The organism is Streptomyces sp. STAM6 (genome assembly GCF_054963715.1).
Window position 1 is genome coordinate 1 of the sequence record NZ_JBUEFZ010000008.1, and the last position, 56029, is coordinate 56029.

Genomic DNA, 56029 nt, shown 5'->3' on the forward strand with positions numbered 1-56029 from the left:
GGCACGGTCGAAAGAAACGCCCAGACCGGCCGGACCGCTCCCTGGGCGGCCGGCAGGCCCGGTCAGGCCTCCGGGCGGCCGGTGGCGACGGCGTAGAACGCCACGGCGGCGGCCGCGCCGACGTTGAGCGAGTCGACCCCGGCCGCCATCGGGATGCGGACCCATTCGTCGGCCGCCATCAGCGCCTTCGTGGACAGTCCGTCGCCCTCCGCTCCCAGCATGAGCGCCACCCGCTCCAGACGGTGCGGGGCGGCCTCGTCGATGCTGGAGGCCTTCTCGTCGGGGGTCAGGGCGAGCAGCCTGAAGCCCGCCTCCCTGACCTCCTCCAGGCCCTTGGGCCACGTCTCGAGCCGGGCGTACGGAACCGAGAAGACCGCGCCCATGGAAACCTTCACCGACCGGCGGTAGAGCGGGTCGGCGCAGTCCGGGGAGAGCAGGACCGCGTCCATGCCGAGCGCGGCGGCGCTGCGGAAGATGGCGCCGATGTTGGTGTGGTCGTTGACCGACTCCATGATCACGACGCGGCGGGCGTCCCGGAGCAGTTCACCGGCCGTCGGCAGCGGCTTGCGCTGCATGGAGGCGAGCGCGCCCCGGTGCACGTGGTATCCGGTGACGCGTTCGGCGAGGTCCGGGTTGACCGCGTACACCGGCGCCGGGACCTCGTCGATGACGTCGCGCATGACATCGACCCACTTGGCCGACAGCAGCATCGACCGCATCTCGTACCCGGCCTGCTTGGCGCGGCGGATGACCTTCTCGCCCTCCGCGATGAACAGGCCCTCGGCCGGCTCGCGCCTGCGCCGCAGTTCGACGTCGGTCAGGCCCGTGTAGTCGCGCAGGCGCGGGTCCTCGGGGTCGTCGACGGTGATGAGATCTGCCACAGGGTGATACTGCCTTGTCGTGGGGGTGGTGCCAACGGGTCTGGTTACCGCAGGTTATGAGGACGCTCGCGGGGCGTTCTTGTGCGGGCCCTCGGCGACCACGTCACCGATGACGATGACCGCGGGCGGGCGCACGTCCTGCGCCTCGACCGTCTCGGCCACGGTCGCGAGCGTCGCGTCCACGCGCCGCTGGGCGGCCGTCGTGCCCTCCTGGACCAGGGCCAGCGGGGTGTCCGGGGACCTGCCGTGCGTGACGAGTGCCTCGGCGATCGCCCCGATCTTGTCGACGCCCATCAGGATCACCAGGGTGCCGCGCAGCTTGGCGAGGGACTCCCAGTCGACGAGCGAGCGCGGGTCGTCGGGCGCCACGTGCCCGCTGACCACCGTGAACTCGTGCGCCACCCCGCGGTGCGTGACCGGGATGCCCGCCGCGCCGGGCACGGAGATCGAGCTGGAGATGCCCGGGACGACGGTGCACGCGATGCCCGCCTCGGCGAGTGCCTGCGCCTCCTCCATGCCCCGGCCGAACACGAACGGGTCACCGCCCTTGAGGCGCACGACCGACTTGCCGGCCTTCGCGTGCTCGATGAGCGCGTTGTTGATGGCCTCCTGCGCCATGAAGCGGCCGTACGGGATCTTCGCCGCGTCGATCACCTCGACGTGCGGCGGCAGCTCGTCGAGCAGGTCGCGCGGGCCGAGCCGGTCGGCGATGACGACGTCCGCCTCGGCGAGGAGCCGGCGGCCGCGGACCGTGATGAGGTCCGGGTCGCCGGGGCCGCCGCCGACCAGGGCGACGAAGGGGTCGCGGGAGCGGTGGTGGGGTGCCGCGATCGAGCCGTCGCGCAGGCCCTCGACGATCGCGTCGCGCACGGCGGCGGAGCGGCGCGGGTCGTGCCCGGTGAGCACCGCGACGGTCACGCCCTCGCTGCGGCCGGTCGCGGGCGTCCATGCGGTGGCCGCCTCGGCGTCGTCGGAGCGGACGCACCAGGTGCGGGTGCGCTCGGCCTCGGCGGAGGCACGGGCGTTGGCCTCCGGGTCCGTCGAGGCGATCAGGGCGTACCAGGCGTCGGCCAGGTCCCCGTCCTCGTACCGGCGCTTGATCCAGGTGATCTCGCCGGCCTCCGCCATGGCTTCGACGGAGGGCGTCGCGGACGGCGAGACCAGGGTGATGTCGGCGCCGGCCGCGATGAGGGCGGGAAGGCGGCGCTGGGCGACCTGGCCGCCGCCGATGACGACGACACGGCGCCCGGAGAGGCGTAGTCCGACGGGGTAGGCGGGCTGCTCGGCGTACTCGGCCATGGCGGTGCGGCTCCTCGGGCGGGGTACTGCGGTGTGCGGGGCCGCTGCGACGGTGAAGCGGCTGGTGGAGCGGGGGGGTGGGCGCTTTCGACCACGATACGGTGCGGCCCCCGCGGGCGGCCGCCGGGCGGTCGGTACATCGCCCCCGGACCCCCGAGGAGGGGGGTGCGGCCCGGCGGGGCGGCCGGGGGTGCGGGGGTTTCGGCCCCCGCACCCTCACGTCCTCACTTCTCGGTGACGCCCGCGGAGTCGAACGTCGCCACCTCGTGCATCGCACGGGCCGCGCTCTGGACCACGGGGAGGGCCAGGAGGGCGCCCGTGCCCTCGCCGAGACGGAGGTCGAGGTCGACCAGCGGGCGCAACCCCAGCTTGTTGAGGGCCGCGACATGGCCCGGCTCGGCGCTGCGGTGGCCCGCGATGCAGGCCGCGAGCGCCTCGGGGGCGATCGCCCGGGCGACGAGCGCCGCCGCGCCGGCCGAGACGCCGTCGAGGACGACGGGCGTACGCAGGGAGGCTCCGCCCAGGATGAAGCCGACCAGCGCCGCGTGCTCCAGGCCACCGACCGCGGCGAGGACGCCGATCGGGTCGGCCGGGTCGGGCTGGTGGAGGTCCAGGGCGCGCCGGACGACATCGACCTTGCGGGCGTGCATCTCGTCGTTGATGCCGGTGCCGCGGCCGGTGACCTCCGACGCGTCGACGCCGGTGTAGACGGCGATCAGCGCGGCGGACGCGGTGGTGTTCGCGATGCCCATCTCACCGGTGAGCAGCGCCTTGTTGCCCGCCGCCACCAGGTCGCGGGCCGTCTCGACACCGACCTCGACCGCGGCGAGCACCTCTTCGCGGGAGAGGGCCGGACCGGTGGTGAAGTCGGCCGTGCCCGGGCGCACCTTGCGCGGCAGGAGGCCCGGGGTGGCGGGCAGGTCGGAGGCGACGCCGACGTCGATGACGCAGACCTCGGCGCCGACCTGGTTGGCGAAGGCGTTGCAGACCGCGCCGCCGCCCAGGAAGTTGGCGACCATCTGGGCCGTCACCTCCTGGGGCCAGGCGGTGACGCCCTGGGCGTGCACACCGTGGTCACCGGCGAAGATCGCGACGGCGGCGGGCTCCGGAATGGGCGGCGGGCACATCCGGGAGAGGCCGCTGAGCTGGGCGGAGATGATCTCCAGCATGCCGAGCGCGCCGGCCGGCTTGGTCATCCGCTTCTGGCGCTCCCATGCCTCGCCGAGCGCTTTGGCGTCCAGCGGACGGATGTTGGAGACGGTCTCCTGGAGGAGGTCGTGCGGCTCCTCGCCCGGCAGGGCGCGGCGACCGTACGTCTCCTCGTGGACGACCCAGGAGAGCGGGCGGCGCTTGGACCAGCCCGCCTGCATCAGCTCGGGCTCCTCGGGGAATTCGTCGACGTATCCCACGCACAGGTAGGCGACGACCTCGAGGTGCTCGGGCAGGCCGAGCGCGCGGACCATCTCGCGCTCGTCGAAGAAGCTGACCCAGCCGACGCCGAGGCCCTCGGCCCGGGCGGCGAGCCAGAGGTTCTCGACGGCCAGCGCGGAGGAGTACGGCGCCATCTGCGGCTGCGTGTGGCGGCCCAGGGTGTGGCGGCCGCCGCGGGTCGGGTCGGCGGTGACGACGATGTTCACCGGAGTGTCGAGGATGGCCTCGATCTTCAGTTCCTTGAACTGCTTGGCCCGGCCCTTGGGCAGCGAGTTCGCGTACGCCTCGCGCTGGCGCTGGGCGAGTTCGTGCATCGTGCGGCGGGTCTCCGCCGAGCGGATGACGACGAAGTCCCACGGCTGGGAGTGGCCCACGGACGGCGCGGTGTGCGCGGCCTCCAGGACCCGCAGGAGGACCTCGTGCGGGATGGGGTCGCTTCGGAAGCCGTTGCGGATGTCGCGGCGTTCGCGCATCACGCGCAGCACCGCCTCGCGCTCGGCGTCGTCGTACGCGGGAGCGGGAGCACCCTGGCCGGCGGCCGGCTCCTGGGCGGCCGGGGCCTGCTCGGCGGGCCCGGCCTCCCCCGCCCGGACCTGCCCGGCCTGCGGGATCTGCTCCGTCTCCCCGGCCTGGTCGGGGCCGGGCACCTCGGTGGGCGCGTCCGCCGTCCCGGCGTCGGCCGCCGGCACGGCGACCGCCTCGGCCGGCCCGGTGGCGCCGGTGGACTCGGAAGAGCCGTCCGGCCGGGGAGCGTCCGTCGCTCCGGCCGTCACGGCGGCTTCGGGCTGCTCGGCCACGAACGGGGCCTCCTCGGCCGCCGCCACGCTCTCGGCGCCCTCGGCCGGGACAGCGCCCTCCTCCGGGGTCTCGATCACCTCGGGAGCCTCCACGGTCTCGGGGGCCCCGGCGGCGGGCGCGGGGGTTTCCTGGGCATGCACGGACTGGTGTGCCTCGGCCGCTTCCGGGGCCGTCGGCATCTCGGGAGTCCCGGCCTCCGCCGGCGCCCCGGGGGTCTCCTGCGGCTCGGCGGCCTGGGGCTCGATGCCCTGCGGCTGCTCGGCGGCCTGGGGTACCGCGACCGGCTGCGGCACCGCGGCCTGGGGCCGCTCGGCGGCCTGGGGCTCGATGGCCTCCGGCTGCTCGGCGGCCTGCGGCTCCGCGACCGGCTGCGGCTCGGCGGCCTGGGGCTGCTCGGCGGCCGGGGGCGCCGTCTGCTCGGGCGCGGGGTCGGCCGGAACGGGCTCCTCGGGCGTGTCACCGTCGCGCGGGGACGGGACGCTCACGGCGGCCTCGGGAACCCCCGGGTTTCCGGGCACGGGCGTCACCGGCGTGGGCGCCAGATGCGGCGTCGTCGGCACCGAACCCTGGACGGGCACGAACTCGGGGCCGGGCTGCGGAACGGGCTGCGGAACGACCGTTTCTGCTGAGGCGGGGGCAGGGTTCTGAGGCTGCTGTGACTGCTGCATCTGCTGAGGCAGTGGGTGGGGCGACCAGGGCTCCCCGCCCTGCGGCGGGATCTCCCCGAGCTGCGGCCCCGGCAGGACGGGCACCGGCTCCTCGCGCGGCACGTCCAGGTATTCGAGACCGGACATCGTGGGCGGACCGGAGTGCCGGGCGGGCATCTGACCGGCCACGGCACCGGCCGCCGGGCCGCGGTCGGCGAGCGAGCGCACGACGCCGCCCGAGGCGTCGGGCACCGGCGGACCCATGTGGAGCGGGCGGCGCGCGGGAGGCACGGTCGGGGTGGCGGGAGCGGCCGGCGGGATGCGTACGCCGCCGAGGTCGACCGACCCGGAATCACGGCCACCGGCCTCGTGGGCCCCGGCCTCGTGGACCGGCATCTCGTGCACCGGCGTCCCGTGGCCCGGGGTGCCGTGCGCGGGCGTCCCGTGCGGAGGGGTGCCATGACCGGGGGTCGCGTGGGCGGGCGTGCCGTGGGCGGGCGTGCCGTGCGCCGGCATCTCGTGCACCGGCAGCGCCTGGGCCAGGCCCTCGTGGGCACCGGACTCGTGGACCGAGGGCTCGTACACCGGGGCGGCCGACGGGTCGGTGAGGCCGGCGGCGGCCTGGGCGGCCATGGCCTGCGCGGCGGCGGCCTGCTCCGCCATCACCTGCTCGGCGCGCACCTGCTCGGCCATGGCCTGGTCCGCCACGACGTGACCCGGCAGGGCCTGCTCCTGGACGCCCTGCTCCTGTATGACCGGCTCGAAGGCGGGCTGCGGCTGCTCGGCGGGGGCGGCCGACGGCACCTGCGCGGGGGCGACGGGCTCGGCCGCCTGGGCGGGCTGGGCCACCGCCGGAGCATCCGGGGCGGCGGCGGGGGCCATCCCCATCGGCATCGGAGCCGCGGGGGCCGCACCGGCCTGCGGCTCGCTCCACGCCCCCTGGGCGCCCGGCATCAGCAGCAGGTCGTCGTCCTCGGCAGCGGTCTCGGAGGCGTCACCCATGGCGAAGCCCAGGGGAGGGTCGGGGTAGGTGTAGGCGCCCGGAGCGGGGATGCCCGGCTGTTCCACCATGCCCGCGCTCTCCGGCTGTCCCTCGCCCGGGACCTGGCCGGTGTCAGTCATGCGTACCCCTCGCCCATCGGTTGTGCTCCTTCAGACCGTCGCCCGCACCAACAAGAACGAGCGTGCGCGCCGCGCGGCACGAGCGGCGCGCGGACATCAAGCATTCTCGCGGCCTTCGGCCCTCGTGACAGCGAGATCCGCCACGGTCGGCTGTGGACTGCGCCACGTCGCGCGTCCCCCCCCGGTTACGCCGTACCACACGGACGGACCCAAAGGGAGTCACTTTTCCGGACATTGACGCACGATGCGCCGAGCGCCGGGCGGCGGTACAACGATCGGCCAGCCTACCTGCCGCCGCGTAGCGGCAGGGTCACGGGGCGGCCACCGGTCGGCGTCCGGCCAGCAGGAACACCACGGTCCGGTCGCGTTCCGTCCAGGCCGCCGTGTCCAGTTCGACGGCCTGCAGAAGCGCGCACTCGACCTCGTACCCGCCGTCGGCGAGGGCCGCGCCGATCGCCTCGGCCTCGTCCCGTGTGGTCGCGTGCGCCACGATCCGCTCGGGACGGCGATCGGCGCAGGCGGCGACGACGGGCACTCCCCCGCCGCCGACGCGTACGACGTCGGGTTCGGGGAGCCGTTCCAGCACGTGCGGGGCGCGGCCGGGCACGGTCTGGAGCAGCACGCCGGCGCGGCGGGCGGCCACCTCGGTGCGGGCGCAGGCGGCGGAGTCGTCGTCCACCGCGATCACCGCGGCGCCGAAGCGGGCCGCCTCCACGGCCAGCGCGCCGCTGCCGCAGCCGATGTCCCAGACGAGGTCGCCGGGCCGGGGGCCGAGGCGGGCCAGCTGGGCGGCGCGCAGCTCGGCGCTCTCGCCGGTGCCGAGCTCGCCCCCGTACGCGTCGGCGGGGAGGGCCCAGCCGCGTACGGGTCCGGGCTCGCGGCCCATCAGCCATCCGGTGCCCTGGGCGGCGGCGGCGCCGCCGATCACGATGACGACGTTGGGGTCGCGCCAGGCGTGGTCGGCGGCCTTGTCGGAGGTGAGGACGGTGACCTGCTCGCGGTCGGTGCCCAGTTCCTCGCAGATGACGAAGGTGCGGTGGACGCCGTCGAGGAGAAGGGCGAGTTCGGCGGGGCCGGCGCCCGGGGAGGTGAGGACCGCGACCTTGGGGTGGGCCCGGCAGACGTTGACGGCGCGGCGCAGCGTACGGCCGTGGGCGACGACGATCTGGGCGTCGTCCCAGGGCATGCCGGCCCGCGCGAACGCGGCGGCGACGGAGGAGACCGCGGGCACCACTTCGACTTCCAGGCCGTGCTGGGGCGCGCGCAGGGTGCGGACCACTCCGAAGAAGCCGGGGTCGCCGTCGGCCAGGACGACCGCGGTGCCGCGGTGACCCGCGATGCGGCGGGCGGCGAGGCCGACGCTGCCGAGGCGGATGCGCTCGGCTCCGGCGGGTACTTCCGGGAGTGCCAGGTGGTGGGCGGCGCCGGCCACCAGCGTGGCGGCCGAGAGGGCGGACCTGGCGGCCGTGGTGAGGGGCGAGCCGTCCCAGCCGATCACCGTGACCCGGTCGGCCATCTTCGTCTGTCTCCTGACGTGTCGGTGCAGGTCGGGGGCAGAGTGAGCGTACCTCGCCCGGACGGTGTCAGTTCCAGTCGGTGAAGGTGGAGTAGCCGGCGTCGGCGAGCTGGTCGCCCGCTCCGTCGAGGTCCTCGGGCAGCAGGCTCCAGACGATGAGGTCCGTGCGCACGTCGGCCCAGCCGCCGTCCTCCGTCTGGGTCCGGGCTATCCACGCGTTGCGCAGGACGCCTTCACTGATGCAGCCGATCTTCTGGGCGACCTGCTGGGACGCGGTGTTGTCGGCCGCGGTGCGCAGTTCCAGGCGCTCGAAGCCCTGGTTGCGGAAGAGCCACTGGGCGACGGCGACGACGGATTCGGTGGCGTACCCCTCGCCCCGGGCCCAGGGGGCGGTGACATAGGCGATCTCGGTGGAGCGGGTGCGCCAGTTGGTGTTCTGGAGGTGGACGATGCCCACGAGTCGCTGGGTGAGGAATTCGGTGACGGCGAGGACGACGCCGCGGCCCCGGGTGCGTTCCGCAGGAGCGATCCTGCGCACCCAATCCTCGGAGTGGGCGGTCGTGTACGGGTGGGGCACGGAGGTCCAGGCGACGACCATCTCGTCGTTCATCATCTCGGTGTGGGCGGGGATGTCCGCCTCCTCGTAGGGGCGCAGCACCAACCGTTCCGTGCTGATGGAGATGTCCGGAAAGGTGGTAGTCATGCGCAGCTCCATGCCGGGGACCGTCCGTAAAGGCCGTGAACGCACAGCATGCAGCATGGAGCCGAGCGTGTGCATGGCCGGGTCTGACGGTGTGTGGGAAATGCCGGAGGCCCCGCGCACCCGGGGGGTGCGCGGGGCCTTGCGCGGGGGTCCGGCGACGACCGCCGGGGCGGCTACTTGACCGCGCCGAAGGCGGGGACGATCGAGCCGTCCTTGTAGGTGTCCGCGATGTACTTCTTCACCTCGGGGGAGTTGAGGAGCTCGGCCAGCTTCCGCACCCGGGCGTCGTCCTGGTTGCCGTCCCTGACCGCCAGGAAGTTGGCGTAGGGGTTGCCCTCGGCCTTCTCCAGCGCCAGGGCGTCGGTGGCGGGGCTGAGCTTGGCCTCGATGGCGTAGTTGCCGTTGATGACGGCGGCGTCGACGTCGTTCAGGGCGCGGGGCACGGTGGCGGCCTCCAGCTCCTTGAACTCCAGGCCCTTCTTGTCCTTGATGTCGGACAGCTTGCCGTTGGCGCCGACGCCGTCCTTGAGGGTGATGACGCCGTTGTCGGCGAGCAGCTTGAGGGCGCGACCGCCGTTGGTGGTGTCGTTGGGGACGGCGACGGTCTGGCCGGCCTTCAGGTCCTTCAGGCTCTTGAGCTTCTTGGAGTACAGGCCGAGGGGCTCCAGGTGGACGTTGACCACCGGGACGATGGTGGTGCCCTGCTTCTTGTTGAAGTCGTCCAGGTACGGCTTGTGCTGGAAGTAGTTGGCGTCGACCTGGCCCTGCTGGGTGGCGGTGTTCGGCAGGACGTAGTCCGTGAACTCCTTGACCTCCAGCTTGAGGCCGGCCTTCGCGGCCAGGTTGTCCTTGACGTAGTTGAGGATGTCGGCGTGCGGCGTCGGGGACGCGGCGACGACGAGCGGCTTGGACGCGTCGGCCTTGCCGGACTCGCCCTTGGCGGCCGGGTCGGATGCCGTACCGCAGGCGGTGAGGCCGAGGGCGAGGGCGGTGATGGTGGCGAAGGCGCCGGCGAGCTTGGTGTTCTTACGCACGAAAAGTGCCTCTTTCTGGTGGTGCGGACAACGCCCGGACAAGGAGTGCGGGCTGCGGGGGGGTTCAGGAAGCGGTGCGACCGCGGCGGGCGAGGAGCCGGACGACACCGTCGCCGATCAGCTGCACGGCGGTGACCAGGACGATCAGGATGGCGACCGTGATCAGCATGAACTGGTTGTCGAAGCGCTGGTATCCGTAGGTGATGGCGGTGGAGCCGAGTCCTCCGCCACCGACCGCACCCGCCAGTGCCGAGTAGCTGATGAGCACGATGACGGTGGTGGTGACGGCGGAGACCAGCGACAGCAGGGCCTGCGGGAGCAGCACCTTCCAGACGATCGTCGGTATGCCGCCGCCCATCGCCTGGACGGCCTCGACCAGCCCGTGGTCGACCTCACGGATGGCCGTCTCGACCAGCCGGGCGAAGAACGGGACGGCGCCGATGGACAGCGGCACGATCATCGCGGACGGCCCGATGAACGTCCCCACGACCCAGGTGGTGAAGGGGATCAGCGCGATCAGCAGGATGATGAAGGGCAGCGAGCGGCCGATGTTCACGATCACGCCGACGGCCTTGTTCACCGCCACGTTCTGCAGCAGGCCGCCCTTGTCGGTGAGGACGAGCAGCACACCCAGCGGAAGCCCGGCGCCGACGGTGACGACGGTGGACCACAGGACCATGTACAGGGTGTCGATGGTGCCCTGGGTCAGCAGGGGCTGCATCTCCGACCAGCTCACTTGGCGATCTCCTTGACCAGCTTCGGGGCCTGCTGGGCCGGGACGACGGCCGTGTCCCGCTCGTCCCCCGCGTCGTGCGTGTCCTCGTCGATGACGTCGACCTGGAGGCCCTGCTCGCGCAGGAAGCCGACCGGGACGACGTTCTCCTCGTACCGTCCGGGCAGTTCGATCCGCATCCGGCCGATCTGCTTCCCGCCGACGGTGTCCATGGCGGCGCCGAGGATCGAGATGTCGATGTTGTACGTACGGGAGAGCTGGGAGATCACCGGCTGGGTGGCGGCCTCGCCGTGGAAGGTGACGTCGACGACCGTGCGGTCCGGGCCGGTGGCGGCGCCGCTGACCGGGAACAGCTCGTGGGCCAGCTCGGAGCCGGGAGTGGCGAGCAATTCGGCGACGGTGCCGGACTCGACGATCCTGCCCTTCTTCATCAGGGCGGCGGAGTCGCAGATCGTCTTGACGACGTCCATCTCGTGCGTGATGAGCAGGACGGTCAGGCCGAGCTGCCGGTTCAGGTCGCGCAGCAGCTGGAGGATGGAGCGGGTGGTCTCGGGGTCGAGGGCGCTGGTCGCCTCGTCGGAGAGCAGGACCTTGGGGTTGCCGGCGAGCGCGCGGGCGATGCCGACGCGCTGCTTCTGGCCTCCGGACAGCTGGCCGGGGTAGGCCTTGGCCTTGTCGGCGAGGCCGACGAGGTCGAGCAGTTCGAGGGCCCGGCGGGAGCGTTCGGCTCCGGAGACGCCGAGGATCTCCAGCGGCAGCTCGATGTTGTCCTTGACGGTGCGCGAGGACAGCAGGTTGAAGTGCTGGAAGACCATGCCGATGCTGCTGCGGGCGCGGCGCAGGTCCCGGGGGGCGCGCCGGCCGCGGCCGGCGAGGGCGGTGAGGTCGACGCCGTCGACGGTCACGGTGCCGGCGGTGGGGCGTTCGAGGAGGTTGACGCAGCGGATGAGCGAGGACTTGCCGGCGCCGCTCTGGCCGATGACGCCGAAGACCTCTCCTTCGCGGACATGCAGGTCGACGTCGTCCAGAGCGGTGACCTTGCGGCCTCGCGACTCATAGACCTTGGTCAGGCCCGAAGTGGTGATCACAGGGATTTCCGTCACTGTCGAGTGCACGGCGCGGTGTCCGCCGTGCATGGGGCATTCGTCTTTCCGACGCGCGTCACGGCTGGTTCGGCCGGTGGCCGGGGCGGCTCGTGCGCGGGGCGGGCGCGCTCCGTACTCGTGTACGGACGCGGCGGCTGTCGGTCTCGCTTCGGGGCGCGAGGCTCAGGCAGGGGCCCTCAGAAGGCGCACATTCGACGCATACAACGAGCACCGGGCGTCGTCATCGCCTCGGTCGCAAGGGTGCGGTTGCTCGTCGTGGTCATGCCCGCCAGTAAAGCAGACGGCCTTTCGAGCCCCGGACCACTGTCCGAATAGCGGACTGCGCATGTACGGCATACGGACAACCGGGCCGGGGGCCGGATCGTCGTGGCGACCTCCGCCTCCCCGCCGTGGCCTGCGCGAACACGTCGCGGGGGGATGGCGCGGAGGCCGGCGCCACGAGGGGTGGAGGTCGTGGTTTGTGGCCAAGGCCACGGTCATCCAGGCCTACCGCGCGGGCCGCCCGCCGGGCCGCGGGCGGCGCCTCGAAGACCACGCTCCTCACCGGCCGGCGGAGGGCCGGGGGCCGGGGCGCGCAGGCGTGGGGCCGCGGCGCACAGGCGTGGCTCCGGTGCGGATCTCCACGGTCGTCGGCCCCCGGCCGGGCGGCGGGGGCGCCCGCACCCGGTGGCCGGGGCCCGTAATAGTCTCGGGCACATGCTTGTCGCCCTGACGGTCGCAGTCTCCGTGGCCGCGCTCGCCCTCGCCGCCTGGTGCGGCTTCGCCGCGTACCGGGACCAGTCGACCAAGGACTGGCACTTCATCGGCATGGCCGTGGTGTCGGCACTGGCCCTGGTCCAGCTGGTGGTCGGGATCGTCCAGCTGGCGCGCGGCGAGAAGGCCGACGAGGGCACGGCGATCTTCCTCGCCTACCTGATCGGCGCGCTGTGCGCGGTGCCCGCGGCGGGCTTCATGTCGCTGGCGGAACGCAGCCGCTGGGGTTCGGCGACCGTCTCGGCGGGCGCGATCGTGCTGGCGGTGCTGGAAGTGCGCCTCCATGACATCTGGGGAGGCTGAGGTGACCGCGACGGCCGAGGACGAGAGGCCGGGGCGGAAGCTGGTCCAGGGCCCCGGACTGCTGCTGGTGTGGCTGTACGGGGTGATGTCGGTCGGCGCGGTGTCGCGCTCGGCGTACCAGATCGCCACCGAGTTCGACCGCGCGCCGCTGGCGTACGCGCTCTCCGCCGTCGCGGCCGTGGTCTACGTCTTCATCACGTACACCCTGGTGCGGGGCGGGGAGACGGCCCGCAGGGCGGCGCTGGTGTGCTGCGCCGCCGAGCTGGTGGGCGTGCTGACCGTGGGCACATGGACGCTGGTGGACAGGGCCGCCTTCCCCGATTCCACGGTCTGGTCGGACTTCGGCTACGGCTATGTGTTCATTCCGGTACTGCTGCCGGTCACAGGAATCCTCTGGCTGCGCGGGCGCGGCTCGCGAGCCCGACAGGATCCGGAGGAAAAGCCCTAGACGGTCGGCTCAGGCGGCCTTCTCCAGCGTCACGACGGTGAGGCGCGGGCCGACTTCCCGGGTGGCGACCGCTTCGTACCCCTTCTTGCGGTAGAGGCGCAGGTTGCCGTCGCTGCGGTGGCCGGTGAAGAGCTGGAAGCGCTTGGCGGCGGGGTCGGCGGCGAAGTGCTGTTCGATGGCGTCGAGGAGGCGGCCGCCGAGACCGTGCCGGCGCATCCGCGGGTGGACGATGAGTTTGGCGATCCGGGCCGTGCCGTCGCCGTCGATCTCACCGCGGACGGAGGCGATGACCTCGTCACCGAGCCGGGCGACGAGTGCGTGCCCGCGGTCGAGTTCGGCCTTCAGGTCGTCAAGCGACTGGGTGAGGGGCTCGATGCTGTAGTCGCCGTACAGTTCGGCCTCGCTCTGGTAGCACAGGTACTGCAGTTTCAGGATGTGTTCGGCGTCCTGCGCGCTTGCCGCTGAGATGGTCACGCTCATGCCCATGTGTGCATGCCTCCGGCTCACCTGATCCGCCCTGTCGGTCTACCGCTCCTTTCCCCGATGTTCAGGAACGGCAACCTCTGCCGTCAGCATTCTGCGCAGGCATCCCAGGCAACGGGAACGCATCGGCCCCAAACTCCCCTGTGAGATACCCAACTCTCCTGCGATTTCTCGGTAGGTCGGGTCGTTCGGCGACAGCATCGCAGTCAGCAGCCGTCGGCAGTGGGCGGGGGTTCGGCGGACGGCGGCGCGCAGGGCGCGGCGCCGTTCGGCGACGAGGGCGGCGGGCTCGGGGCCGGCCTCGGACGCGGGCTCCTCGAGGTACGGCTGTTCGTGTACGGCGGTGCGCCGGGCCCGGCGGGCCTCGGCACGGACGGCGCGGCGCAGCCAGTCGGCCGGCTGGTCCGGCACGCCGGGTCCGCCGTCCAGCCGCTCCAGGAGCCTGAGCCACACGGCCTGCTCGAGGTCGCCCGCCTCCACCCCGGCGGCCGCGGCCTCGGCCTGCGACTCGGCGGCGAGCAGCGGCCTGAGGGTGCCTACGAGTTCGGGCACTGCGGGTTTTCCGGTGGGAGTCGTCATGTCGCCCACGACTGGCGCGGGCCCCCGGGCGGTTTCCGCACCCCGCGCAAACCCCCCGGACGGGGGACAGCCCGCCGCTGTGCTGACGTGCCGGGCACCGGCCGGGGCCCGGTGAAACCCGGGCGTGGGGACCGGGCGTCCCCCGCGGACGGCGACGGCCGGGCGCGTCGACCCGCGACCCAACGGCGGGACGGGGCCCACGGAACCGCGGACCACAGGCCGCGCGCCGCCGCACCGGACACCGGACCGGACCGACCCCTCCGGAGTACGGGACGACCCGCGCGGTCGCGGGCAGCGCCGCCGACGACGGGCGATCAGCCGGCCCGCGACCAGCCGACGCGGGGGCGCGTCGCGCGCCGAGTCCCGCGCCCGGTGCGGACGGAACCCCACGGGGACCGGGAGACGCCCGCAGACGACGAGCGGTCCGAACGATCAGCCGGCCCGCGGCCGCCGCCGTGCGGGGCGTCGCGCCCACCGTCCCAGGCGGCCGAACAGTCCTCACGCAATCGGCGGACCACAGGCTGCGGGCCGCCGCACCGGACCGGACCGGACCGGCCCCGGGGGGCATGGGCGTGCCCCCGCGCACCCGGGCGATCAGCCGTTTCGCGACGGCAGCCGACGGTGGGCCGCACGCTGGGGGCCGCACGCTGGGGGCACCGCCGCCGGGAAGACGCCCGCGAGCGGGCCGCCTTGCCGTGCGGCGGGCCGGCCGGGAGGCGGAGGGAGGGGCAGAAGCCCCTCCCCCGCCTCGTCAGCGGTCGCGGAACTCGGCGGCCGCCAGCAGGCCGGTGTCCGGCTGGTCGGTGAAGATGCCGTCGATACCGGTGGCGAGGTAGGCCCGGTACGCGCCGAAGACGTCGCCGTAGGCGGCCGGGTCCGTGCCGCGCCGGAAGTCGGCGGGCAGGAAGGTGTTCTCGTTGCGCAGGGTGTAGGGGTGCAGGATCAGCCCCTGGGCATGCGCGTCCTTCACCAGGGTCGTCGGCCTGCCGAGCTTGCCGTCGGCGTCCTTGGGGATGACCAGGTCCAGGAGGGGGCCGATCCCCTGCGCGAAGGAGGCGATCCACTTCAGGCCCTGGGGCGTGACGAGGTCCGCGACCGTACGGGGGTCGCCCGTCTGCCGGAAGTCCCAGGGGCGGTCGTCCGGGGTCCACAGGAGCACGACGCGCGGGGTGGCGACCAGTTCGGCCATGCGCCGCATGCTGGTGGGCTCGAACGACTGCAGGAAGGTCGGCGAGTCGGCGCGGTGCCGGCCGTGCTTGCGCAGCAGCTTCGCGAGGCGCTCCTCCAGTCCGAGGCCTATGCCCCGGAAGTAGGTGGGGTGCTTGGTCTCGACGTGCAGCCAGACCGGGCGGCCGCGCCGGCGGCCTTCCTTGTCGGCCCAGCGCAGCACCTCCTCGAAGGTGGGGATCTCCCACCTGCCGTCGTAGACGGTGTTCTCCTGGCGGGTGCCGGGGATACGTTCCTTCGCCCGAAGTGTCTTGAGCTCGGCGAGGGTGAAGTCCTCCGTGAACCAGCCGGTGAGGGGTGTGCCGTCGACCGTCTTCGTCGTCCTGCGGGACGCGAACTCGGGGTGGTCGGCGACATCGGTGGTGCCCGTGATGTCGTTCTCGTGCCGGCAGACGAGGTGACCGTCCCTGGTGGGCACCAGGTCCTGTTCGACGACGTGGGCGCCCATGTCCAGGGCGAGCTGGTAGGAGCCGAGGGTGTGCTCGGGTCGGTAGCCGCTGGCGCCGCGGTGGGCGATGACCGTCGGAACGGGCAGGTGCCGGTACGAGGCCGTCCGCTCCGCCGCCCCGGCCGTGCCGCCGGTGCCGAGGGAGAGGGCGGCCGAGCCCAGCACCGCCGCTCCCAGGACGGTCCGCCGGCCCGGACTTCTGCGCGCACCCTGTGTCATGAAGGCTCCTCGTTTTTCGGACTGTTGAGCGAACCCGATCGTAGGCAGCGACCCCATACGTACGGGAGACCCCGTACGAACGTGTGGAAAACATGGGTCAACACTGCGTATCGACTCGGTGAACCCGATGTGCGATCAGAGGTGACCCGCGAGTATCGTCCTCACCTGCACAGACTGCGTCGGCCACGCCCGGCCACCCACGACACCGGAGGACTCGTTGTCCCGCTTCGCGCTCATCAAGGCAGTGCTCGGCCCGGTCATGCGCCTGATGTTCCGTCCTCGGGTGGAGGGCGTCGAGAACATCCCCGGCACCGGGCCGGTCATCCTCGCGGGCAACCACCTCACGTTCATCGACTCGATCGTGCTGCCGATCGTCTGCGATCGCCAGGTCTTCTTCATCGGCAAGGACGAGTACGTCACCGGCAAGGGCCTGAAGGGCCGTCTGATGGCGTGGTTCTTCACCGGCGTCGGCATGATCCCGGTGGACCGGGACGGTGCGAACGGTGGTGTGGCCGCTCTGATGACCGGCCGCCGGGTGCTGGAGGAAGGCAATATCTTCGGCATCTACCCGGAGGGCACGCGCTCCCCCGACGGCCGGCTGTACCGGGGCCGTACGGGTATCGCGCGGCTGACGCTGATGACCGGCGCGCCGGTGGTGCCGTTCGCGATGATCGGCACCGACAAGCTCCAGCCGGGCGGCGCCGGCCTGCCGCGCCCGGGAAGGGTGACCGTGCGTTTCGGCACGCCGATGGAGTTCTCCCGGTACGAGGGCATGGACCGCGACCGCTACGTCCTGCGGGCGGTGACCGACTCCGTGATGGCGGAGGTCATGCGGCTGTCCGGCCAGGAGTACGTGGACATGTACGCCACGAAGGCGAAGGCGGCGTAGCAGCCGCCGGAGGTCGGCGCAGCCGTCCGAAGCCTGTGAGGCGCCCCCGCGCCGAACCCGCGAGGACGGCGGACAAAACCGCCGCCACGAAGGCGAAGGCCACGTCACGATCGCCCGGAGGCGGGCGCGGACGCCCGAAAGAAGCGAGGCGCCCCCGCGCCGAACCCCGCAGAACAGCGGACAAACCGCCGCCACGAAGGCGAAGCCCGTGAGCGGGACGGTGCGCTCCGGCCCGACGGGCGGATGAAGGGCCGCACCCCGGACGGGGTGCGGCCCTTCGACGTGTCGCCACTCGGCCGGGGCGTGCGTCAGGGGTGCGTGACGCCCTCTTCGAGTCGCTGGCCCCGCAGCAGGAACCAGGCCGCGGCCGCCGTGGTCAGCAGCACCACCGCGCCGACGCCCGCCGCGTTGCGCAGGCCCTCGACGAAGGCGTCCTGGGCGGCCGTCACCAGCGCGCCGGCCGTGGCGTCGGGCAGTGCGGCCGAGGCCTCCACCGCGCCGCCCAGCGATTCGTGCGCGGCCGCCGCGGTGCCGGCGGGCACGCCGGCCGGGGTGGGGAAGTCCCGGTAGATCCCGGTCACGATGGAGCCGAGCAGCGCGATACCGAGGGCCGCGCCGAGTTCGTACGCCGTCTCCGAGACGGCTGACGCGGCACCGGCCTGCTCCTTGGGCACGCTGGAGAGGATCACGTCGGCGGTGACGGTGAACGCGAAGCCCGCGCCCACACCGACGACGAGCAGGGTCACTCCGAGGACCGGATAGCCGGTGGTCCGGTCGAGCAGCGTCAGCGCGGCGAGGGCGAGGCCGACCGCGGCGAGGCCGCCGGAGACCACGGACCGCACGGAGAACCGCCGGGCGGCGACGCCCGCGACCAGACCGGCCGTCACCGCGCCGACGGCGGCGGGCAGTTCGGCCAGGCCCGCCTCCAGCGGCGGGCGTCCCTGCACCAGTTGGAGGAACTGGGACAGGAAGAACACCAGGCCGGACAGGCCGAGGATGGTCAGCAGATCGGCGAGGACCGCGCCCGAGAAGCCCCGGTGCCGGAAGAGCCGCATGTCCAGCAGGGGCGCGGGGAGCGTCAGTTGCCGGCGGACGAACCAGGTCAGCGCGGCCAGGCCGGTCAGCGCGGCGAGCGCCGCGTCCGGGCGGAACCCGTGTGCGGCCGCCTCCTTGACGGCGTACACGACGCCGATCATGCCGACGAGCGAGAGGGCGACGCTGGGCAGGTCCCAGGGGCCGGGCGCGGGGTTCTTCGACGCGGGTATCAGCCTGGCGCCGACCACGACGAGGACCGCCATGACGGGCAGGTTGATCAGGAAGACCGAGCCCCACCAGAAGTGCTCCAGGAGGAAGCCGCCCACGACCGGGCCGACGGCGGCGCCGGCCGAGGCCATGGCGCCCCAGATGCCGACGGCGAGGCTGCGCTCGCGCGGGTCGTGGAAGAGGTTGCGGATGAGCGCGAGCGTGGACGGCATGAGGGTCGCGCCGGCGACACCGAGCAGCGCCCGGGCGAGGATCATCATCTCCGGGCTCGTGGCGTAGGCGTTGAGCACGGAGACGGCGCCGAAGGCGACGGCGCCGGTCAGGAGGAGCTTCTTGCGGCCGATGCGGTCGCCGAGGCTGCCCATGGAGACGAGCAGTCCGGCGATGACGAAGGAGTAGACGTCGCCGATCCACAGCAGCTGGGTGCCGGTCGGTTCGAGGTCCTCACTCAGGAAGGGGGTCGCCAGCCCCAGGACCGTGGCGTCGACCGCGACGAGCAGCACGGCCAGGACGAGTACGGCGAGTGCCAGCCACCGGCCGGGGCGGCGTACGACCTCCGATTCCTTGGTCAGCTGTGCGGTTCGGGTCATCTGCCCACGCTCCTGCGTGCTCCGCCGAGCAGCAGCTCGGCGATCATGTACTGGAAGTCCTTGGCGGCGACGCGCCCGTCCTGGACGGCCCAGGCGCACGTGCCGATCAGCCCGTAGAGGGCTTCCGTGAGCCAGGCGGGCGTCAGATCGATCCGGAACTCGCCGGCTTCTTGTCCGCGCCGGAACAGCGCCGAGACACGGGCGTCGAGACGGGCCCAGCCCTCGTTCTGCGCGTCGCCCTCGAAGAGCTGGTTCTCGGTGACGAGGAAGGCGAGCAGTCCCGCGACCGGTTCCACTTCGGCGACGAGCCGGCGCAGCGCGGCCTCGGCGGTGTCGTCGTCGAGGCGGGCGGTGTCGATGGCCGCCTCGAATTCCTGGATGCCGAGCGCTTCGAGGGCCCGGACCAGCGCGTCCCGTCCGGCGAAGTGCCGGTGGAGGGTGGCGCGGCCGATGCCCGCGGCGCGGGCGACCTCGTCCATGGTGGCGGTCGCCTTGCGGGAGAGGAGGGCGGCAGCGGTGCGCAGCACCTGCTCACGGTCGACTGTCATGAGACAACCATAACCTATATGAGACGCCGATGTCTCATTCGATATGCTGACGGCTCACAAAGAAGCGCCGCCGTCCGGTCGTCCGGACGGCGGCGCTTCCTTCGGGCGCGGCGAGGCGGCTACCGCTTGGCGGCGGCCCAGGCGTGCTGGATCACCAGGTCGGCCTTGACCTCGGCGAGCTGGACGGCGACGGCCGAGGGCGCGGTGCCGCCCCGGCCGCTGCGGGACGCCAGGGCGCCCGGAACGTTCAGCACGTCGCGCACCTCGGGCGTGAGGTGCTCCGAGATCTTGGCGAACTGCTCGTCGGTGAGCTGGTCCAGCTCGATCCCGTGCGCCTCGCACTCCTTGACGCACTCACCGGCGACCTCGTGCGCGATTCGGAACGGCACACCCTGCTTGACCAGCCACTCGGCGATGTCGGTGGCGAGCGAGAAACCGGCCGGCGCCAGCTCCTCCATCCGTTCCCGGTTGACGGTCAGCGTGGCCATCATCCCGGTGAAGGCGGGCAGCAGGACCTCCAGCTGGTCGCAGGAGTCGAAGACCGGTTCCTTGTCCTCCTGGAGGTCCCGGTTGTAGGCGAGCGGGAGCGCCTTGAGGGTCGCGAGCAGGCCCGTGAGGTTGCCGATGAGACGGCCGGACTTGCCGCGCGCCAGCTCGGCGATGTCCGGGTTCTTCTTCTGCGGCATGATCGACGAGCCGGTGGAGAAGGCGTCGTGCAGGGTCACGAAGGAGAACTCCTTCGTGTTCCAGATGATGACCTCCTCGGCGATCCGGGAGAGGTTCACGCCGATCATCGCGGTGATGAACGCGAACTCGGCGACGAAGTCGCGCGAGGCCGTGCCGTCGATCGAGTTGCCCGCGCTGCCGTTCTCGAAGCCGAGGTCCTTGGCGACCGCCTCCGGGTCGAGCCCGAGGGACGAACCGGCCAGCGCGCCCGAGCCGTACGGGGAGACCGCCGTGCGCTTGTCCCACTGGCGCAGCCGCTCGGCGTCCCGGGACAGCGACTGGACATGGGCCAGCACATGGTGGGCGAAGAGGACGGGCTGGGCGTGCTGGAGGTGCGTACGCCCCGGCATGGCGACGTCCGGGTGTGCCTCGGCGAGGCCCACGAGGGCGTCCTGGAGGTCGGCGATCAGGCCGCCGATGATCCGGGCGTGGTCGCGCAGGTACATCCGGAACAGGGTCGCGACCTGGTCGTTGCGGGACCGGCCGGCCCGCAGCTTGCCGCCGAGGTCCGGGCCCAGCCGCTCCAGCAGCCCCCGCTCCAGGGCGGTGTGGACGTCCTCGTCGGCGATGGTGCCGGTGAAGTCGCCCGACGCGACATCCGCCTCCAGCCGGTCCAGCCCGGCCAGCATGCGGGTCAGCTCGTCCTCGGTCAGCAGCCCGGCCTTGTGGAGCACGCGCGCGTGGGCACGGGAGCCGGCGATGTCGTACGGCGCGAGGCGCCAGTCGAAGTGCACGGAGGCCGACAGCTTGGCCAGCGCCTCGGCGGGGCCGTCGGCGAAACGGCCGCCCCAGAGCCGGACGTCACCGTTGTTGCTGCTCACTGCTCAAGCTCCTCAAGGCTGTGGATGTGCGACGCCTCCCCGCCCACGGGGAACGGGGAGGCGGCTTGTCGAACGAGTCGGACGGGTCCGGGTCACGCAGGCTAGGCCTGCAGATCACGCTTCGCGGCGATCTTGGCCGAGAGGGCGAAGATGTCGATGAAGCCCTGGGCCTTCGACTGGTCGAAGGTGTCGCCCGTGTCGTACGTCGCCAGGTTGAAGTCGTACAGCGACTCGTCGGACTTCCGGCCGGTGACGACGGCGCGGCCGCCGTGCAGCGTCATCCGGATGTCGCCGGTGACGTGCTGGTTGGCCTCGGCGATGAAGCCGTCCAGGGCCCGCTTGAGCGGGGAGAACCACAGGCCGTCGTAGACGAGCTCGCCCCAGCGCTGCTCGACCTGCCGCTTGTAGCGGGCCAGCTCGCGCTCGACCGTGACGTTCTCCAGCTCCTGGTGGGCGGTGATCAGGGCGATGGCGCCCGGGGCCTCGTAGACCTCGCGCGACTTGATGCCGACCAGCCGGTCCTCGACCATGTCGATCCGGCCGATGCCCTGGGCGCCGGCGCGCTCGTTGAGCTGCTGGATCGCCTGGAGGACGGTGACGGGCTTGCCGTCGAGGGCGACCGGGACGCCCTCCTTGAAGGAGATGATCACCTCGTCGGCCTCCCGGGGGGTGGCCGGGTTGGAGGTGTACTCGTAGATGTCCTCGATCGGCCCGTTCCAGATGTCCTCGAGGAAGCCGGTCTCGACGGCCCGCCCGAAGACGTTCTGGTCGATCGAGTACGGGGACTTCTTCGTGGTCGCGATCGGCAGCTCCGCCTTCTCGGCGAAGGCGATGGCCTTGTCCCGGGTCATCGCGTAGTCACGAACCGGAGCGATGCACTTGAGGTCCGGGCCGAGCGCCTGGATGCCGGCCTCGAAACGCACCTGGTCGTTGCCCTTGCCGGTGCAGCCGTGGGCCACGATGCCGGCGTTGTGCTTCCGGGCGGCGGCCACGAGGTGCTTGACGATCGCGGGCCGGGACAGGGCCGACACCAGCGGGTAGCGGTCCATGTACAGGGCGTTGGCCTTGATCGCCGGCAGGCAGTACTCGTCGGCGAACTCGTCCTTGGCGTCCGCGACCTCGGCCTCGACCGCACCGCAGGCGAGCGCGCGCTTGCGGATCACGTCCAGGTCCTCGCCGCCCTGGCCGACATCCACGGCAACGGCGATGACCTCGGCACCCGTCTCCTCGGCGATCCAGCCGATGGCGACGGAGGTGTCCAGGCCGCCCGAGTAGGCGAGTACGACGCGCTCGGTCACGGGTTTCTCCTTACGGTGCATTCACTGATGGGTATAACTATGCAGACCTCCGTATGTTTTGTCAACGCGGGTTCCGGGCGCTGCGGGGGCGGCCGGGCGGAGCTCCGGGGGCACGCACGCGGGCCCGCGACCAGCGATCCGCCCCGGCCACCGGCAGACCTGGCCGATAATGCGTTCATGGGACAGAGATATGAGCGAATCGACGGCCGTATACGGGACTTCATCGAGCGGCAGCCCGTCTTCTTCACCGCCACCGCCCCCTTGAGCGGTGACGGACACGTCAACGTGTCACCCAAGGGCCGCAAAGGCACTCTCGTGGTCATCGACGAACTGACCCTGGCCTACCTGGACTTCGGCGGCAGCACCTTCGAGACCGCGGCCCATCTGCGGGAGGAGGGCAACGGCCGGATCACGCTGATGTGGTGTGCCTTCGACGGCCCCCCGAAGGTGCTGAGGGTGCACGGCACCGGCGAGCCCGTCTTCCGGGACGACCCGCGCTGGGCGGAGTACATCCCGTACTTCGAGGACGCCGACGGGCCGGCGGCCCGCGCCGTCATCGTGGTGCGGGCCCACCGGGTGAGCGACTCGTGCGGGTTCGCCGTCCCGTTCCTGGAGTACCGCGAGGAGCGCACGCAGCACGCGCAGTACTTCGCCCGCAAGACGGACGAGGAGTTCGCGGCGTACTGCGAGAAGAAGGAGTTCGTCGGGGTGAGCCTGGACGGGCTGCCGGCGCTCCCCCTCCCCCTTCCGCCACGCACGGAGTGACCGTTCGGGTGCGCTCGCGGAGCCGCTTCCGGCCGCCCCCGGTACGGTCCGGATCATGCGCCTCGGACTCGCACTCGGCTCCGCCCTGCTGGTGTTCACGCTCGCCCCGCCCGTGGACCGGCCGCTGCCGGCGCGGATGGCCGACACCGGCGGCGGCAGCCAGCTGATCACCGCGGAGGCGCCGAGCGCCGGGACGACCACCGGGACGGTGTCCTGGTGGGACCGGCGGGGCGGACGGTGGGTCCGGGCCGGTTCCACAGGGGCACGGTTCGGGGCGAACGGCCTGGCGGCAGGCACCGGCCGCGAGCAGGGCACGCTGACCACACCGACGGGCCTCTACGATTTGCCGTACGCCTTCGGTATCTCCCCCGCACCGCGCGGCACCCGCTACCCGCACCGCCGGGTGACGGGGGCGTCCTGGTGGTGCCAGGACAACCGGTCGCGCTCCTACAACCGCTGGGTGGAGGGGCTGCCCGCGGACTGCCGGGCCGCCGAGTCGGAACGACTGGCCGACTACCGGCCACAGTACGCGCACGCGCTGGTCATCGGCTTCAACTACGACCGGCCGGTACGCGGCCGGGGCGCCGGCATCTTCCTGCACGTCAACGGCAAAGGGGCGACGGCCGGTTGTGTGTCGGTGCCCCGGCGTGCCATGCGGGCCATCCTGCGCTGGGCCGACCCGCACAGACACCCGCACATCGCGGTGGGCACACGGTCGGGCCCGCTGGCCGTCACCCGTTACTGAGCCGCCCGCCGGCGGCGGCCGGTCCGCACGGGCCGGACCCGTATGGGTATCCGCCGTCTCCCGCGCGAGGGCTCGGCCGGCGGGTGCCACTCGGCGAAGCTCAGCTGCATCCGGCGCAGCTCCTCGGGGTCGCGGGCGGCCAGCGCCCCCAGGGCCGGATGCGGTCCTTCCCGCTCGCACCGCTCGCGCAGCGGATCGGGAAGGCGCTCCCGCTCGCGCCGCTTGCGCTGCTCCGCGTCGGGCCAGGCGAACTGGGCCACCAGCGCGAGGGCCGACACCACCGCCGCCGCCCAGCGGAGGGGCCCGTCCGGCAGCGAGTCCAGCAGGGCGAGGACGGCGAACACCCAGTAGGCGAGCAGCGCCATGATGCCGAGGATGCTCAGGCAGCCCGACACACAGCTGTCCGGCCCGCCCATGGTCAGCCGGAACCGCTCCGGCGGGTGCGGCAGCGTCGCGTGGTAGCGGCGCCGGAAGGTCCGGCGGGCGTCTTCGTACAGGTCGTCGCAGCGTTCGATCGTGCCGAGCGCGACGGGCCTGCCGCACCGGCGCACCGCCGTGAGCAGCGCGTCCGGCACCGGGTGGTCCACGGTACGCGCCGGGTCGAGACCTTCCCGGGTCGGCCGGGCGAGGCCGGACCGGTCGATCCGGATCAGTCCGTCGAGCATCAGCCGGGCCGCCGCGGCGCGGGACTCGCCGGGCACCTCCAGGTGGGCGGCCGCGTAGTAGGGGTCCAGGTCGACCGCGGCATAGCGTCGCACGATCCGCCGGTGACCGCGCCGCTGCAACCACCACCGCACGCCCAACTGCCCGTACAGCACTGCTGTGACGGGCAGGACGAGGAGGGCGACGGTGAGGTGGTCCACGGCCCGAGGCTAGAGCGGGGGTGCCGTGGGAGGACAGCGGATTTCCGCTGCTCCCGGCAAGGCCGGCGGCCCGGTGCGGGCGCGCGGCCGAGCCGGGCTGTGGTGCGGACCTCGGTCAGCCGCCCTTCTGGGCCAGCCTCAGCAGGTGGTCCGCCAGTGCCTGACCGCCCGCCGGGTCGCGGGAGATGAGCAGCAGGGTGTCGTCGCCCGCGATCGTGCCCAGGATGGCGTGCAGTTCGGCCTGGTCGATGGCGGAGGCGAGGAACTGCGCGGCGCCCGGCGGTGTGCGCAGGACCACCAGGTTGGCCGAGGCCTCTGCCGAGATCAGCAGTTCTCCGGAGAGGCGCCGCATGCGCTCCTCCTTGGCCGATTCGCCGAGCGGGGCCTGCGGCGTGCGGAAACCGCCCTCGCTGGGCACCGCGTAGATCAGTTCACCGCCGGTGTTGCGGATCTTCACCGCGCCCAGCTCGTCGAGGTCGCGGGAGAGGGTCGCCTGGGTGACGCTCAGCCCGTCGTCCGCGAGGAGTTTCGCCAGCTGGCTCTGGGAACGCACCGGCTGCCGGTTGAGGATGTCCACGATCCGGCGGTGGCGTGCGGTGCGGGTCTGCGGAACGGACGGCCCGCCGTGCTCGATTTCCTGCGCCTCGCTCATCGTCGTCTCATTCTCCGGATCGTCCTTCCCCGTGCACGCTGCCGAGGACGCCGGGCAGGGCCCGGAGGAAGGCGTCCACCTCGTCGTCGCCGATGACCAGCGGCGGCATGAGCCGTACGACATCGGGGGCGGGCGCGTTCACCAGGAGACCGGCGTCCTGAGCCGCCTGCTGCACCTGGGGTGCGAGGGGCTCGGTGAGCACGATACCCAGCAGGAGGCCCGCACCACGGACATGGGAGACGAGCGGGTGGCTCTCCTTCCCGCCGGGGCGCTCGATTCCGTCGCGCAGCTTCTCGCCGAGACGCTTGACCCGGTCGAGCGTTCCGCCGGTGGAGAGGGTGTCCAGGACGGCCAGTCCGGCGGCGCAGGCCACGGGGTTCCCGCCGAAGGTGGTGCCGTGGTGGCCGGGCGCGAGCAGCTCGGCCGTCTCGCCGAACGCGACGGTCGCGCCGATCGGGAGGCCGCCGCCGAGGCCCTTGGCGAGGGTGACGATGTCCGGTTCCACGCCGTGGGCCTGGTGCTCGAACCAGTGGCCGCACCGGCCGATGCCGGTCTGGACCTCGTCGAGGACGAGCAGCGTGCCGGTGGCGCGGGTGATCTCGCGGGCGGCCTTGAGATAGCCGGCGGGCGGCACGACGACGCCGATCTCGCCCTGGATGGGCTCGAGGATGACGAACGCGGTGTTCTCCGTGACGGCTTCCCGCAGTGCGTCGACGTCACCGTAGGGAACGTGCGTGACGTCGCCGGGCAGCGGCTGGAATGGCTGCTGCTTGCCGGGCTGCCCGGTGAGCGCGAGCGCCCCCATGGTCCGGCCGTGGAAGCCGCCGGTGGTGGCCACCATGTGGGTACGGCCGGTCAGCCGGCCGATCTTGAAGGCGGCCTCGTTGGCCTCGGCGCCGGAGTTGCAGAGGAAGACCCGGCCGGGCCGGCCGAAGAGCTGGAGCAGCCGCTCGGCGAGCGCGACGGGGGGCTCGGCGACGAAGAGGTTGGAGACGTGGCCGAGCGAGGCGATCTGGCGGGAGACGGCCTCGACGACGGCGGGGTGGGCGTGGCCGAGGGCGTTGACGGCGATCCCGCCGGCGAAGTCGAGGTAGGCGGTGCCGTCGGCGTCCCACACCGTGGCGCCCTCGCCGCGGACGAGGGGCAGCCTCGGGGTGCCGTAGTTGTTCATCAGCGCGCCCTGCCAGCGCTGCGTCAGGTCCTGGTTGCCGCTCATGACTCCCCCAGTTCGTCGGGCACGACCATGGTGCCGATGCCCTCGTCGGTGAAGATCTCCAGCAGGATGGAGTGCTGGACCCTGCCGTCGATGACACGGGCGGTGGTGACCCCGTTGCGTACGGCGTGCAGGCAGCCCTCCATCTTGGGGACCATGCCGCTGGAGAGCTCGGGCAGCAGTTTCTCCAGCTGGCCGGCGGTGAGCCGGCTGATGACCTCGTCGCTGTTCGGCCAGTCCTCGTAGAGGCCTTCGACGTCGGTGAGGACCATCAGGGTTTCGGCGCCAAGCGCCGCAGCGAGTGCCGCAGCCGCCGTATCAGCATTGACGTTGTAGACATGTCCGTCGTCCTGGGAGCGGGCGATCGAGGAGACGACCGGGATGCGGCCGTCGGCCAGCAGCGCCTCAATGGCGCCGGTGTCGATCTCGGTGATCTCGCCGACCCGGCCGATGTCGACCAACTCGCCGTCGACCCGGGGCTGGTGCCGGGTGGCGGTGATGGTGTGCGCGTCCTCGCCGGTGAGGCCGACGGCGAGCGGCCCGTGCTGGTTGAGCAGCCCGACCAGCTCGCGCTGCACCTGGCCGGCCAGCACCATGCGTACGACGTCCATGGCGTCCTCGGTGGTGACGCGCAGGCCCGCCTTGAACTCGCTGACGATGCCGTGCTTGTCCAGGGCGGCGCTGATCTGCGGGCCCCCGCCGTGGACCACGACCGGCTTGAGGCCGGCGTGCCGCAGGAAGACGACGTCCTGGGCGAAGGCGGCCTTGAGCTCGTCGTCGACCATGGCGTTGCCGCCGAACTTGATGACGACGGTCTTGCCGTGGTGGCGGGTCAGCCAGGGCAGCGCCTCGATGAGGATCTGCGCCTTGGGCAGGGCGGTGTGCTTCCGTGTCGTGCTCATGAGCTGTACGCGCTGTTCTCGTGGACGTAGTCGGCGGTGAGGTCGTTGGCCCAGATGACGGCCGACTCGGAACCGGCGGCGAGGTCGGCGGTGATCTTCACCTCGCGGTAGCGCATGTCGACGAGGTCCCGGTCCTCGCCCACGGAGCCGTCCCGGCAGACCCAGACGTCGTTGATGGCGACGTTCAGCCGGTCGGGCTCGAAGGCGGCCCGGGTGGTGCCGATGGCCGACAGGACCCGGCCCCAGTTGGGGTCCTCGCCGTGGATGGCGCACTTGAGCAGGTTGTTGCGGGCGATGGAGCGGCCCACCTCGACGGCGTCGTCCTCGGAGGCGGCGTTGATCACCTCGATGCGGATGTCCTTGGACGCGCCCTCGGCATCGCCGATGAGCTGCCGCGCCAGGTCGTCGCAGACTTCGCGCACGGCGTCGGCGAAGGCGGCGTACTCGGGAGAGACCCCGGACGCGCCCGAGGCGAGGAGCAGGACGGTGTCGTTGGTGGACATGCAGCCGTCGGAGTCGACCCGGTCGAAGGTCAGGCGGGTCGCGTCGCGCAGGGCCTTGTCGAGGACGGGGGCGTCCACGTCGGCGTCGGTGGTGAGCACGACCAGCATGGTGGCGAGACCGGGGGCGAGCATGCCGGCGCCCTTGGCCATCCCGCCGACGGTCCAGCCTGCCTTGGTCACGACGGACGTCTTGTGGACGGTGTCGGTCGTCTTGATGGCGATCGCGGCCTTCTCGCCGCCGTGCTCGGAGAGCTCCTTGGCGGCCTTCTCGACGCCGGGCAGCAGCTTGTCCATGGGCAGCAGCACGCCGATGAGGCCGGTGGAGGCGACGGCGACCTCGCCCGCCCCGATCTCCAGCACCTCGGCGACCTTCTCGGCGGTGGCGTGGGTGTCCTGGAAGCCCTGGGGGCCGGTGCAGGCGTTGGCGCCGCCGGAGTTGAGGACGACGGCGGTCAGTTCACCGGCCTTGAGGACCTGCTGGGACCACAGGACGGGGGCCGCCTTGACACGGTTGGAGGTGAACACGCCCGCGGCGGCGCGGCGGGGCCCGGTGTTGACCACGAGGGCGAGGTCCGGGTTGCCGTTCTCCTTGATTCCGGCGGCGATGCCCGCCGCCGTGAATCCCTTCGCTGCCGTGACGCTCAAGGTGCCACTCCGATCGTGGAAAGTCCGGTGTCCTCGGGGAGTCCGAGGGCGATGTTCATGCTCTGCACCGCGCCGCCGGCGGTGCCCTTGGTGAGGTTGTCAATGGCGCTGATCGCGATGATGCGGCCCGCGGCCTCGTCGTACGCGACCTGGACCTGAACGGCGTTGGAACCGTGGACGGACGCCGTTGCGGGCCACTGCCCCTCGGGCAGGAGGTGGACGAACGGCTCGTCGGCGTACGCCTTCCGGTAGACGGACCGGACGTCCTCGGCCGTCGTCCCCGCCTTCGCCCTGGCGCTGCAGGTGGCGAGGATGCCGCGGGGCATCGGGGCGAGGGTGGGGGTGAAGGACACGGTGACCGGGCCGCCGGCGACCGCACCGAGGTTCTGGATCATCTCGGGGGTGTGACGGTGGCCGCCGCCCACGCCGTACGGGGACATGGAGCCCATGACCTCGGAGCCGAGCAGGTGCGGCTTGAGCGCCTTGCCGGCGCCGGAGGTGCCGCTGGCGGCGACGACGACCGCCTCGGGCTCGGCGAGGCCGCCGCCGTACGCGGGGAAGAGCGCGAGCGACACGGCGGTGGGGTAACAGCCGGGCACCGCGATGCGCTTGGACCCCTCCAGCGCGGCGCGGGCGCCCGGCAGCTCGGGGAGGCCGTAGGGCCAGGTCCCGGCGTGCGGGGAGCCGTAGAACTTCTCCCAGTCGGCGGCGTCCTTCAGCCGGAAGTCGGCCCCCATGTCGACGACGAGGACCTCGCCCCCCAGCTGCTCGGCGACGGCGGCGGACTGGCCGTGCGGAAGGGCCAGGAAGACGACATCATGGCCCGCGAGGACCTCCGCGGTGGTGGGCTCCAGCACGCGGTCGGCGAGCGGCAGCAGGTGCGGCTGCAGCGTGCCGAGCTTCTGTCCGGCGTTGGAGTGACCGGTCAGGGCGCCGATCTCCACTCCGGGGTGGCCGAGGAGCAGACGGAGAAGCTCTCCGCCCGCGTATCCGCTCGCGCCTGCCACTGCTGCTCGTACCGCCATCGAACCCTCCTTGCTGATGGCATGACTATACGTGCCATTGCAGGTTTATGCAAAGCAATGCGGAGCGCGCGCCTAAGATCACCGGCATGGCACTACGACCCGTGCAGGTGAACATCAAGGCTCGCGACGGCGCGGCGGTCGGCCGGTTCTGGGCGGAGGCGCTCGGCTGGAGTGCCTACAGCCCCGGCGTCACCACCTACGTCGGCCCCGCCGGCGGCCTCGTCTGGCCGCACCCGGTCGCCGTCGGCGTGGACGTCGTTCCCGTACCGGAACCCAAGACGACGGTGAAGAACCGCGTGCACCTCGATCTCGCCACCACCTCCGAGGCCCATCAGGCGGAGCTGGTCGCGCGCCTCCGGACGCTCGGAGCCACGCCCGCCGACGTGGGCCAGGGCGACGTCCCGTGGACGGTCCTCGCCGACCCGGAGGGCAACGAGTTCTGCGTGCTGGAGCCCCGGGAGATGTACCGGGACACCGGGCCGATCGCCGCGGTGGTGGTCGATTGCCTGGATCCGCGGGCCATGGCCCGGTTCTGGGGTGAGGCGACGGACTGGACACCGCACGAGGTGACCGACGAAGCAGCGGTGTTGCGCTCCGCCCGGGGCGTCGGCCCGTATCTGGAGTTCCTGCGCACACCCGACGCGAAGACCGTGCCGGACCGCGTCCATCTCGACCTGCTGCCGTACCCCGGTGACGACAAGGCGGCGGAGGTGGCCCGGCTGCGGGCCCTCGGCGCCACGGAACTCGACCTCGGCCAGGGCGACGTCCCGTGGACCTGCCTGGCCGACCCCGAGGGCCACGAGTTCTGCGTCCTCACCCCGTCCTGACCGGGAGCGGTGACGCTGAAGCGCTGACGGTCCCGCCGGCACTGACGGTCCCGCTGCCTATGCTGGGGGTTCCAAGATCGACGCGGCACGGAAGCGGGGGCGGGGACGGTGCGGATCGAGCGCCATGAAGTCGGTGGAGAGGCGCTGAGCGGCGCGCTGGAGGACTTCCCGCGGCGGATCGCCGAGCAGGTGGGGGCGCTGGAACGCGAAGAATCGCCGGCGCGCGACTGGCAGGCGGTCGCGGAGTCGTTCCTGGACTACCTGGCCGCCCGCTCGGTAACCGTTCCCGATCTCGCGGGCAAGGACGCCCGGGTCGCCTTCGAGTCGGCCGCGGCGGCGGCCGTCAGGGCACTGGCGCTGCGGGCCGGCCGGGCCGGCCACGCCGGCCTGCCGCACGTGTACATCGGGTACACGGGTTCCCGCGTGCCCTGCGACGACCGGCGCCCGGCGGAGAGCCCGGACGGCGTGCCCGCCGGCACCTGGCTGGACGCCTTCTTCCTGGCGTTCGTCGCGGATGTGTGGGACGAGAACGCGGCACTGTTCATCGACACGGCCCCTTCCCTGCGGGGCAGTGAGGAGCGGGCCGACGTCGCGCTGGTGCACGCGCTGCTCGCGCTCGTCCTCGGCCACGTCCAGCAGCGCCCGGACCGTGGCCGGCCGATGTCGGACGCGGACCGGTCCGCGGTGATCGAGGCGATCGCCGGACGGCTGGGCGACGGAACCGACCGGCCCGCGCACCGCGAGGCGCTCGCCGCCCTGCGGGCGCTGGCGGCCGGCGACCAGGACGGGCTCACCGGCGCCCTCGCCGCACGGCTCAACCACCACAGGCGGCAGTGCGCGGAAAGGGCCGCGGACGCGGTCGCGCCGCGTACCCTGCTGCCGCTCGACGCCATCGCCCTCGCGGCGATGGCCCAGCGGTCCGGCGCCGGGGCGCCCGGCATCGACTCTCCCTATCTGCCGGCGGCACCGATCGGCGGCTGGCGGAGGCCCGTTCCGCGGGTGCTCGGATACGGCCGGGAGAAGGACCCGGCCGCCGTGGAGAACCTGGCGACCGAACTCATGGTGATCGACCGGCCGGACCACCCGTTCGCGGCCCGGGCGGACGAGCCCCTCTACGACGACTACGCGCAGCACCTCCTGGACGGGTTCCGCGATCGGGGCCGGAAGGCGGCGTACGCCGCCGAGAGCCTGATGAAGGTCATGGAGTGGCAGGTCCTGCGCTTCCTGGGGCGGGCCGCCGCCGACCCCGAGGGCGAGGATCCGCGGGGGCGCGAGGCGCTCGGGATCGCCGCCGAGGCGGGCGCTGCCGTGTTCCGGCTGGTGCGGGCCGCGGCCCGGGACCAGGCGGACGCGGCGGCCGGGGGCGGGGAGCCCGAGGTGACGGAGCACGAGATCACGGTCGGCGGGACGACACGCCTCCTGCCGGCGATCCGGCCGTACGACCTGGCCGCCGTGCACTGGAAGCAGGCCGTCGCTCTGGCGCTGATCACCGGGGAGCGGCAGCAGCTGGCGGACTGCGTCCTGGTGTACCCGGAGTTCTTCACCGACGGGCGCCAGGTGGGGGACGTCGACGCGTACGGCGCGGCGTTGCACGACTATCTGCGCGGTGTGGATCCCCTGCCGGCCCTCAGTCACGCGTTCGAGACCTGCGCCCGGCACGAGGCCGGTGTCCACCTGGCCCCGCCCGTGAAGCTGCTGTCGCAGGTGGTGGCGGGCGACCGGGTGGGCTTCACGCTCGCCCTGGCCGACGCGCTGGAGGCCCACCGCGAGCACTACACGGTGGGTGCGCTGTCCGGCCGCGCGCAGGCGGTGCTCGACCTCGATGTGCTGGCGCTGGCCTGCCACGTCCACCGGATGGGCTGGGAGATACCGGTTCGTTCGCCCTATCTGCCCCGGGGCCTGTTCCGTTAGCCGGAAGGGGCGGCGTGCGACCGGCGGGCGTCAGGCCAGCGAGATCTCGTCGCCGAGCGACCGCTCGCGGGCCGCGGCGACGACCAGGGCCGCGGCCGCGGCGTCCTGCACGGCGACCCCGACCGACTTGTAGAGGGTGATCTGGTCGCGGGTGCGGCGCCCCGGCCGGCCCCCGGAGGCGAGCTCCCCGAGCTCGGCATGGATGTGGTCGGCTGTGATGACACCGTCGCGGATCGGCTGCAGCAGGTCGTTGCTGCCCGCCGGGAACGGTGCGAGGACCGCTTGTCGCGACTCGACGCACACCAGCGCGTCGGCGACGGTGGCGTCGTCGATCTCCCGCCCCGCGGGGTTGAACCCGACCGAGGTGATGTGAACGCCGGGTGACAGCCAGGGGCGGCGGATCACCGGCACGACGGCGTGCGTGGCCGCCGCGGCGATGTCCGCGCCGTCGAGGGCCTCGGCGAAGCCGGCGACCGGACGGACGGGGCGGTCCAGCTCCGCGGAGAGCGCCTCGGCCAGTGCGGCCGCCTTGAGCGGGTCCCGGCCCGCCACCCGGATCTCCCGGATGGGGCGGACCCGGCACATCGCGCGGGCGTGGGCGCGAGCCTGCACACCGGTGCCGAGGACGGCCAGTACAGCCGCGTCCTGTCGGGCCAGCAGCCGGGCCGACAGCGCGGAGGCGGCGCCGGTCCTCGCCGCGGTGATGGCCGTGCCGTCCAGCAGCGCCGTGGGACGGCCCGTCTCCGGGTCGAACACCACGATCAGCGCCTGGTGGGTGGGCAGCGGCGTCCCGGCGTTGTGCGGGAAGAGGGAGACCAGCTTGCTCATGAGCACACCGGCGGAGGGCACGAAGCCGGGCATGGCGGCCAGGAGTCCGTCCTGCCCGGGCACGAGTGCGGCGACACGGTCCGGGGAGGACGCCCGTCCCGCGCTGAGGTCCGCCATCACCGGGGCGAGGCCGTCGATCAGGGCGTCCAGGTCGAGCAGCGACTCGACCTGCGAGCGTCCCAGTACCAGCATCCGAGCCACCTTCCGCGGTTGCACCAGCCGTCGGACGCGATCCTCACACAGGCCGCTCGTCGCCGCCTCGTACCACGGTGCCGTCCGGCCGGACGGTCCGCCGCACCTGCTTGACGACGGGGGTGAACATGGTGCGCTTCACCTTGAACATCTTGCCCTCGAGGGTCACGGCGCGTACGGCGGTGAAGTCGAAGCGGACGAACGTCGCCGTCCAGTCGGGGCCGAAGTGGATGAGGCCGCGCAGCCCCTCCATGGTCATGTGGGTCCCCGGGTCCCGGAGCGGGGGGTAGTCCGGGAAGACCGGGGCGGGGGGCGGATCCTCCCCGTCGCGGCCCGCCTCCGCGGCCCGGTCGGCGAACGCGTCCGGGACGAACTCCCGGAACAGGTCGTACTCGTCCTCGTCCCCGTACACCAGGACGATGAGCCGCTCCGGCGGAAGGAGGCGGACTGCCTCGGTGAGCTCCCACAGGGTGCCGGGGCCGGTTCCGGCGACGAGCAGGACCAGCCGGGCCCGGCTGATCAGACCGCTGACGACGGGCTGCCAGTCGTCCAGGGGCAGATAGAACCGGGAGGCGCCGGGCAGTGGCAGCTTCTCCCCGGGCCGGCCCACCGCCACGACTCTGCCGAGCCTGCGGAAGTTGCGGGCCATCTCCTCCTCCCGGGTGCGTGAGCCGGGGGCGAAGGCCTTCTGGAAGAGGCTGCGGGTGCTGGGGCGGTTGACCTGGTAGGTGTCCTCGTCGTCGTCGAAGGGGCGCAGATAGAGGACGAAGGGGGCGACGAGTTCCTCGGGCCGTCGGATCACCCGTGCGGTGCGCCGCCTGCCGTGCCGGGAGAGCAGCCGGCCCGCCATGACGGCGGCCAGCGCGGAGGTGAGCATGATGACCCCGACGATCCGGCCGCGCAGGGCCGAGTCGTCGTAGAGCAACGGGGCCTGGATGTGGCCCAGGCCGCCGAGCGCGACCAGGAATCCGGCGAGCCGGAGGAAGCATCCGCCGACCCGTGCCCCGCAGCCCAGGAGGGGCAACCGCCGCTGCCGGTGCGGCTGTGGTCCTGGACCGGCCGCCGGTTCTCCCGGCTGCCCGTCCGGTGTGGGGTCCGGGTGTCGCTGTTCGGGGACCGACGCGTCCCCCGGTGCCTCGCTCATGGGGAGATCGTGGCGGCCGTACGGCGGCGCGCACCATCGGTTCGGGTCGGGAGGGATCGAACCGGCTAATGGGCCGGGGAGGTTGACCGACGGGGAGCTGCCTCAGGCCAGTGGGGTGCCGCGGCGCTACTGCTCACGCCGCTGCGCGACCTCGGGAGCGGGGCGCGGCCCACCGGCGCGCACGCCTGAGGACGCGCACGCCTGAGGACGCGCACCCGCCTCAGGTGCTCGCGCCGGGGGTGTCACTTCTTCACGGCACGCAGGACGACGAACTTGGGGTCGCTCGCGACCACTTCGCTGTTCCCGAAGATCCGCCGGAGGGTGACGTGGTAGCCGAGGTGCCGGTTCCCCACGACCCACAGTTCGCCGCCCCGCCGCAGTGCCCGCCGCGCGCCCGTGAACATCCTCCGGGCGGTCGCGTCGGTCGTCGCCTGGTGGCTGTGGAACGGCGGGTTGTTGAGCACGAGGTCCACGGATTCCGCCGGCACGCCCGTCAGACCGTCACCGACCCTGAACTCCGCCCGGGCTCCGGGAGCGGCGCTCGCCCGGAAGGTCTCCTGGGCCGAGGCCACCGCCTGGTACGACTCGTCGACGAAGAGAAGCTCCGCCTCCGGATCGGCCAGGGACACGGCGAGCCCCACCACCCCGTTGCCGCAGCCCAGGTCGACGACGCGGGAGCGGCCGAGCCCGGTCGGCAGGTGCTTGAGGAAGAACCGTGTACCGATGTCGAGGCGGTCGGCGCAGAAGACGCCCGCGTGGTTGACCACGGTCCGGCCGGCCACCGGCGTGGCGTCGCCGGGCAGCTCGTACCGGTGCGGCCAGGGGTTCTCGGTCCGGGCCGGGGCCGGGTCGGGCGTGCAGAAGATCAGCCGGGCCTTCTTCACCGCCAGCGAGGTGCGGGTCGGGCCGAGGAGGCGTTCGAAGAGCCTGAGGGTGGAGGTGTGGATCTCCTTCACCATCCCGGTGCCGGCGACGAGCGTGCCGGGGTGCACGGCGGGGGCGAGCCGGTGCAGCTGGTCCTCCAGGAGCGCGAGGCTCTTCGGGACGCGGACGAGGAGGACGTCGGTGCGCTCGGGCGGGGTGTCCCTGGTGGTCAGCAGCCGCACGGCGCCGGGCTCCACCCCGGCCCGGGCCAGATTGGCGCGGGTCGCCTCGTGGGCGAGGTGGGAGTCGGTGATCTGGGTGATCCGTCCCGGGTGGCGCGCGGCGAGCGAGGTGACCAGGGCGCCCCAGCGGTCGCCGACCACGGTCACGGTTCCCGGAAGCCCGTCGGGGTGCGTCTCGGCCAGGTGCCGCAGCAGGTATTCGTCGGCGGCGTCCCAGGCACGGAACGGGTCGCGGGGGTCCTCGGGGAAGCGGGTGAGCTCGACATCGGCCCATGACGTGGTCAGACGGTTCATCGTGCCCTCAGGCTAGCCGCTCCCCGGAGGGCTGCCGGAATCGGAGCGCCATCCAGTGTTCGGGTACGTCGAGGGGCTCGAAGCCGATCTTCCCGTAGACACCGTGGGCGTCGTGCGTGGCGAGCACGATGCGCTTGAGGCCGAAGGGGGCGAGGTGGTCGCGGACCGCCTCGACGAGGGCGGTGCCCAGGCCCTTTCCGCGCACCGGCCGGTCCACGTACACGTCGCACAGCCAGGCGAAGGTCGCCCGGTCGGTGACGGCCCGTGCGTAGGCGACGAGTGCGCCCGACGCGGTCTCGTACGCGCCGAAGTTCAGCGAGCCGTCGATGGCGCGGTCCTGCTGCTCACGGCTGCGGCCCTTGGCCCAGTACGCGTCGGTGGACAGCCAGTGGTGGACGCGGGCGCGGTCCAGGCGTTCGGTGGAGGTGGAGATCTCGTACGCGTCCAGCCCTGTCGTCTCGTTCATGACCGGACCCTCGCAGGCCGGGGACCGGTTGTCAGTGGCGCGTGCCACGCCTTTCCGCGGGCGGGGCGTCACCGTAGTGGGCGGTCAGCCGGGGACTTCGTCGAGTGCGGTGCGCAGTCGGCGCACGCCCTCGGTGATCTCGGCCGGTCCGGCGACGCCCGCGAAGCTCAAGCGCACGTGGCCGGCGGGCGGTTCCGCGGAGAAGTAGGGGCGGCCCGGGGCGACGGCGACCCCGGCGCGGAGGGCCGCGGCGACCAGGGCGGACTCGGCGGTGGTGTCGGGGAGGCGGAGCCAGAAGTGGTAGCCGCCGGAGGGGATGTGCGGCAGGGCGAGTTCGGGGAGGTGGAGCCGGATCGCCGCCGCCATGATGTCGCGGCGGGTCTTCAGTTCGACCGCCACGGAGCGGAGGTGGCGGGCCCAGGCGGGGGATCCGACGAGTTCCAGGGCGGTTTCCTGCAGCGGTCTCGGTACGAAGAAGTTGTCGACGACCTGAATGGCGCGCAGCCGTTCGAGGACCGGGCCACGGGCGGCGAGCGCACCCACGCGCAGGCTGGGCGAGGTGGACTTGGTGAGCGAGCAGACGTGGACGACGACGCCGTCCGGGTCGTCGGCGGCGAGCGGTGCGGGCAGTGGGCCCCCGTCCTCGTGGACGAGGCGGCGGGCGAAGTCGTCCTCCACCACGAAGGCTCCGGCCTCGTGGGCGATGTGCACGACCTCGCGGCGGCGTGCGGGGGCGAGGACGGCGCCGGTGGGGTTCTGGAACAGCGGCTGGCAGACGAACACGCGGGCGCCGCTCGCCCGGAAGGCGGCGGCCAGCAGGTCCGGGCGGACGCCGTCGCGGTCGGCGGGCACGGGGACGGGCCGCAGCCCGGCGGCCCGGGCGACCGCCAGCATGCCCGGGTAGGTGGGGGACTCCACGAGGACGGGGGCGCCGGGCGGGGCGAGCGCCCGCAGCGCGGTGGTGATCGCGGTCTGGCCTCCCGCGGTGATCAGGACGTCGGCCGCGGTGACCGTGCCGCCGATTTCCCGGGCGAACCATTCGCGCAGTTCGGGGAGGCCGTCGGTGGGCGGCCGGCCCCAGGCGCCGGGTCGGCGCCCGGCCCGCGCGAGGGCGGCCGCGAGGGCTCGCTCGGGCTGGAGCGAGGGGTGCAGATAGCCGCCGTTGAACTCGATGACGCCCGCCGGAGGTGCGGCGAGGGTGACGAGGACGCCGGAGGCGTCGACGGAGCGGGGTACGAGCTCCGTCGCCGCGTCGGCGCTGAGCGTGACCTCCTGCCAGGAGGTGTCCCGGGGCGGCGGGGCATCGGTCCGCGGCCGGGCCTTGAAGGCCCCGGCGCCGGGGCGGGTCACGACCAGGCCCTCGGCCGCGAGCCGGGCGAGCGCGCGGGAGACCGTGACCGGTGAGACGCGGTAGCGCTCCACGAGTGCTCGACTCGACGGCAGCTTTCCACCCGGCGGATAGCGGTCGAGCACACGCTTCAACGAATCTGCCAGTTCAGCCACGCTGCTACGCTCTTGCATGACAGCACAGGATAGCGCTACTCCCCCTACCTCGATAGCGGTCAGCGGCGGCACCGTCCTCGCCGGGCTGGGCGTCGTCGCCTTCTCGCTCACCTTCCCGTCCACCGTCTGGGGCCTGGAGAGCTTCGGCCCGTGGTCGTTGGTCGCCGTGCGGAGCACCCTGGCCGCGCTCATCGCCGGGGGCTTCCTGCTGGCCCTGCGCGTCACCGTCCCCGAGCGGCGCCACTGGGCCGGGCTCGCCGTGGTGGCGGGCGGCGTGGTGGTCGGGTTCCCGCTGCTGACCACGCTGGCGCTGCAGACCTCCACCACCTCGCACGCGGCCGTGGTGGTGGGCCTGCTGCCCCTGACGACGGCCGCCTTCGCCGCGGTACGGACCGGGCGGCGGCCTTCCCGCACGTTCTGGGCGGCGGCGCTGGCGGGAGCGGCGGTGGTGATCGCGTTCACCGTGCAGCAGAGCGGCGGGGCGCTGTCGGCCGGCGATCTGTATCTGTTCGCGGCACTCCTGGTGTGCGCCGCCGGATACACCGAGGGCGGACGGCTGGCCCGGGTGATGCCGGGCTGGCAGGTGATCGGCTGGGCGCTGATCCTCTGCCTGCCGCTCGCCGTCGCCGGTTCCGCCGTGGCGCTCGCCCTGGAGCCGGTGCGGCTGACCGCGCACGGCGTGATCGGGCTGGTGTGGGTGGCGGCCGGGTCGACGTTCTTCGGCCTGTACGTCTGGTACCGGGGCATGGCGTCGATCGGGATCGCGAAGGCCAGCCAGCTCCAGTTGGCCCAACCGCTGCTCACGCTGTTCTGGTCGGTGTGCCTGCTGGGCGAGCGGCTGTCCCCGGCCGCGCCCGTGGCGGCCGGGGCGGTCCTCGTGTGCATCGCGGTCACCCAGCGGACGCGGTCCTAGGGCGTGTTTCGTCGTCCGCCCGGTGGCCGGACGGGACTTTCGAAACACACCCCAGGACGGCTCCCGAGGTGACAAGGGGCCCACCTGCGGACGTAAACTCCCCATACGGAACCACTCCGAGTCCGCATCCCACCCTGGAACACACCGGCGCGAGGAGGTCCCTCGATGCAAGCGAGCGTGGGCGACACATTGCTGGTGCACGGCAGGACCGTCGGCCATCACGACCGCACGGCCGAGGTTCTCGAAGTACTCGGACCGAACGGCACACCGCCGTACCGGGTGCGCTTCAACGACGACGGTCACGAGGCCCTGATGTCCCCGGGACCCGACAGCGTCGTACGGCACAAGGAACCGGGCTAGCCCGGACATCCCCTGGCCCTCCCCCTAGGGCGTACGGACCCGTGTCGGATAGTGATCGGCCACGACCCTGGCCATCGCCCCGATGCGGTCCGTCGTGACCTCCTTGGCCGAGAAGAAGACATGGCCGCGCACCTGGTCGTGGTCCTCGGCGAACGTGAGGTGCCGGGAGAGTTCCGCCGGGTCCTGCCAGGCGGCGGGCTGGGCGGGATCGCCGGCCTTGTACAGCGCCTCCCCCACGTAGAGGTCGACGCCGGTCCCGCGGACGACATCGTTCCACCAGGGCACCAGTGTGGTGTAGTCGGCGGCCGCGTGGCCCATGTGCCAGTAGAGCTGGGGCACGATGTAGTCGATCCAGCCCTCCTTGACCCAGTGCCGCGTGTCAGCGTGCAGGTCGTCGTAGGTCTGCACACCGGCCCGGGTGTCCGAGCCGCTCGGGTCGGTGCCGGCGTTGCGCCAGATCCCGAAGGGGCTGATGCCGAACCGCACGCCCTTGTCGAGCGCCGCGATCCGGTCCGCCATCCCGGAGACGAGGCGGTTGATGTTGTCGCGCCGCCAGGCGGCCCGGTCGGGGAAGCCCCCGCCGTACTCGGCGTAGGTGTCGTCGTCGGCGAAGGCCTGCCCCGCCACCGGATAGGGGTAGAAGTAGTCGTCGAAGTGCACCGCGTCGATGTCGTAGCGGCGTACGGCGTCGAGCATCGCGTCCTGCACGAAACGCCGCACCTCGGGAAGGCCCGGGTTGTAGTAGAGCTTCCCGCCGTACGGGAGCACCCAGTCGGGGTGCTCACGGGCGGGGTGGCCCTCGGAGAGCCGTGAGGGGTCGGTGTGGTTGGCGACCCGGTACGGGTTGAACCAGGCGTGCAGCTCCAGGCCCCGCCGGTGCGCCTCCTGCACGGCGGTGGCCAGCGGGTCCCAGCCGGGGTCCCGTCCCTGCACCCCGGTGAGCCACTGTGACCACGGCTCGTAGGGGGACGGCCACAGGGCGTCGGCGGCGGGCCGTACCTGGAGGATGACCACGTTCAGCCGGCGGCGCACCGCGGCGTCCAGGTGGGCCAGCAGTTCGGCGCGCTGGGTCTCGGCGGACAGACCCGGCTTGGACGGCCAGTCGCGGTTCGCCACCGTGGCCAGCCACATGCCGCGGAACTCGCGGGCCGCGTATCCGCGGCCCCCGTGCCCGCGGCCCCGCCGCCGGGGCCGGGGAGCGGCGCCGGCGTCCGCGGCGGCCAGCAGGGAGGCGGCCACCCCGGCCGCCCCCAGGAACAGGCCCCGCCTGCCGAGCCCGCCGCCACGGCCCGCGCCGTGGGCGCTGTCGCCGGTCGCGCTTCCGTCCGGTCCCCCGATTCTGCCGATATGCCGCATTCATCGCCCCTTACCGTGTGTATTGTCACCGTCGTCCCCGCAGAGCATGCCCGCCCCGGGCGGCCCTCCACCGGTCCGTACGGAGTAACGTCGTGGGGTCCAGGCGGGACGCCGGAATCACACGGGGACCTGCCGCAGGGGAAGAACAGCGAAAGGCACGATGTGACCGACATCGAACGCGTCGGAGTGGTGGGCTGCGGCCAGATGGGCGCGGGCATCGCGGAGGTGTGCGCCCGCAGCGGCCTCGAGGTCAAGGTGGCCGAAACCACCGGTGAGGCTCTGGAGATCGGCCGTACCCGGCTGTACAACTCGCTCTCCAAGGCCGCCGAGCGCGGCAAGATCACCGAGGAGGAGCGCGACGCGACGCTGGCCCGGCTCAGCTTCACCACCGACCTCGGCGAGTTCGCCGACCGCGATCTGGTGATCGAGGCCGTCGTGGAGAACGAGCAGGTCAAGACAGAGATCTTCCAGGTCCTCGACCAGGTCATGACCCGTCCGGACGCGATCCTCGCCTCGAACACCTCCTCCATCCCCCTGGTGAAGCTGGCGGTCGCCACCTCGCGCCCCGACCACGTCATCGGCATCCACTTCTTCAACCCGGCCCCGGTGCAGAGGCTCGTCGAGCTGATCCCGGCGCTCACCACCTCCGAGGGCACGATCAGCCGCGCCCAGGCCTTCGCAGAGAAGCTCCTCGGCAAGCACGCGATCCGTGCCCAGGACCGCTCCGGCTTCGTGGTGAACGCGCTGCTCGTGCCGTACCTGCTGTCCGCCGTCCGCATGTTCGAGTCGGGCATCGCGGGCCGCGAGGACATCGACAACGGTATGGAGATGGGCTGCGCCCACCCCATGGGTCCGCTGAAGCTGTCCGACCTGATCGGCCTGGACACGATCGTCTCGATCGCCAATTCCATGTACGAGGAGTACAAGGAGCCGCTGTACGCCGCTCCGCCGCTGCTCCAGCGGATGGTCGACGCGGGCCGTCTGGGCCGCAAGACCGGCTCCGGCTTCTACACGTACTCCTGAGCCCCTCGCCTCGTGCGGGCCGCCCGGTGACACAGGGCGACCGCTTTTCGCACGGGGTGTGCGGAGCGTGTTCGCATATGCCCTGCGCACACGCTCCCCCCGCTCCGGCGGGCGGAGTTGACTCGGTTCCGATCAGTCCAGGGACCGTTGGACCAACTCCCGAGGAGGAGCGGAAACCGTGACCACCGACCCCGATCACTTAGCGGCCGTCGAGGAGTTCGCAGAGCTGCGCCGCAGTCTCGATGTCGGCCTCGCCAGGATCGACGGGCAGTTGGCGCTGCTCGCCCAGCGCCACGGCCAGATCGACCGCGATCTGGCCGATCTGGCCATGCGTGTCGCGGCACTGGAGCACGCCAGGTGGCCGCTGCCCGCGGTGGCCGCGCTCACCGCGGTGGGCGCGCTGGCGTTGGCGCTGTGGCAGGCAGTCGGCGGCTGACCGGTGCCGGCCGGCAGAGAGGTCAGCCGAGCCGCAGATGGTGCAGCATCAGCAGCCCGGCCGCCATGTTGGCGGCCGGGACCTCGCCGCGGGCGATCATGTCGGGGACCAGCTTCAACGGTATCCACTCGCGGCGGGACGACTCGAAGTCGTCCTGCGGGTGGCCGATGTAGGTGGCCTCCTCCGCCCAGTACAGGTGGTGGCGGGCGTCGGTGAGGCCGTTCGACGGCTCGACGGTGAGGAGGTGCTGCAGCGGCCCCGGGCGCCAGCCCGTCTCCTCCTCCATCTCCCTGGCCGCGGCGGCCCGGACGTCCTCGCCGTCCTCGACGACGCCGGCGGCGAGTTCCCAGCCCCAGCTGTCGGTGATGAACCGGTGGCGCCAGAGCATCAGCACCTCGTTGGCCTCGTTGACCGCGGTCGCCACGGCGACGGGGCGGAGGCGGATGAGGAAGTGGTCGAGGTGGCGGCCGTCCGGGAGAGCGACGTCCGCGAGGTTGACCTTGAACCAGCGGTTTTCATACACGGTTTGTTCGTTTAGGTTCGTCCACTGCACGTTTCTGCCACCTTCCGACAAGTAGATGGCAATATCGCAGCAGGCGCGTGCGCTGAGCGGAACTCGCGACAGAACTCACAGGGGAACGCGCAGTGCCCCGTCGATGAGTTCGGCCGCCTCCTCCGCGTCGCTGCATCCGCTGGCCACCAGATGCTCCCGCACCGCCCGCAGCCGGTCCCTGAGCCGTTGCGACTCCATGCCTCTGGCGCGCTCCGCCATCTCCGCCGCGGTCTGTGCCGCCCGGTCCGCCTCGCCCTGCCGCAGCTCGATCTGGCTGAGCATGGCGAGCCGGTGCACCCGGCCTCGGTCGTGCGCCGGGGTCCGCACGGCGGCCGCGGCGTGCTCCCGCGCGGCCTCGAGATCACCCAGACTCATCAGGGCCTCGGCGACCTGGACGTTGACGAGGCCGGGCTGGACGTACCCGGTCTCGTCCGGCTCGTACCCCGGCCGGATGCGCTCCGCCTCCGCCTCCGCCCGCCGGATGCACCGCAGCGCGCCGGAGCCGTCTCCGAGGTGGGCGTACGACTTGGCCTGCATCGCGTACAGGTCCGCGGCGAGCGCCGGGGTGATCTGCCGCCCCGCGGTGCGCAACGCCGCCTCCGCGAAGGCGACGGCCTGCCGGTACTCCCCCATGAACAGCGACTGGTTGACGAGCAGGGCGATCACATAGGCACCGAGCCCCCGGTCGCCGCTGGCCTTGGCCAGCCGCAGCGCCTGGTGGAAGTAGCGCTGGGCGAGGCCGTGCGCGTCGGAGTCGTAGGCACAGATACCGGCCACGGCGACCAGACCGCCGGTGGCCCGGTGCAACTGGCGTCCCAGCGCGTCGCTGTAGCCGCCGCGCAGCAGCGGCGCCGTCTCGGAGTTGAGGAAGCCGACGATCCGGCTGCGGGTGGCGATACCGCCGGCCCTCCGGTACATCAGCTCGTAGTGCGCCCGGGCCGCGCGCAGCATGGTGATGTCGGACATGCTGACGCGGGTCTGGCCGTCGCGGGACACATCGGCGTCCTCCGGAGGGTTCTCCCACTCCCAGACCGGCATCACGGCGGGGGTGCCGGTGACCGCGGGCGCGGCGATTATGTGCGGCCGCTGCTGTTCGTCGGAGCGCCACAGGGCGGTGGCCCGCTCCACGAACCCGGACAGGGGTGAGCCGTGCGGGACGGCCGCCTCACCGGCCACGCCGAGACCGATGTCGTCGAGGGTGATGGGGCGGTGCAACCGGGCCCCGAGCACCTCGCAGATCAGGTCGGGGACCTGGCCGCGGGGGCGCTGGCCCTTCAACCACCGTGCCACTGCGGTGTGTTCGTATCTGAGTGCGAGACCGCGGCTCCGGCCCGCCTGGTTGACGTGGGCGGCGAGGCCCGCGTGGGAGATACCCGCCTCGTCGAGCAGGGCGTCGAGCAGGGTGTTGGGCTGCATGGGGCCCCTCCGGTGGCTCGGTGCGATCCAATGTAGTGGAGTCGCGTTCGCACGGGGTGTGAACGGAATGCCCGTATCCGTGCCCCGCGTGCTCTGTCGCCATGCCGCGCGCGCCGATTGACTGAACTCCTCTCACAGAGGAGCTGTCTCCAAGGAGGAACACCTCTCGCGGAGGCGGTCGGGCCGCCGGCTCCCCCTCGTACAGTGCGGCGGCCCGTACCGCGCCGTCCGTCCTGCCGATCTGCCCGACACTCCGTGGCAGGGCGGACGGCACCCGTTCCCGCATCCGGTCCACAACCAGCCGCTATCGATGGGAGGGTGCGGGCCCGGTCCGGCGCAGCCCCGGTTCCCCGGACTGCGCCGGAACCCTGGAGGAACGGTCGTTGCGCACGACCACCAGGGCCACATCGTCGGTGAGCCGTCCGCCGGTGTGGCGCAGGAGTGCCGAGTGGACCCGGTCGACGACGGCGGCCGGGGCCACCGGCACGACCTCCGCCAGAACCTCCTCCAGCCGGAAGAACCGGCCGGCGGCGTCCCGGGCGTCCTCGGCACCGTCGGTGTGCAGGAAGAGCGACTCGCCGGGCAGCAACCGGACGCACCGGTGCACGGGCAGGTCGTCCGGCAGCGGGAAGGCGCCGAGGGGCGGCAACGGGTCGCCCTGCACGAGGGGTTCGACTCCCCGGCCGAGCCGGAACGGGCGGGGGTGCCCGCAGTTGACGGCCAGCACGTCGCCGTTCCGGCGGATCTCCAGCAGCAGGACGGTGACGAACTCCTCCGCGGTCGTGTGGTGCTGGTCCCGGCTCCCGCCGGCCCGGTTCTCGTCCCGCGCCCGGTCGCGCAGATGCCGTCCGAGCGCCCGGTCCAGCCGCCGCAGCACCCCGCCGAGTTCGGGCTCGTCGTACGCGGCCTCCCGGAAGCTGCCCAGTACGGCGGCGACCGCCCCGAGGGCGGCGAGCCCGTGACCGCGTACGTCGCCGATCACGACCCGCACGCCGTGGGGCGTGGCGACCGCCTCGTACAGATCGCCGCCCACGGTGGCGCCCCGGGAGACGGAGAGCTGTCCGGCTGCCAGCGACAGTCCGTCGAGCCGGGGCGGCAGGGGGCGCAGCAGTACCTGCTGGGCGGCCTGGGCGACGGCTCTGACCTGCTTCAGCTCGCGGGCGAGGCCGTGCCGGACGCCGTAGACCAGTCCGGTGCCGACGGTGAGGAGGACGACGCCGGTGGCCAACCGGGTGGCGAGCCCTTCTTGCTGGGCCAGCGGACAGGCCAGTTTCCACAGGAGCGCGACACCGCCCCAGGCGGTCGGCAGCGCGAGGGGGGCCAGTCGGCGCGCCCGGGAGCACGCCGGTGCGATCCGGTCCCGCCCAGGTGCCCGGGAGGGAAGCAGAGACCTGGTACGGATCATGCGGACCGCCCCTTCTCCAGGCCGTCACGGCCGGGACGATTCTGTCGATCGTCCGGGGCATGGGGGGATTGCCCGCCGAAGATCTCACCCGAAAGAGCGAGGGGGGCACCCGGTGTTCCGGGCGCCCCCCTCAGGGTTCGTGCGCGGGGGTCAGGCGCCGCGCAGCACCGCGCCGGTCCGCTCGGCGGCGAGCGCCACCGCAGCGTCACGGGCGGCCGAGGCCTCCTCGACGGTCAGCGTGCGGTCGTCGGCGCGGAACCGCAGCGCGTACGCCAGCGACTTCCTTCCCTCGCCGATCTGCTCGCCGGTGAAGACGTCGAACAGCCGGATGGACTCCAGCAGTTCACCGGCGCCTTCGCGCAGCGACCGCTCGACGTCCGCGGCCGGCACCTGCCGGTCGACGACCAGGGCGACGTCCTGGGTCGCGACGGGGAACGTCGAGATGTGCGGCGCGCGGACGGCACCGGCGGAGGCCTGCTCGACGATGTCGAGGTTCAGCTCCATCGCGCTGGTCCGGGCGGGCAGGCCGAGCGCCTTGACGACGCGCGGGTGCAGCTCGCCGGCGTGACCGACGGTCCGCACCGTCACCTCGTCGCCGTCGGTGACCGACACGGCCAGCTCGGCGCACCGGCCCGGGTGCCAGGGGCCGTACTGGCCCTGACGCACGATCAGGTCGGCACCGGCCTCGCGAGCGACGGTCCGGGCGGCCTCGACCCCGTCGGCCCAGTCGGCCGGGCGGCCCTCGCCCCACCAGCCGGCCCGCTCGCGGGCTCCGGCGAGCACGACCGCGACGTGCCGCGGCTGCTCCGGCAGCGGCGCGTTGAGCCTCGCGATCTCCTCGTCGGTGGGACGCCGGTCGACGGGCAGGACCACCGCGGAGCCGGGCTCGTCACCGGGGTGGAAGACCAGCCCGGTCTCGAAGAGCGCCAGATCGTGGCTGCCGCGTCCGTCGTTGCGGCGGAGCGCGCCGAGCAGGCCCGGCAGCAGTGAGGTGCGCATGGCCGGCTCTTCGTCGGAGAGCGGGTTGACCAGCTTGACCACCTTGCGGTGCGGGTCGTCCGCGTCCAGGCCGAGCTGGTCGAAGACCTGCTCGGAGATGAACGGGTAGTTCAGCGCCTCGACGTACCCGGCGCCGGCCAGCGCCCGCCCGACGCGGCGGTGCAGCCGCTGGCGTGCGGTGAGTCCGCGGCCGGACGGCGGCTGCGGCAGCGTGGACGGCAGGTTCTCGTACCCCTCCAGCCGGATGACCTCTTCGGCGAGGTCGTTCGGGTGGGCGAGGTCGGGGCGCCAGGACGGCACGGTGACGGTCAGCTCGTCCTGTCCGTAGACGTCGCAGCCGACCTCCTGGAGGCGGCGCACGACGGTCTCGCGGCCGTAGGCGACGCCGGCGACCCGGTCGGGGTGGTCGGCGCGCATCAGGACCGTGCGGGGCGCGGAGGGCGCGAGGATCTCGGTGACACCGGCCTCGGCGGTACCGCCGGCGAGCAGCACCAGCAGGTCGACGGTGCGCTGCGCGGCGGCGGCCGCGGCCTGCGGGTCGACGCCCCGCTCGAAGCGCCGGGACGCCTCGGAGGACAGCTTGTGGCGGCGGGCCGTCCGGGCGATGGAGACCGCGTCGAAGTGCGCGGCCTCGATGACCACCTCGGTCGTGCCCCGCACCTCGCCCGTCTCGGGGTCGGTCACGGAGTCGGCGATCTCGGTGTTGGCACCGCCCATCACGCCCGCGAGGCCGATCGGCCCGCGCTCGTCCGTGATCACGAGGTCCTCGGCGTCGAGGACGCGCTTGACGCCGTCGAGGGTGGTGAACTTCTCCCCCTCCTCGGCGCGGCGCACGCCGATCGCGCCCTGGACGCGGGTGCGGTCGTAGGCGTGCAGGGGCTGGCCGAGCTCCAGCATCACGTAGTTGGTGATGTCGACGGCGAGCGAGATCGGCCGCATGCCCGCCTTCTGCAGACGGCGGCGCAGCCAGATCGGGGAGCGGGCCTCCGGGTCGATGCCGACGACCGTGCGCGCGGTGAAGCGGTCGCAGCCGATCGGGTCGGTGACCTTCACCGGGTAGCCGTAGGAGTTCGGCGCGGGCACGTCGAGAAGCGCCGGGTCGCGCAGCGGCAGACCGTAGGCGGTGGCCGCCTCGCGGGCGACGCCGCGCATCGACAGGCAGTAGCCCCGGTCCGGGGTGACGGCGATGTCGAGGACCTCGTCGAACAGCTCCAGCAGCTCGGCCGCGTCGATGCCGACCTCGATCTCGGGCGGCAGCACGATGATGCCGTGCGTGCCGTCGTCGCCCATGCCGAGCTCGTCGCCGGAGCAGATCATGCCGCGGGACATCCGGCCGTACGTCTTGCGCTCGGCGATCCGGAAGTCACCGGGCAGCACGGCGCCGGGCAGGGCCACGACGACCTTGTCGCCCACGGCGAAGTTCCGCGCGCCACAGATGATCTCCTGCGGCTCGCCGGTGCCGTTGGCCTGCGCGACGTCGACGGTGCAGAACCGGATGGGCTTCTTGAACTCGGTCAGCTCCTCGATGGTGAGGACCTGCCCGACGACCAGCGGGCCCGTGAGGCCGGCGCCGAGCCGCTCGACGGTCTCGACCTCGAGGCCTGCCGCGATGAGCTTGGTCTGTACGTCTCGGCCGGTCTCCGTCGCCGGCAGGTCGACGTACTCCCGCAGCCAGGAAAGCGGGACCCGCATCAGATCTCCATCCCGAACGGCCGGGTGAACCGGACGTCACCCTCGACCATGTCTCGCATGTCTTCCACGTTGTGGCGGAACATCAGCATCCGCTCGATGCCGAACCCGAAGGCGAATCCGCTGTACTTCTCCGGGTCCACGCCGCAGGCGGTCAGCACCTTCGGGTTGACCATGCCGCAGCCGCCGAGCTCGATCCAGCCCTCGCTGGAGCAGGTGCGGCAGGGGCGCTCCGGGTTGCCGACGGACTCGCCGCGGCAGACGTAGCAGACCATGTCCATCTCGGCGGACGGCTCGGTGAACGGGAAGAAGTTCGGCCGCAGCCGGGTCTTCATGCCCTCACCGCCGAAGAGCGCCTGGACCATGTGGTCGAGGGTGCCCTTGAGGTCGGCCATGGTCAGGCCCTCGTCGACGGCGAGCAGCTCGACCTGGTGGAAGACCGGCGTGTGGGTGGCGTCGAGCTCGTCGGTGCGGTACACACGGCCGGGGCAGATCACGTACACCGGGGGCTCGCGGTCCAGCATGGAGCGGACCTGGACGGGCGAGGTGTGCGTGCGCAGCACGACGCCGGAGTCGCTCCGGCCCTCCGCGTCACCGACGAAGAAGGTGTCCTGCTCGCCGCGGGCCGGGTGGTCGACGGCGATGTTCAGCGCGTCGAAGTTGAGCCACTCGGACTCGACCTCGGGGCCCTCGGCCACCTCGTAGCCCATGCCGACGAAGATGTCCTCGATGCGCTCCATGAGCGTGGTCAGCGGGTGACGGGCGCCGGCCGGGATGCGGTCGTAGGGCAGCGTGACGTCCACCGCCTCCTCGACCAGCACACGGGCGTCGCGCTCGGCCTCGAGCTCGGCCTGGCGGGCGGCCAGTGCCTTGTTCACGGCACCGCGGGCCTGGCCCACGCGCTTGCCGGCCTCGGCCTTGGCGTGCGGGGGCAGCGCGCCGATCTCCCGGTTGGCGAGGGCGAGCGGCGAGGTGGGGCCGGTCTGGGCGATCTTGGCCTCGTGGAGCGCGTCGAGATCGCCGGCGGCGGCGAAGGCGGCCAGCGCCTCGTCCCGCATGCGCTCGATCTCTTCCGGTTTCAGTGCCTCGACCTCAACTGGGTCGTACGACTTATTGGGTGCCGACATCTCTTCCGTACTTCCGATGGGCTGGCTGGGGACCCCGCTCGACGACCGAGGACGCAAAGGTGCCAAAGGACGAGTCTAACGGGGTGTGGGCATGCGAAGGAGCCGCGGATCAGCCCGTGGACCGCTCAGGCCAGATAGGCCGGCGCGCCCACGGGCAGGGTAAATCGGAATTCCGCGCCGCCGGCGGGGCCGCGGCCGACGGTGATCGTCCCGCCGTGCGCCTCGACGATGCCCTTGACGATGTACAGGCCCAGGCCCGTCCCGCCGCGCTTGCTCCCCCGCCAGAAGCGGGTGAAGACACGGCCCATCGACTCCTCGGGGATGCCGGGGCCTTCGTCGCTCACGGTGACGGCCGTTCCCTTCTCGTCGTCGGTGGCGGTGGTGGGTGCCACCTCGATGGTGACGGTTCCCTCACCGTGTCGCACCGCATTTTCGAGCAGGTTCCCGAGGACCTGGTCGATCTTGTCGGGGTCGGCCCACAGGTCGGGCAGCGGACGGCGTACGCGGACGAAGAAGCGGTCCGCGGACTGGCCGCGGGCGATGTGGGCCTGGATGTGGCGGCCGACGGCCGCTGCGAGGTCGACCGGCTGGCGGCGCACCTCCAGCCGTCCCGAGTCTATTCGGGAGATGTCGAGGAGCTCGGCGATGAGCCGGGTGACGCGCCCCGCGTCGGCGTCGACGGTCTCCAGCATCAGCCGCTTCTGGTCGTCGGTGAACCGCTCCCACTTGGCCAGCAGGGTCGCCGTGAAGCCCTTGACCGAGGTCAGCGGGGAGCGCAGCTCGTGCGCGACGGTGGCGATCAGTTCGGCGTGGCTGCGCTCGTTGCGCCGGCGGGCCTCGGTGCCGCGGAGGGTGACGACGACCTTCCGGACGGGCCCGAGGGGACGCTCGCGGACGTACCGGGCGGCGACGAGGACCTCACGGCCGCCGGGCAGCAGCAGATTGCGCTCCGGCTGGCCCACCCGGGTGGCGAGCCCGCCGTACGGCTCGGTCAGGGCCCACCAGCGGCGGCCTTTGAGGTCCTCCAGGGGCAGGGCCTGTTCCAGTGGGCGGCCGAGCGCCTCGCCGGGCGGTACCGCGGTGATGCGCGCCGCCGCGGCGTTGAAGCAGACGATCACGCCGTTCTCGTCGGCGACGACGAGTCCGTCGGGGAGGTCGTCGGGGTCGATGCCGCAGTCCCCCGAGGCTCCGGACACGCTCAGTAAAGGTCCCCGCGTCGCCGCGGGCCTGCTCGTCCCGACCGTCATCCCCGTATCCCACCCCTCGACACACCCCTGGGGGAGGGCCCCCGAGCCCGCCACCCTACTAGCTGGAGGTGACGGAGCGGCACCCTCCGGGAGCACGCTGCGCACGCGCGGACGCATAGAGACATACGGCCGCGGCGGTCGCGAGGTTCAGGCTCTCGGCCTTCCCGTGGATGGGGACGCGTACGACCGCGTCGGCGAGGGCGCGGGTCTCCTCGGGCAGGCCCCAGGCCTCGTTGCCGAAGATCCAGGCGGTGGGGCCGCCCATGGTGCCGGCGTCGAGCTCGGCGTCCAGGTCGTCGTCGCCCGCGCCGTCCGCGGCCAGGACGCGGACACCCGCGCCCTTGAGCCCGGCGACGGCCTGGTCGACGGGGACTCCGACCGCGACGGGCAGGTGGAAGAGCGAGCCGACGGAGGCGCGTACCGACTTGGGGTTGTACAGGTCGACGGAGGCGTCCGTGAGGACGACGGCGTCGGCGCCCGCCGCGTCGGCGCAGCGCAGGACGGTACCGGCGTTGCCGGGGTCGCGCACATGGGCGAGGACGGCGACCAGCCGGGGGCGGCCCGCCAGGATCTCCTCGAAAGGCGAGTCCAGGAACCGGCAGACGCCGACGAGCCCCTGCGGCGTGACGGTCTGCGAGACCTCGGCCAGAACGGCGTCGGAGGCGTGGTGGATCCGGGCGCCGGTGGCGCGGGCGGCCGCGACGATGTCGGCGTACCGCTCGGCGGCCTCGACGGTGGTGAACAGCTCGACCAGGGTCGGCTCCCCGCCGCCGCGGTGATCGACGGCCTCACGGACGGCCTGCGGCCCCTCGGCGATGAACCGGCGGTCCTTGCCCCGGAAGTTGCGCTTGGCGAGCCGCCGGGCGGCGACGACGCGCGGGGAACGCGGGGAGATCAGCTCGGGGGTGGCCATGGTGGTCGGCGGCTCTCTTCTCGTACGTGACGCGATGGGGGAACGCACCGGACCCGCAGGCGCAGGGCCTGCGGGTCCGGGCGGAAGAACTGCGGCCTGGGAGATCAGGCAGCGGCCTTCGGGGCGTTGACGTCGGCCGGGAGCGCCTTCTGGGCGACCTCGACGAGCGCGGCGAACGCGCCCGCGTCATTGACCGCGAGCTCGGCGAGGATCTTGCGGTCCACCTCGATGTTGGCGGCCTTCAGACCCTGGATGAGGCGGTTGTACGTCATGCCGTTGGCGCGGGCAGCGGCGTTGATGCGCTGGATCCACAGCTGACGGAAGTCGCCCTTGCGCTTCTTGCGGTCGTTGTAGTTGTAGACCAGGGAGTGGGTGACCTGCTCCTTGGCCTTGCGGTACAGGCGCGAACGCTGGCCGCGGTATCCGCTGGCCTGCTCGAGGATTGCCCGGCGCTTCTTGTGGGCGTTGACTGCCCGCTTGACGCGTGCCACTTGTTAACTCCTTGTAGCTGGGCCTCGTGTGGTGACGTGGCCCGAGAACGGCTTGGTTCCGGTGGTTCCGGCGGTGTCCCGGTCGGGCGGGACGGGCCGACTACCGGCCGAGAAGCTTCTTGACCTTGGCGGCGTCACCGGCGGAGACCTCGACGGTGCCGGCAAGGCGACGGGTCAGCGTCGACGCCTTGTGCTCCAGGTAGTGGCGGCGGTTCGCACGCTGGCGGAGCACCTTGCCGGAGCCGGTCACCCGGAAGCGCTTCTTGGCACCGCTGTGCGTCTTGTTCTTCGGCATGGCGCCGTTCTCTCCTCGTCAGTGGCGCTCCCGGCCGGCCGGGGCCGGCGCGCGGGAGCGTCAGATGTATCGGTGGGTCCTGGGCGGTTGCCCGGGAAGGGGCCTCGGAAGGCCTATTCGGCGGACTGCTCCGCCTGGGCGGGCTGACCCTGGCGCTCCGCCTTGCGGGCGGCCTGCGCCTCGCGGGCCTCGGCCATGGCCTCGGTCTTCTTCTTGTGCGGACCGAGAACCATGATCATGTTCCGGCCGTCCTGCTTGGGGTTCGACTCGATGAAGCCGAGCTCCTGGACGTCCTCCGCGAGACGCTGCAGCAGTCGGTAGCCGAGCTCCGGCCGGGACTGCTCGCGACCACGGAACATGATCGTGATCTTGACCTTGTCGCCCTGCTTGAGGAACCGAACGACGTGACCCTTCTTGGTGTCGTAGTCGTGCGGGTCGATCTTCGGCCGGAGCTTCATCTCCTTGATGACCGTGTGCGCCTGGTTCTTGCGCGCCTCACGGGCCTTCATGGCCGACTCGTACTTGAACTTGCCGTAGTCCATGAGCTTGCAGACGGGCGGACGGGCGTTCGCCGCCACCTCGACCAGGTCCAGGTCGTACTCCTGGGCAAGCTCAAGGGCCTTGGCAAGCGGAACAATCCCGACCTGCTCGCCGCTGGGACCGACAAGTCGCACTTCGGGAACGCGAATCCGGTCGTTGATGCGGGGCTCGGCGCTGATGGATCCTCCTCGGTAGCACCACGCGACCGCCTGGCGGACGGACGCGCAACGTCTGTTTTGTGAGACCAACCGCGCCGGCGCATGAAAAATGCCCCGGACGGACACAGGCGGGGCTCCTCGCAATACCGGAGCACCGCCGTGGTCACACCACGGGGCGCACATCGGGCGGCTCCATCGTCCGTACGGAACGATGGGCGCCGCCTGACCGGTGACCCGCTGTCCCGGAGGACGGCAAGGTGGGAGATCGGAGCCTCCACTTGTGGGTCGGCACGCATGGCCGACCGGTCGAGCACCAGCTTACCAAATATCCCGAGGGGCGCCTGCCGGGCGTATGAGGTCGCCGTCATGCCCACGTCGATCTGGCTCTGGTCCGCCGGGGACGTCACCCCCCGGGACGTCCCCTCCGAGGAGGAGCGGCGGCGGGCGGCCGGCATGTGGGAGGTCAGGGCGGCGCGCTTCACGGCCGCGCGGGTGGCCGTGCGCACGGTGCTCGCGGAGCTGCTCGGGGTGCCGGGCGGCGAGATCGTGCTCGGCAACCGTCCGTGCCCCGGCTGCGCCGAGCCCGGTCACGGGCCGCCGCGCGCCGTGTGGCCCGAGACGTCCCTGGGGATCAGCATGAGCCGTTCGGCGGAGTACGGGGCCCTGGCGGTGAGCACGGAGGAGCGGGTCGGAGTGGACATCGAGGCCCACCGGCCGGTCGATCTGCCGAGCATCGGCCGCACCGCCCTCGCCCCGGGCGAGGCGGCCTGGCTCGAGGGGCTCGCCGGCCCGGCTGAGCGGCTGCGGGGCTTCTACCGCTGCTGGACCCGCAAGGAAGCGGTCCTCCAGGCCGTGGGTGTGGGCGTGGGCGTGCGTGCCGACCTGCGGCGGTGGGACACCGCGCCCGGGGCCGAGCGGGGCGTCGTGCCGGACCGGACGGCGCGCCCGCCGCGCCGGTGGGCCGTGGAGAACCCGCCGTCGCCGCCCGGCACGACCGTGGCGGTGAGCCTCCCGGCGGCTCCGGCCTCCCGGGACGGGGCCGTACGCCTCATGGCCCTCCCGCCGGCGACGGACGGCGCGCCGGCCCCCGCCGCGGGGCAGACCGGAAGGGTTCAGAACTCCGGCCAGGCGGCCGGGTCGATCCCGTGACGGCAGAGGAAGGCGTAGGTGAGGCGCTCGAGACCGAAGCCGACGCAGGCGGAGTGCGCGGGGCCGCCGGCCGGCAGGCGCATGCCGAAGGCCTCGCCGAAGTTCGAGCCGTGGATGTTGAAGGAGCCGGCGGCGACCGTACGGCCCTCCGCCACGGGCAGACGCAGTTCGTACTTCATCTCCAGGACGCGCTGGACCATGGCGCGCTCGGCGGTGGCCTCGTTGCTGAAGAAGGGGTCGTTCGCGACCTCGACGTGGCCGGCCAGGCGCAGCTCGTCCACCAGGGCGCAGACGGCCTCCATGAACTTCTGCCGCTGCTCGACGACCGCCTCGCGGGTGCCGAGGAAGACGATCTCCCGGATGGTGAAGTCCCACAGGCGTTCCAGCGAGTGGTGGTAGCGGGACTCGAAGCGGAATGACTTCCCCCGCGAAGTGACGACCGCTCCGGTGCCGGGAATTTCCCCTCCGGCGAACTGCTGGTAGGTGTGGTAGCACATGGTCGGCGGCAGGCAGTAACCCGTGTGCCGGCTGTAGCTGTCGATAAATTCTTCGTGCCGCTCCGCCGCTTCGAGGCCGGATGTGAATTCGTGATAGGCGTCGACGTCCGAATGGAACCGGCTGGCCGTCATCAGGAACTGCGGGAAAGAATTCAGATATCCTGCTTTCCGCAGCACGTCCGTCGACACGAGCGTCGGATAGCGGTACGAGGCGGCGCCGAATTGCTCCACCGCCACCCGGCGGAGCCGGTCGTCGAGGCGGGTCAGCAGATCGGTGAACAATTCCCCCGTGGCGAAGGCGCCCTCACCCATGCGCGTCACGATCCCCGAGCTTTCCAGCTCGGAGAATTCAACGGCGCTGCCCCTCGGTTCCTCGACCGAGCGCCAGACGACGGAGGCGGCGGGCAGCCCCGCCTGGGGCAGCACGTCACGCCGGACGACCACGCCCAACTTCCGCTCCAGCTCCGCCGCGTCGACCTCCCGGACCGTTGTGACGGAGACCGCGACAACGGCGCCGTCGGGTGACACGACGATGTCGAAATCCTGAATCTCGGACGACACGTAATAGATACGCTTGGCGAGTTCGTCGGCCAGTTCCGCGGGCACTTCCGGAGAAAGTGGAATCGCATACCGCCCCATTACAAGCTCCTCGAACGCGACCAGCCGGAATGACCTGCGCGACTATACATGCCAACTATGCCTCCGGCCAGAGCAGTTCAGCCGGGGCAGGGCGCCGGCGGGCCCCTCCACGGAAGGACGAACCTTTCCGCAATATGGCGCTATGACCCTTTTGGAGCCGTGATGCGGATCACGGGGTTGACAAGGTTCTCCCTTGCCCGGCCCCACCCCGGCTGATAGCTTCCTGTCACAGACCACTTTTTTGCCGCCGGAGCGGTGCATTCACGGGGAACGTGGCTACGGGGGATTAATGCCTGACTTTCAGGGGAGAGTCATGACCACTTGGCCGGAGCTGGTCGAAAAACATGCCCGGCTCGCCCCCGACGCGACTGCCGTCGTCGACGGTGCCGAACAAATGTCGTACCGGGAATTGATGACCGCGGCACGGGGACTCGCGAACCGATTGCGGGAACTCGGCGCGGGCGCGGGAAATCCGGTGGCCGTCGCGGTGGGGTACGGAGCGCCGCTTCCGGCGGCGGTGCTCGGGGTGTACGCCGCGGGCGGCACGGTCCTCCTCCTGGACACCGCCCTGCCGCCGCCGCAGCTGGCGGCACGGCTGACCCGTGCCGCCGTGCGGGTCCTCGTCACCGACAAGGACACCTCCCCCCTGCTGGCCGAGGCGGCCGCCGGGCTGGGTGACGGCGCGCCGGCCCTGCTGGAATGGGCTCCGGGCGCGGACACCGAGCCCTGGCAGCCCGTGTCCGGGGCCGGATTCCCCCGGCCTCTCCCCCGCGCCCCCGCCTACCTCGTGTTCACCTCCGGGTCGACGGGCACGCCGAACGCGGTCGTGGTGCCGCACGGCGCGTTCGCCGCGATGACCACCGCGCACGGTGAGGTGATCTTCGACGACGCCGCGGCGGGATGCCGTCTCTTCTCCCTGAACAACCCCGCGTCGGCGGACGCGGTCTACGCCGATCTTGCCGCCCTCGCCCACGGCCGGACCCTGGTGGTCGCCGACCCGCGGACCAGGAGGAACCCCGAGGCGCTGGCCGACTGGATCGCCACGACCGGCGTCGAGGTCCTGGACGCCACCCCCACCCAGATCACCGCGCTGGTGACGGCCGGCCGCGCCTCGGCACTGGAGCGGCTGAGGGTGCTGATCCTGGGCGGTGAGGCCGTGCCGGCCGCCCTGTGGACCCGGCTGCGCGAGCTGCGGGGCACCCGTGTGCTCAATCTGTACGGTCCCACCGAGACCACGGTGGACGTCACCTGGGCGGAACTGTCGGCCTCCGGGAGCGAGCCGGTCATCGGGCGTCCGCTGCCGGGCAACACGGTGCGGGTCCTCGGCCCGGACCTGCGCGAGGTGCCGGCCGGCACCACCGGTCAGATCGCCGT

Annotated in this window: 51 protein-coding genes (1 of these 51 cut by a window edge); 13 read left to right on the top strand and 38 right to left on the bottom strand. The window is 72.4% G+C overall.

The genetic code is table 11. The features are described from left to right. Nucleotides 1-62 precede the first annotated feature (62 nt). The 8 genes from ACY34K_RS12555 to ACY34K_RS12590 all read right to left on the bottom strand — a co-directional run bounded on the left by ACY34K_RS12555 (nt 63) and on the right by ACY34K_RS12590 (nt 11252). On the bottom strand, nt 63-881 hold the full coding sequence (locus tag ACY34K_RS12555; protein WP_462746312.1) for a TrmH family RNA methyltransferase: 819 nt from the start codon (nt 879-881) through the stop codon (nt 63-65). A 54-nt stretch (nt 882-935) separates the two neighbouring features. Beyond that, nucleotides 936-2180, bottom strand: a complete 1245-nt coding sequence (gene cobA, locus ACY34K_RS12560; RefSeq protein WP_462746314.1) for a uroporphyrinogen-III C-methyltransferase — start codon at nt 2178-2180, stop codon at nt 936-938. Nucleotides 2181-2404: 224 nt separating this feature from the next. Beyond that, nucleotides 2405-6178: a nicotinate-nucleotide--dimethylbenzimidazole phosphoribosyltransferase gene (gene cobT / locus ACY34K_RS12565; RefSeq protein WP_462746315.1), complete on the bottom strand. Its 3774-nt coding sequence runs from the start codon at nt 6176-6178 to the stop codon at nt 2405-2407. 310 nt (nt 6179-6488) lie between these two features. Beyond that, nucleotides 6489-7694 (bottom strand): precorrin-6y C5,15-methyltransferase (decarboxylating) subunit CbiE, encoded by a 1206-nt coding sequence (cbiE, locus tag ACY34K_RS12570; protein WP_462746316.1) that lies wholly within the window; start codon nt 7692-7694, stop codon nt 6489-6491. 67 nt (nt 7695-7761) lie between these two features. Next, a complete protein-coding gene (locus tag ACY34K_RS12575) occupies nt 7762-8409 on the bottom strand; it encodes a GNAT family N-acetyltransferase (RefSeq protein WP_462746317.1) in 648 nt (215 codons plus the stop codon). Nucleotides 8410-8570: 161 nt separating this feature from the next. After that, nucleotides 8571-9431 (bottom strand): MetQ/NlpA family ABC transporter substrate-binding protein, encoded by an 861-nt coding sequence (locus ACY34K_RS12580; protein WP_462746318.1) that lies wholly within the window; start codon nt 9429-9431, stop codon nt 8571-8573. A 64-nt stretch (nt 9432-9495) separates the two neighbouring features. Beyond that, nucleotides 9496-10167, bottom strand: coding sequence for a methionine ABC transporter permease (locus ACY34K_RS12585; protein ID WP_462746320.1), 672 nt, complete (start codon nt 10165-10167; stop codon nt 9496-9498). Further along, a complete protein-coding gene (locus ACY34K_RS12590; protein ID WP_462746321.1) occupies nt 10164-11252 on the bottom strand; it encodes a methionine ABC transporter ATP-binding protein in 1089 nt (362 codons plus the stop codon). The genes ACY34K_RS12585 and ACY34K_RS12590 overlap by 4 nt, the downstream gene beginning before the upstream one ends. A 714-nt stretch (nt 11253-11966) precedes the next feature. Between ACY34K_RS12590 and ACY34K_RS12595 the strand changes: the two genes are divergently transcribed. Both ACY34K_RS12595 and ACY34K_RS12600 read left to right on the top strand, forming a co-directional pair. After that, on the top strand, nt 11967-12326 hold the full coding sequence (locus ACY34K_RS12595) for a hypothetical protein (RefSeq protein WP_462746322.1): 360 nt from the start codon (nt 11967-11969) through the stop codon (nt 12324-12326). Continuing rightward, the gene (locus ACY34K_RS12600) at nt 12307-12774 is read left to right on the top strand and encodes a hypothetical protein (RefSeq protein WP_462746323.1); all 468 of its coding nucleotides are present in this window, start codon (nt 12307-12309) and stop codon (nt 12772-12774) included. The genes ACY34K_RS12595 and ACY34K_RS12600 overlap by 20 nt, the downstream gene beginning before the upstream one ends. A gap of 9 nt (nt 12775-12783) precedes the next feature. On the opposite strand, the gene ACY34K_RS12605 is transcribed toward ACY34K_RS12600, so the two are convergent. From ACY34K_RS12605 to ACY34K_RS12615, 3 genes are all read right to left on the bottom strand, one after another. Further along, a complete protein-coding gene (locus ACY34K_RS12605) occupies nt 12784-13260 on the bottom strand; it encodes a GNAT family N-acetyltransferase (protein ID WP_462746325.1) in 477 nt (158 codons plus the stop codon). 39 nt (nt 13261-13299) lie between these two features. Further along, nucleotides 13300-13836 (bottom strand): sigma-70 family RNA polymerase sigma factor, encoded by a 537-nt coding sequence (locus ACY34K_RS12610; protein ID WP_462746326.1) that lies wholly within the window; start codon nt 13834-13836, stop codon nt 13300-13302. 751 nt (nt 13837-14587) lie between these two features. Continuing rightward, nucleotides 14588-15730, bottom strand: coding sequence for a glycerophosphodiester phosphodiesterase (locus ACY34K_RS12615; RefSeq protein WP_462746328.1), 1143 nt, complete (start codon nt 15728-15730; stop codon nt 14588-14590). A 259-nt stretch (nt 15731-15989) separates the two neighbouring features. Between ACY34K_RS12615 and ACY34K_RS12620 the strand changes: the two genes are divergently transcribed. Next, complete coding sequence (locus ACY34K_RS12620) at nt 15990-16619, top strand: lysophospholipid acyltransferase family protein (protein WP_462746537.1); 630 nt, start codon at nt 15990-15992, stop codon at nt 16617-16619. A gap of 308 nt (nt 16620-16927) precedes the next feature. Here the strand turns inward: ACY34K_RS12620 and ACY34K_RS12625 are convergent, their stop codons facing one another. The 4 genes from ACY34K_RS12625 to ACY34K_RS12640 all read right to left on the bottom strand — a co-directional run bounded on the left by ACY34K_RS12625 (nt 16928) and on the right by ACY34K_RS12640 (nt 21865). Continuing rightward, nucleotides 16928-18472 carry an MFS transporter gene (locus tag ACY34K_RS12625; RefSeq protein ID WP_462746329.1) on the bottom strand — a complete coding sequence of 515 codons (1545 nt, stop codon included), beginning with the start codon at nt 18470-18472 and terminating at the stop codon, nt 16928-16930. Next, nucleotides 18469-19020 carry a TetR/AcrR family transcriptional regulator gene (locus ACY34K_RS12630; protein WP_462746330.1) on the bottom strand — a complete coding sequence of 184 codons (552 nt, stop codon included), beginning with the start codon at nt 19018-19020 and terminating at the stop codon, nt 18469-18471. The genes ACY34K_RS12625 and ACY34K_RS12630 overlap by 4 nt, the downstream gene beginning before the upstream one ends. 119 nt (nt 19021-19139) lie before the next feature. After that, the gene (gene argH, locus ACY34K_RS12635; RefSeq protein ID WP_462746331.1) at nt 19140-20567 is read right to left on the bottom strand and encodes an argininosuccinate lyase; all 1428 of its coding nucleotides are present in this window, start codon (nt 20565-20567) and stop codon (nt 19140-19142) included. 101 nt (nt 20568-20668) lie between these two features. Next, nucleotides 20669-21865: an argininosuccinate synthase gene (locus ACY34K_RS12640; protein WP_462746333.1), complete on the bottom strand. Its 1197-nt coding sequence runs from the start codon at nt 21863-21865 to the stop codon at nt 20669-20671. 177 nt (nt 21866-22042) lie between these two features. Here ACY34K_RS12640 and ACY34K_RS12645 point away from each other — a divergent pair, with 177 nt between their 5' ends. Both ACY34K_RS12645 and ACY34K_RS12650 read left to right on the top strand, forming a co-directional pair. Beyond that, nucleotides 22043-22630, top strand: coding sequence for a pyridoxamine 5'-phosphate oxidase family protein (locus tag ACY34K_RS12645; protein ID WP_462746334.1), 588 nt, complete (start codon nt 22043-22045; stop codon nt 22628-22630). 55 nt (nt 22631-22685) lie between these two features. After that, nucleotides 22686-23375 (top strand): L,D-transpeptidase family protein, encoded by a 690-nt coding sequence (locus tag ACY34K_RS12650; RefSeq protein ID WP_462746336.1) that lies wholly within the window; start codon nt 22686-22688, stop codon nt 23373-23375. On the opposite strand, the gene ACY34K_RS12655 is transcribed toward ACY34K_RS12650, so the two are convergent. The 6 genes from ACY34K_RS12655 to argC all read right to left on the bottom strand — a co-directional run bounded on the left by ACY34K_RS12655 (nt 23369) and on the right by argC (nt 29178). Further along, on the bottom strand, nt 23369-24238 hold the full coding sequence (locus ACY34K_RS12655; RefSeq protein ID WP_462746338.1) for a hypothetical protein: 870 nt from the start codon (nt 24236-24238) through the stop codon (nt 23369-23371). The genes ACY34K_RS12650 and ACY34K_RS12655 overlap by 7 nt on opposite strands. A gap of 115 nt (nt 24239-24353) precedes the next feature. Continuing rightward, nucleotides 24354-24890: an arginine repressor gene (locus ACY34K_RS12660; RefSeq protein ID WP_462746339.1), complete on the bottom strand. Its 537-nt coding sequence runs from the start codon at nt 24888-24890 to the stop codon at nt 24354-24356. A gap of 7 nt (nt 24891-24897) precedes the next feature. Next, nucleotides 24898-26106 (bottom strand): acetylornithine transaminase, encoded by a 1209-nt coding sequence (locus ACY34K_RS12665; protein WP_462746340.1) that lies wholly within the window; start codon nt 26104-26106, stop codon nt 24898-24900. After that, nucleotides 26103-27005, bottom strand: a complete 903-nt coding sequence (gene argB / locus ACY34K_RS12670) for an acetylglutamate kinase (RefSeq protein ID WP_462746341.1) — start codon at nt 27003-27005, stop codon at nt 26103-26105. The genes ACY34K_RS12665 and argB overlap by 4 nt, the downstream gene beginning before the upstream one ends. Then, nucleotides 27002-28153: a bifunctional glutamate N-acetyltransferase/amino-acid acetyltransferase ArgJ gene (gene argJ / locus ACY34K_RS12675; protein ID WP_462746342.1), complete on the bottom strand. Its 1152-nt coding sequence runs from the start codon at nt 28151-28153 to the stop codon at nt 27002-27004. Before argJ ends, argB begins: the two co-directional genes overlap by 4 nt. Next, a complete protein-coding gene (gene argC / locus ACY34K_RS12680; RefSeq protein ID WP_462746343.1) occupies nt 28150-29178 on the bottom strand; it encodes an N-acetyl-gamma-glutamyl-phosphate reductase in 1029 nt (342 codons plus the stop codon). The genes argJ and argC overlap by 4 nt, the downstream gene beginning before the upstream one ends. Nucleotides 29179-29264: 86 nt before the next feature. On the opposite strand from argC, the gene ACY34K_RS12685 reads away from it, so the two are divergent. Continuing rightward, complete coding sequence (locus ACY34K_RS12685; RefSeq protein ID WP_462746344.1) at nt 29265-30005, top strand: VOC family protein; 741 nt, start codon at nt 29265-29267, stop codon at nt 30003-30005. A 108-nt stretch (nt 30006-30113) separates the two neighbouring features. Continuing rightward, a complete protein-coding gene (locus ACY34K_RS12690; RefSeq protein WP_462746345.1) occupies nt 30114-31916 on the top strand; it encodes an immunity 49 family protein in 1803 nt (600 codons plus the stop codon). 30 nt (nt 31917-31946) lie between these two features. On the opposite strand, the gene ACY34K_RS12695 is transcribed toward ACY34K_RS12690, so the two are convergent. The 5 genes from ACY34K_RS12695 to ACY34K_RS12715 all read right to left on the bottom strand — a co-directional run bounded on the left by ACY34K_RS12695 (nt 31947) and on the right by ACY34K_RS12715 (nt 37467). Further along, a complete protein-coding gene (locus ACY34K_RS12695; protein ID WP_462746346.1) occupies nt 31947-32936 on the bottom strand; it encodes an ornithine cyclodeaminase family protein in 990 nt (329 codons plus the stop codon). Between the two features lie 43 nt (nt 32937-32979). After that, on the bottom strand, nt 32980-34080 hold the full coding sequence (locus ACY34K_RS12700) for a hypothetical protein (protein WP_462746347.1): 1101 nt from the start codon (nt 34078-34080) through the stop codon (nt 32980-32982). 242 nt (nt 34081-34322) lie between these two features. Then, nucleotides 34323-35480 (bottom strand): methyltransferase, encoded by a 1158-nt coding sequence (locus ACY34K_RS12705; protein ID WP_462746349.1) that lies wholly within the window; start codon nt 35478-35480, stop codon nt 34323-34325. 7 nt (nt 35481-35487) lie between these two features. Further along, the gene (locus tag ACY34K_RS12710; RefSeq protein ID WP_462746350.1) at nt 35488-35946 is read right to left on the bottom strand and encodes a GNAT family N-acetyltransferase; all 459 of its coding nucleotides are present in this window, start codon (nt 35944-35946) and stop codon (nt 35488-35490) included. 84 nt (nt 35947-36030) lie between these two features. Next, nucleotides 36031-37467, bottom strand: a complete 1437-nt coding sequence (locus tag ACY34K_RS12715; protein WP_462746352.1) for an aminotransferase-like domain-containing protein — start codon at nt 37465-37467, stop codon at nt 36031-36033. Between ACY34K_RS12715 and ACY34K_RS12720 the strand changes: the two genes are divergently transcribed. Both ACY34K_RS12720 and ACY34K_RS12725 read left to right on the top strand, forming a co-directional pair. Then, nucleotides 37466-38362 (top strand): DMT family transporter, encoded by an 897-nt coding sequence (locus ACY34K_RS12720; protein WP_462746353.1) that lies wholly within the window; start codon nt 37466-37468, stop codon nt 38360-38362. The two genes, ACY34K_RS12715 and ACY34K_RS12720, sit on opposite strands and share 2 nt — an antisense overlap. A 165-nt stretch (nt 38363-38527) precedes the next feature. After that, nucleotides 38528-38722 (top strand): DUF1918 domain-containing protein, encoded by a 195-nt coding sequence (locus tag ACY34K_RS12725; RefSeq protein WP_462746354.1) that lies wholly within the window; start codon nt 38528-38530, stop codon nt 38720-38722. A gap of 24 nt (nt 38723-38746) precedes the next feature. Here ACY34K_RS12725 and ACY34K_RS12730 read toward each other — a convergent pair whose 3' ends face one another. Beyond that, nucleotides 38747-40078 (bottom strand): glycoside hydrolase family 10 protein, encoded by a 1332-nt coding sequence (locus ACY34K_RS12730; protein ID WP_462746356.1) that lies wholly within the window; start codon nt 40076-40078, stop codon nt 38747-38749. Between the two features lie 162 nt (nt 40079-40240). Between ACY34K_RS12730 and ACY34K_RS12735 the strand changes: the two genes are divergently transcribed. Both ACY34K_RS12735 and ACY34K_RS12740 read left to right on the top strand, forming a co-directional pair. Further along, nucleotides 40241-41101, top strand: coding sequence for a 3-hydroxybutyryl-CoA dehydrogenase (locus ACY34K_RS12735; protein WP_462746357.1), 861 nt, complete (start codon nt 40241-40243; stop codon nt 41099-41101). A 178-nt stretch (nt 41102-41279) separates the two neighbouring features. Continuing rightward, nucleotides 41280-41537 (top strand): hypothetical protein, encoded by a 258-nt coding sequence (locus ACY34K_RS12740; RefSeq protein WP_462746358.1) that lies wholly within the window; start codon nt 41280-41282, stop codon nt 41535-41537. Between the two features lie 22 nt (nt 41538-41559). On the opposite strand, the gene ACY34K_RS12745 is transcribed toward ACY34K_RS12740, so the two are convergent. The 10 genes from ACY34K_RS12745 to infC form a co-directional block, all read right to left on the bottom strand. Further along, the gene (locus ACY34K_RS12745) at nt 41560-42090 is read right to left on the bottom strand and encodes an NUDIX hydrolase (protein ID WP_462746360.1); all 531 of its coding nucleotides are present in this window, start codon (nt 42088-42090) and stop codon (nt 41560-41562) included. 75 nt (nt 42091-42165) lie between these two features. Next, nucleotides 42166-43506 carry a transcriptional regulator gene (locus tag ACY34K_RS12750; RefSeq protein WP_462746361.1) on the bottom strand — a complete coding sequence of 447 codons (1341 nt, stop codon included), beginning with the start codon at nt 43504-43506 and terminating at the stop codon, nt 42166-42168. 304 nt (nt 43507-43810) lie between these two features. Continuing rightward, nucleotides 43811-44911 (bottom strand): PP2C family protein-serine/threonine phosphatase, encoded by a 1101-nt coding sequence (locus ACY34K_RS12755; RefSeq protein WP_462746362.1) that lies wholly within the window; start codon nt 44909-44911, stop codon nt 43811-43813. A 150-nt stretch (nt 44912-45061) separates the two neighbouring features. After that, the gene (gene pheT, locus ACY34K_RS12760) at nt 45062-47602 is read right to left on the bottom strand and encodes a phenylalanine--tRNA ligase subunit beta (protein WP_462746364.1); all 2541 of its coding nucleotides are present in this window, start codon (nt 47600-47602) and stop codon (nt 45062-45064) included. Further along, the gene (gene pheS / locus ACY34K_RS12765) at nt 47602-48726 is read right to left on the bottom strand and encodes a phenylalanine--tRNA ligase subunit alpha (RefSeq protein WP_462746366.1); all 1125 of its coding nucleotides are present in this window, start codon (nt 48724-48726) and stop codon (nt 47602-47604) included. The genes pheT and pheS overlap by 1 nt, the downstream gene beginning before the upstream one ends. A 125-nt stretch (nt 48727-48851) precedes the next feature. After that, a complete protein-coding gene (locus ACY34K_RS12770) occupies nt 48852-49973 on the bottom strand; it encodes a sensor histidine kinase (protein ID WP_462746367.1) in 1122 nt (373 codons plus the stop codon). Between the two features lie 58 nt (nt 49974-50031). After that, the gene (locus ACY34K_RS12775; protein ID WP_462746369.1) at nt 50032-50886 is read right to left on the bottom strand and encodes a TrmH family RNA methyltransferase; all 855 of its coding nucleotides are present in this window, start codon (nt 50884-50886) and stop codon (nt 50032-50034) included. A 104-nt stretch (nt 50887-50990) separates the two neighbouring features. After that, nucleotides 50991-51377, bottom strand: coding sequence for a 50S ribosomal protein L20 (rplT, locus tag ACY34K_RS12780; RefSeq protein ID WP_462746371.1), 387 nt, complete (start codon nt 51375-51377; stop codon nt 50991-50993). Nucleotides 51378-51477: 100 nt separating this feature from the next. Further along, entirely contained in the window at nt 51478-51672 is a 195-nt protein-coding gene (gene rpmI, locus ACY34K_RS12785) for a 50S ribosomal protein L35 (RefSeq protein WP_462746372.1), read from the bottom strand. Nucleotides 51673-51785: 113 nt separating this feature from the next. Beyond that, nucleotides 51786-52460 carry a translation initiation factor IF-3 gene (gene infC, locus ACY34K_RS12790; protein ID WP_462746373.1) on the bottom strand — a complete coding sequence of 225 codons (675 nt, stop codon included), beginning with the start codon at nt 52458-52460 and terminating at the stop codon, nt 51786-51788. Between the two features lie 276 nt (nt 52461-52736). Here infC and ACY34K_RS12795 point away from each other — a divergent pair, with 276 nt between their 5' ends. Further along, complete coding sequence (locus ACY34K_RS12795) at nt 52737-53519, top strand: 4'-phosphopantetheinyl transferase family protein (protein WP_462746375.1); 783 nt, start codon at nt 52737-52739, stop codon at nt 53517-53519. Here the strand turns inward: ACY34K_RS12795 and ACY34K_RS12800 are convergent. Continuing rightward, nucleotides 53483-54622: a class-II aminoacyl-tRNA synthetase family protein gene (locus ACY34K_RS12800; RefSeq protein ID WP_462746376.1), complete on the bottom strand. Its 1140-nt coding sequence runs from the start codon at nt 54620-54622 to the stop codon at nt 53483-53485. The two genes, ACY34K_RS12795 and ACY34K_RS12800, sit on opposite strands and share 37 nt — an antisense overlap. Nucleotides 54623-54968: 346 nt before the next feature. On the opposite strand from ACY34K_RS12800, the gene ACY34K_RS12805 reads away from it, so the two are divergent. After that, nucleotides 54969-56029, top strand: partial view of a non-ribosomal peptide synthetase gene (locus tag ACY34K_RS12805; RefSeq protein WP_462746377.1) — the 5' portion only. 769 nt of this gene lie beyond the right edge of the window; 1061 of the gene's 1830 nt are visible here — the first part of the coding sequence; its start codon is at nt 54969-54971; its stop codon lies beyond the right edge, outside the window.

Excerpts from the sequence above, each read along its gene's own strand:
- cobA (WP_462746314.1), bottom strand. The coding sequence starts at position 2,180 with ATGGCCGAGTACGCCGAGCAGCCCGCCTACCCCGTCGGACTACGCCTC.
- cobT (WP_462746315.1), bottom strand. The coding sequence starts at position 6,178 with ATGACTGACACCGGCCAGGTCCCGGGCGAGGGACAGCCGGAGAGCGCG.
- cbiE (WP_462746316.1), bottom strand. The coding sequence starts at position 7,694 with ATGGCCGACCGGGTCACGGTGATCGGCTGGGACGGCTCGCCCCTCACC.
- ACY34K_RS12575 (WP_462746317.1), bottom strand. The coding sequence starts at position 8,409 with ATGGAGCTGCGCATGACTACCACCTTTCCGGACATCTCCATCAGCACG.
- ACY34K_RS12595 (WP_462746322.1), top strand. The coding sequence starts at position 11,967 with ATGCTTGTCGCCCTGACGGTCGCAGTCTCCGTGGCCGCGCTCGCCCTC.
- ACY34K_RS12600 (WP_462746323.1), top strand. The coding sequence starts at position 12,307 with ATGACATCTGGGGAGGCTGAGGTGACCGCGACGGCCGAGGACGAGAGG.
- ACY34K_RS12605 (WP_462746325.1), bottom strand. The coding sequence starts at position 13,260 with ATGGGCATGAGCGTGACCATCTCAGCGGCAAGCGCGCAGGACGCCGAA.
- ACY34K_RS12610 (WP_462746326.1), bottom strand. The coding sequence starts at position 13,836 with ATGACGACTCCCACCGGAAAACCCGCAGTGCCCGAACTCGTAGGCACC.
- ACY34K_RS12615 (WP_462746328.1), bottom strand. The coding sequence starts at position 15,730 with ATGACACAGGGTGCGCGCAGAAGTCCGGGCCGGCGGACCGTCCTGGGA.
- ACY34K_RS12620 (WP_462746537.1), top strand. The coding sequence starts at position 15,990 with ATGCGCCTGATGTTCCGTCCTCGGGTGGAGGGCGTCGAGAACATCCCC.
- ACY34K_RS12625 (WP_462746329.1), bottom strand. The coding sequence starts at position 18,472 with ATGACCCGAACCGCACAGCTGACCAAGGAATCGGAGGTCGTACGCCGC.
- ACY34K_RS12630 (WP_462746330.1), bottom strand. The coding sequence starts at position 19,020 with ATGACAGTCGACCGTGAGCAGGTGCTGCGCACCGCTGCCGCCCTCCTC.
- ACY34K_RS12645 (WP_462746334.1), top strand. The coding sequence starts at position 22,043 with ATGGGACAGAGATATGAGCGAATCGACGGCCGTATACGGGACTTCATC.
- ACY34K_RS12650 (WP_462746336.1), top strand. The coding sequence starts at position 22,686 with ATGCGCCTCGGACTCGCACTCGGCTCCGCCCTGCTGGTGTTCACGCTC.
- ACY34K_RS12660 (WP_462746339.1), bottom strand. The coding sequence starts at position 24,890 with ATGAGCGAGGCGCAGGAAATCGAGCACGGCGGGCCGTCCGTTCCGCAG.
- ACY34K_RS12665 (WP_462746340.1), bottom strand. The coding sequence starts at position 26,106 with ATGAGCGGCAACCAGGACCTGACGCAGCGCTGGCAGGGCGCGCTGATG.
- argB (WP_462746341.1), bottom strand. The coding sequence starts at position 27,005 with ATGAGCACGACACGGAAGCACACCGCCCTGCCCAAGGCGCAGATCCTC.
- argC (WP_462746343.1), bottom strand. The coding sequence starts at position 29,178 with ATGGCGGTACGAGCAGCAGTGGCAGGCGCGAGCGGATACGCGGGCGGA.
- ACY34K_RS12685 (WP_462746344.1), top strand. The coding sequence starts at position 29,265 with ATGGCACTACGACCCGTGCAGGTGAACATCAAGGCTCGCGACGGCGCG.
- ACY34K_RS12695 (WP_462746346.1), bottom strand. The coding sequence starts at position 32,936 with ATGCTGGTACTGGGACGCTCGCAGGTCGAGTCGCTGCTCGACCTGGAC.
- ACY34K_RS12700 (WP_462746347.1), bottom strand. The coding sequence starts at position 34,080 with ATGAGCGAGGCACCGGGGGACGCGTCGGTCCCCGAACAGCGACACCCG.
- ACY34K_RS12705 (WP_462746349.1), bottom strand. The coding sequence starts at position 35,480 with ATGAACCGTCTGACCACGTCATGGGCCGATGTCGAGCTCACCCGCTTC.
- ACY34K_RS12710 (WP_462746350.1), bottom strand. The coding sequence starts at position 35,946 with ATGAACGAGACGACAGGGCTGGACGCGTACGAGATCTCCACCTCCACC.
- ACY34K_RS12720 (WP_462746353.1), top strand. The coding sequence starts at position 37,466 with ATGACAGCACAGGATAGCGCTACTCCCCCTACCTCGATAGCGGTCAGC.
- ACY34K_RS12715 (WP_462746352.1), bottom strand. The coding sequence starts at position 37,467 with ATGCAAGAGCGTAGCAGCGTGGCTGAACTGGCAGATTCGTTGAAGCGT.
- ACY34K_RS12725 (WP_462746354.1), top strand. The coding sequence starts at position 38,528 with ATGCAAGCGAGCGTGGGCGACACATTGCTGGTGCACGGCAGGACCGTC.
- ACY34K_RS12730 (WP_462746356.1), bottom strand. The coding sequence starts at position 40,078 with ATGCGGCATATCGGCAGAATCGGGGGACCGGACGGAAGCGCGACCGGC.
- ACY34K_RS12750 (WP_462746361.1), bottom strand. The coding sequence starts at position 43,506 with ATGCAGCCCAACACCCTGCTCGACGCCCTGCTCGACGAGGCGGGTATC.
- ACY34K_RS12755 (WP_462746362.1), bottom strand. The coding sequence starts at position 44,911 with ATGATCCGTACCAGGTCTCTGCTTCCCTCCCGGGCACCTGGGCGGGAC.
- pheT (WP_462746364.1), bottom strand. The coding sequence starts at position 47,602 with ATGCGGGTCCCGCTTTCCTGGCTGCGGGAGTACGTCGACCTGCCGGCG.
- pheS (WP_462746366.1), bottom strand. The coding sequence starts at position 48,726 with ATGTCGGCACCCAATAAGTCGTACGACCCAGTTGAGGTCGAGGCACTG.
- ACY34K_RS12770 (WP_462746367.1), bottom strand. The coding sequence starts at position 49,973 with ATGACGGTCGGGACGAGCAGGCCCGCGGCGACGCGGGGACCTTTACTG.
- ACY34K_RS12775 (WP_462746369.1), bottom strand. The coding sequence starts at position 50,886 with ATGGCCACCCCCGAGCTGATCTCCCCGCGTTCCCCGCGCGTCGTCGCC.
- rpmI (WP_462746372.1), bottom strand. The coding sequence starts at position 51,672 with ATGCCGAAGAACAAGACGCACAGCGGTGCCAAGAAGCGCTTCCGGGTG.
- ACY34K_RS12795 (WP_462746375.1), top strand. The coding sequence starts at position 52,737 with ATGCCCACGTCGATCTGGCTCTGGTCCGCCGGGGACGTCACCCCCCGG.